A 56,222-nucleotide genomic window follows, 5' to 3' on the forward strand; every position below is an offset into this window, starting at 1 on the left:
CGGGATCAGGGTGAAGAAGTAGACCAGCGCGCTCTCGCCGGGGGGACGGCGCCCACCGAGCATGGGTTTGGCGCCGCCACGCTGCGGTTCCGTGGCGGTGGACGTTCCGTCGCGGGCTGGGCGCCCGGGGGCGGTCAGTGTGGACATGCTCGGGGTTCTCCTCGGTGGTGTCGGACGTGCGGCGGTCGTGCAGACCGGTTGCGCCGGCGGTCCTGGAACGGCTCTGGGGGCACGAGAGCCCGGTGGCGGCACGGTGGCTTCTCACCTGCCGGGCGGATGCCTTCTCCCGGGAGCGCACACATCGAGTACCCGGTACGAGGCTGTAGCACTACATATGACGTGTGCGAAGTATCACTAATGTGTAGCGCTATCGTGTAGACACTACGGTGTAGCGGGCGATTCCTCAACCGGAGGTGTGGCAGCACACGGGGCGGGAGGCCTGGTGGACGACGACGTCACGCCGGAGAAGCCAATTGCTGCAGATGAGGCGCTCGACGGCGGTGTCGACGGCAACCCGGATGCGGCCCCTCCAGGGGCACGGCGGCGCGGGAGGCTGTCCCGTGACGAGGTGCTCACCACCGCGCTGGCACTCATCGATGCCGACGGCGTCGAGGCACTGTCCATGCGTCGGCTCGGCAAGGCGCTCGGCCGCGACCCGATGCGGCTGTACCGGCACGCGTCGAGCAAGGACGCCTTGCTGGACGGAGTGGTCGAGCTCGTGCTGTCCGAGCTCGCCGTCCCGCTCCCGCAGGAAGTCGGCGGTTGGGAGGAGGCGTTGCGGCGCACCGCGCACACATTCCGCGCGATCGCCCTCGCTCACCCGCACGTCGTGCCCCTGCTGGTGACCCGGCCGCTGGCCACGCCTCTGGCCATGCGTCCCCTCGGGACGCTCCGCCCGCTCGAGGACCTGCTGGAGCTGTTGATCGAGGCAGGTTTCGACGGGCGCGGTGCTCTGCACGCCTACCGGCTCTATATCGGCTTCCTGCACGGACACGTGCTGAACGAGCTGCAGGAACGAGTGCAGGATCCGGACGAGATCGACGATGTGCTGCGGCTGGGCCTCTACCGGTTACCGGTCCGCGAGTTCCCGCGACTTCGTGCACTGGCTGCCGAGCTCGCCGAGTACGACGGCGAACGGGAACTCGACGAGGGCCTCGACATCGTCCTCACGGGGCTGCGCGAACAGGTGAGGTCGACCGCGGCGGGCTCGTGAACGAGCGCCGGTGGGGAACTGAAGCCGGCCCGGTGTCGATCTGCCCGGAATGCACTGCTTTCACCTATCCTCCGCGGCGGGAGGTCGGTGCCGTGGTGGTGAGCGGAGTCCTCAGCCGCCTCGAGGTGCGCGACGACCACGCACTCGTCGAGCTGACAGGTGTCTTGCGTCTCGGCACGATGGCCGACGTCCGGCGATTGTTGATCAAGCTACTCGCCAACCACGAGCGTCTCCTCATCGACCTGTCGCGGATCCGGCTGGAATGGGAGCCTGCTGTGCAGGTCTTCCGGTCCGTGCTGACCGACGCAGGCGGCTGGCCCACGGCCGGGCTGGTGCTCTTCGGGGCTGACGACTGGATGAGCTCGAACCTGGAGGCTCTGCACGTTCAGCGGACGGTCCCGGTCGTGGCCACCCGCGCCGACGCCGAACGGCGCATGCACGAGAGGCCGGACCGCGTCACGCGAGCCCGCGAGCTGCCGGCGCATTCAGGAGCACCTCGTGCGGCGCGGGTCCTCCTGTCCGACGCCTGCCTGGACTGGGGAGTGGCGGAGCTGTACGAGGATGCCGCCCTCGTCGCCGGCGAGCTCGTGACCAACGCGGTACAGCACGCGCAGAGCACGAGCCGCCTGCGCATCGCCCTGGATCATCGAGGGTTGTGGATAGAGGTTCGGGACTACCGGCCCGGGAACGGTCCCAGGCCGCGCCCCCGCATCATCGGCGGAGACGGCGGCCGTGGCTTGCATGTCGTCGACGCCGTGGCGCACGAATGGGGGGTCACCGACCATTCCGACGGGAAGACGGTCTGGGCGCTGATCGGCCTGCCTCCCGGATGATCGGCCGAGCCGCCCACGCGCATCAACCGCCCGGAACGCCGAGTGCCAGCAGCGCGATGTCGTCGCGGGGTGGCGGATCGAACCCGGCGATGTGCGCCACGAGGTCCCGGACGACATCGGCGGCCGTGCAGCCACGCCCCTTGCCGAGCAGCCGGGCCACGCCGTCCTGGCCGAGCTGCTCGCCGCCCACAGCGGTGTCGGTGAGCCCGTCGGTGTAGAGCAGGAGCGTCTCGCCCGGCCGCAACGTCAGCCGCCACGTCATGAAGTACGCATCGGGCACGGCGCCGACGAGCATCCCCACGCGCCGGGGCCCGGCCTCGACGGCAGAGGTGCAGCCGACGTCGAGCCCCTGCTCCCCGACGCGGAGCCGGAGCGGAGGTTCGTGACCGCCGGTGCCGAGAGTGACGAGGACGCCGTCCGGCACCCCCGCGTCCTGCTCCACGATCCCGTAGATCACCGTGGCGAACCGGTTCTCGGTGGCGGGGTCCTGGAGCAGTACGCCGTTCACCTCCGACAGCACCCGGATCGGGTCCGGATCGTGGAGTGCGGCGGCACGCAGGCTGTAGCGCGTCATCGAGGTCAGCGCCGCGGCCGATGCCCCGTGCCCGCAGACGTCGCCGAGGAAGAACGCCCACCGACCGTCGGGCAGAGCGAACACGTCGTAGAAGTCGCCGCCGACGTCCCGAGCCGAGGCGGTGTGGTAGTGGCAGGCCAGCTCCAGGCCCGGCACCTCGGGCAGCGCGGGCGGCAGCAGAGTGCGCTGGAGCGTGCCCGCGAACTGCTCGATCTCGGCCCGGTGCTCGTCGGCCAGCCTGCGCAGCTGTCGCTCCGCCCGTACCGTGCGCAGCGCGGACAGGCGCAGCTCGAGCTGGTCCATGACGATCTCGGCGAGATCCTGCAGCGCAGCCAGGCCCGCGTCCGTGACCTCACGGGGTTCGACGTCGAGCACGTTGATCGTGCCGAGCCGGTGGCCGTCTCGGGTCACGATCGGGGCCGCGGCGTAGAAGCGCACCCCCATCGCCGCCCGCACCAGCGGGTTGTCGGCCGCCCGTGGGTCGAGCAGCACGTCGCTCACGACGTAGGGCGCCTCCGGCAGCACCGCCGACGCGCAGAGCCCCGGCTCCGGCCCGACCTGGCGGACTCCCTCCAGCCCATGCGCTGCCGTCAACCAGACGCGGTCCTTGTCGACGATCGTGACCGTCGCGATTGGTGCGTGGAACCAGCGCGCGGCCAGCGCCGCTATGCGGTCGAAGGCGCCGTCGGGTGGCGCGTCGAGGATCTCGTAGCGCGCCACCGCGGCCAGCCGGTCCAGGTCTCGGGCGTCCTGGACCGGCGCGATCCGTGCCTGCTCGCCATCAGCGCCCACCGCAGCCTCGTTCTCGTATCCGCACGTCAGGGGCGTCCTGTCCGGTGAGCGTACGACACCATCGGAGGCCCGATAAGTGGATGCTTACTGGTGGGGACATCCGTGTCAGCGCGTTGCACGCTCCTTTCCGGCATTCGGCCGACGGATCCCACGAGTGGGAGAATCGGTTGTGCCGACCGGCGGCCGGGTACGCCGACTTCGTGGTGGCGAACGGCGGGCTGGACGGGCGGGTTCGGCATCGGTCGCTGCCCGCGGAGCTCGGCTCGACCAGAGCCGCACGGGAGACGGTCCGGGTGGCGTGCCACGACTGGCGGCTGGACGACGACACGTGCGACGACGCCCTCCTCGTCGCCACGGAGCTCGTCGCGAACGCGGTGGACCACGCGCAGACGCCCTGCGTCCTCATCCTCAGCCGTGATCATGACGGGCTGCGCATCACCGTGCGGGACTTCGCCCCGTGGCAGCTGCCGGAGCTGCAGCCCGTGGATGTGACGGCGGCGCGGGGGCGGGGGCTGCAGGTGGTAGCGGCGGTGTCCAGCGAATGGGGCGTGACCACCGTCGACGGCGAGAAGTCGGTCTGGGCGGTCCTGCCAGAGGGGACGCAGGCGTAGTAGGGCCGCCTTGCAAAAAATCTCCGAAGGTCTGTCGAAGTCGAGCCGCCTCGTTCGACGCAGGGGTGGAGCCGGAAGCCCGGCTCCGCACAAGCGGACATCGAGGAGGCACGAGATGCGGTTCATGCTCCTGTTGAAGGGTGACCCGGGCGCCGACGCACGCCCGAGCGACGAGCTCATCGGCGCGATGCAGAAGTACGGGGAGGAGCTGCACAAGGCCGGGGTGTTGCTTGCGGCCGAGGGGCTGGAGTCGAGCGAGACGTCGGGAGCACGGGTCATCTACTCCGGTGGGAGCCGGAAGGTGGTGGACGGGCCGTTCGCCGAGTCCAAGGAACTGGTGGCGGGCTTCTACCTGCTGCAGGTCTCCTCGCGGGAGGAGGCGATCGAGTGGGCGTCCCGGTGCCCGGTCGAGTTCGCCGTGCAAGGTGACGAGGAGGCCGTGGTCGAGATCCGGCGCATCGCCGAGTTCGACGACCAGGACGCGATCGGCGAGGCGCGTCGCGCCGTGCGGGGGGAAGCGCGATGAGCTCCGCCGAGCAGGTCGGCTGACGGGTTCGGTCGACGGGTTCCTTGCCGGGCGGCCCGTCACGATGCTCTGATACGGCGCCGTGACGGGAACCCCGACAAACCGTGCGATCGAGGCGATCTGGCGCATCGAGTCGCCGAAGCTCATCGCCCGCCTGACCCGGATCGTGCGCGATGTCGGGCTCGCCGAGGAGATCGCACAGGACGCACTCGTCGCCGCGCTCGAGCAGTGGCCGCAGGACGGAGTGCCGCGCAATCCCGGCGCGTGGCTGACGGCCACCGCCAAGCACCGGGCGGTGGACCTGGTCCGACGGGAGGTGCGACTCGGGCAGAAGATCGTCGAGCTGGGCCGCGACCTGGAGGTGCGGCAGGCGATGGACGTGCGGGATCGCGGCGCCGAGTCCGACGGAACCGACAGCGATATCGACGACGACCTTCTGCGCCTCGCGTTCGTCGCCTGCCACCCGGTGCTCTCCACCGAGGCGCGGGTCGCGCTGACCCTCCGGGTGCTCGCCGGCTTGACGACCAAGGAGATCGCGCGGGCGTTCCTGGTGCCGGAACCGACCGTGGCGCAGCGGATCTCCCGGGCCAAGCGGACGTTGGCGGAGGCCGCCGTCCCGTTCGAGGTGCCCGCCCATCACGAGCTCGCGGAGCGGCTGCCGTCCGTGCTCGAGGTCGTCTACCTGGTGTTCAACGAGGGGTACTCGGCTACCGCGGGGGAGGACTGGATCCGGCCTTCCCTGTGCGAGGAGGCGATGCGGCTCGGCCGGGTGCTGGCCGGACTGGCGCCGGACGAACCGGAGGTGCACGGCCTCGTCGCATTGATGGAGATCCAGGCGTCGCGCGTCCGGGCGCGAGTGGGGCCGTCGGGGGAGCCGATCCTGCTGCTCGACCAGGACCGTTCCCGGTGGGACCACGTCCTTATCGGTCACGGTCTCGCCGCGCTGTCGCGCGCAGAACAGCTCGGCGACCAGCGCGGGGAGCACGGGGCGCACGCGGTGCAGGCCGCGATCGCCGCCTGCCACGCCCGGGCGCTCACCGCTGCCGACACGGACTGGGTCCGCATCGCGGCGCTCTACGACGTCCTCGCGAAGATCGCGCGGTCGGCGGTGGTGGAGCTGAACCGGGCCGTCGCCGTCGGGATGGCGTACGGCCCCGCCGCGGGGCTCGAACTGCTCGACCAGCTGGGTGGGGAGCCTGCCCTCGCGCACTATCACCTCCTGCCCAGCGTCCGCGGTGACCTGCTGGTGAAGCTGGACCGCCACGGTGAGGCCCATGCGGAGTTCACGCGCGCGGCGTCGCTCACCGCCAACGGGCGTGAGCGCACGCTGCTCCTCGACCGGGCGGCCACGGCGCTGGCGCGTACCGACGGAAAGAGTTCAGAGCGGAGGGATTAGTCGCCGAGTCCGGTCCGTGCACGAGTACGACATCACGCGGCACCCTGGCGAGAGTGAAGGTTCTGCCGGCGGACGGACCGGGGCACCGTGCTGCCAGGTCCAGGGGGCGGGCACAAGGACTCATGCGTGCCGCGGCGATGGCGGCCGCCGCACTGCTCCTGTCCGCCTGCGCAGGCCTCGGGCCACCCGAGGTCGAGCAGGTGGCCTCGGCGTTCGCGGGGGCCGACCCGTCCGCCCGGTGCCAGATGCTCGCGCCCGCCACGGCCTCGGCGCTGGAGGGCCGGCAGGCCGAGTCGTGCGTACAGGCGATGTCGCAGCTCTCGCTGCCCCGGGGTGCGGTGGTCTCGTCGACGGTGTCGGGAGACCAGGCCCAGGTACGGCTCGTCGGTGACACCGTGTTCCTGACCCGGACGAGTGACGGGTGGAAGGTCACGGCCGCCGGTTGTCGCTCACAGGCAGACGCACGGTACGACTGCCGGCTGGCGGGCCCCTGAGATCGGCGCGCTGTTCGTGGCCTACCCGGTCGTGACCTCCGTGGGGATCACGACGGCGCGACCCGTGGCACCCGAGCCCAGCGCGCGGTAGGCCTCGCCGACCTCGTCGAGGGAGTGCCGCCTGCCGAGCAGCACGTCCAGCGGGAGGCGTCCCGAGCTGTAGAGGGAGAGGATCCGGGGCAGGTCGACGGGCGGGTTGGCCGAGCCGTACAAGCTTCCCACCAGGCGCTTCTGCTGCTGGACCAGCTCGTTGATCGGCACGGCAGCGGTGGCGTCCACCGACGCGAGGCCGACGGCGATCGCCGTGCCGCCGGGGCGCAGCGCGGAGAAGGCCTGACGCAGCGTCTGCGGCGCGCCGACCGCATCGACGGCAACCTCGGCGCCCCCGCCCGTCAGATCCTGGACGGCGGCCACCACCTCCGCCGCATCGAGCGCCGATGCGTCGACGGTGTGGGTGGCGCCGAGCCGCCGTGCGAGCGCCAGCTTGTCGGCCGCCACGTCGACCACCACCACAGGATCGGCCCCCACCAGCGTCGCGCCCATCACGGCCGAGAGCCCGACGCCGCCCGCGCCGATGACGAGCAACGGGCGTCCCGCGACCTGGCCTGCCACGTTCACCACCGCTCCGAGGCCCGTGATCACCGCGCAGCCGGCGACGGCGGCAACGGCGGGCGGCACGTCGTCGGGCACACGCACCACGGCGCGCTGGGAGACCACCGCCTGCTCGGCGAAGCAGGAGACACCGAGGAAGTGGTGCACCTGCTCGGTGCCGCGGCTCAGGCGGGAGGTGCTGTCCATCAGGCCTCCGCTGCGAGCCTGCACCCGGCCGTAGATGCACATCACGGGACGGCCGGTGATGCAGAACTCGCAGAATCCGCAGCGCGGGCGCCAGGTGAAGGCCACCCGATCGCCCACGGAGAAGGCGTCGACATCTGCGCCGACCTCCTCGACGACCCCACTGCCCTCGTGGCCGAGCACGATCGGGAGTGGGCAGGGGATGTCCCCCGACATGTAGTGCAGCTCGGTGTGGCAGACCCCGGCCGCCTCCACCCGCACCCGTACCTCGCCCGCGTGCGGGTCGTCCAGCTCCACGTTCTCGACCTGAAGCGGGCTGCCGGGCTCCCGCAGTACGGCGGCCCTCATGCGCCCGTCCCGGGCAGCGCGGCCGGACGGAACTCCAGCGTCATCATCGAATGCAGGCTCCTGGTCACGGGCCCATCTTGCGCGGTGCACCGGGAGACCGTGTGCGGATCGGGTGACACTCGCGCCCGCGTTCCCGGGTGCTGGGCGTTGATCATGCGCTGCGGCGGCCCGGCCCCTAGTCTCCTGCTCGTGAGCGGTGAGGAGTTGCTGAGGCGGCACGCGGCAGATGGCGGCCGGATCGCCGCGTCGGCGGCGCAGGGAATGGGCTCCACTCCTGCTCTCCACACAGTCGTCGTGACGTGCATGGACACGCGCATCGACGTGCTCGGGCTCTTCGGGCTGACCGTCGGCGAGGTGCACACCCTGCGGAACGCGGGCGGAGTGGTCACCGACGACGTCGTGCGCTCGGTGACGATCAGCCAGCGCAAGCTCGGCACCCGTGAGGTGCTGGTGGTCCAGCACACCCGGTGCGGGCTCGCCTCGTTCACCGACGCGGAGTTCTCCGAAGAGCTCGCGCAGGACGTCGGAATGCTCCCGCCGTGGCGTATCGGCACCTTCGCCGACCCCGCGGTCGACGTCGGCCGCGGGATGGCTCGGCTGCGGCGCGATCCGTTCCTGCTGCCCGGCACCGTCATCAGGGGATTCGTGCTCGACATCGAGGACTTCTCGCTCCGCGAGATCCACCCGGACTGAGCAACGCCCACTCACTTTCTGTAATCATAGTTAGACGGAAAGTGAAAAAAAATCTTGGTCGTAACCCGGTTGGCGTCTGTCTCGTTTGTACTTTGCGCGCGCTGTAACCGGGGGGTCCCTCGATCGAGTGTCACCCGGGCACGGCCATCCATGTCTGATTCGCACGGTTTGGGTCCTATGCCACAGCACACCTCGCCACATCAGGTGGCGCCACCCGAAGATCGATCACGCACGTCCCGCAAGCCGCTCCTGATCGGGGCGATCGTGGGCGTTGTCGTGATCCTGGCTGCGGTCATCGGCTTCGCCGCGCTGAGCGGCCCGCCTGACGGATCACCGTCCGGCATCGCGGCGGGGGAACTCGCACCCGCCGCAGGCGAGCTTCCCCTGAGCAGCACGTACACCACAGTGGACGGTGCTCCCCAGGACAGCGCTGTCGACGCCAAGACCAACGGGCTCGTCGTGCACCCCATCCGGGAGACCCCCGTGCACGACGCCCCGAACGGGCGCGCCATCGCCAGGATGGAGACGACGCAGATCGGCGACACCTGGCTCCCCGTGATCGGTGAGGACCAGGGCTGGGTGCAGGTCCTGCTGCCGTCGAAGCCCAACGGTTCCACGGGCTGGCTGCGCTCGCAGGACGTAGAGCGTGCGAACACGCCCTACGTCATCAATGTGCATCTCGAGTCGAAGAAGCTCGAACTGCTGCGCGACGACAAGGTCGTCGGCGAGTGGACGGTCGGCATCGGCAAGGAGTCCGCTCCCACGCCGGCGGGCCGCACCTTCCTGCTCGGCGCGTTCAAGGACGCCAAGCAGAGCTACTCGCCGGTGATCCTCCCGCTCGGGGCTCACAGCCCGACGCACGACACCTTCGGCGGCGGTCCCGGAACCGTCGCCATCCACACCTGGCCGACCGACGACGTCTACGGCACCGAGACCAGCGATGGCTGTATCCGGGTGCCACCGGACGCTCTGGACCAACTGACCGGGGTGCCGCTCGGCACCCTCGTGATGATCAACGAAGATTGAGGGGTTTGCACCACTGTGAACACGAAGAAGCTCGCCGGCGCGGGAGCGGCGGCGTTCACCGCCGCCACCGCGGTGACGGCTCTGCTCCTCGGCTCGACCGCTGCGGTTGCGCAGGAGGCCGCATCTGACTCCGCCTACGCGCTGTCGGCCTCCGGTCTTCTGAACATCGACCCGATCTCCTACGTGGAGTCGCCCGACGGCAACGCCGCCGAGAACCAGCTCGCGGGCATCGGGGACGTGCTGGGTGAGAACCAGAGCGCCATCGGCGTCGGCGTGCTGACCGCCGAGGCCCGGGGTGGCGCTTCGGAGACCTCGGTGACGAAGCTCAACCTGCTGCAGCTGCTGCGCGCCGACCTGGTTCGCACCTACTGCGAGGACGGCGACGGTGGCATGGAGATCGTGCGCGGCACGCTCCTCGGCCGCGACCTGCCCGAGACGCCCGTTCCCAGCCAGGTCCTGGATGTCTCGCCGCTGGTGAAGCTGACCCTCAACGACCAGGTTCGTCACGAGGACGGCTCCCTCACCGTCACGGGCATCGAGCTCACGGTTCTGCCGGGCGCCGGCGAGAACCTGGACCGGGTGCTCACCGACGACGAGCGTGCGGCGCTGCCGGAGCTGACCGGCCTGCTCGGCACCGAGCTGCCCACCGTCAACACCGTGGGTGACCTCGTCAACGGCGTGACCGAGGGCCTCGGCGTCCAGGTCGACCCGGCCAACCCGGTGCAGACGATCACCGTCGGCTCGGCCACCTGCAGCGCCGGCGACGACGGCAACGGTGACGGCAACGGCAACGGTGACGACGACGGCAACGGCAACGGTGACGACGACGGCAACGGTGACGACGACGCCGGCGCGGCCACCGAGGTTGCCGCTGTGGGCACCGCCCCCGCGCCGCAGGTCATGGACGCCTCCCTCCCGGTCACCGGCTGACCTACGGGAACCAATGACGGGCGGGGGCCGATCGGCCCCCGCCCGTTCGTATTTCCGCTGCCGTCCACCCCGTTCACCCGGTGCCGTGCTCCTGCTGCTTCACGGAATCCGCGGTTTTGTGCAGCTGCCAGCGCATCTGCACCGTGGTGCCCGACTCGCCGTGTCGGATCTCGACGTCATCGCTGAGCCCGCGAATGATGAGCAGGCCACGGCCGCGCCATCCCGGATCGGCGGTCGGCGTCCGCCACCGCCCCTCGTCACGCACCATCACCACGATCTCCCCGTCCGTCGTCAGCTCCGCGTCCAGGAAGGCCGATCCGGTCTGGCCGTCGAGATCGGCTCTGTCGGAGTAGGCGTGGTCGGCGACGTTGGCCAGCGCCTCGTGCGTGGCCAGCACCAGGTCGTCCACCATTTCGGGTGGCGCGCCGAGGCCCTCCGCCCACGTGGCCACCCGGCTGCGCACCGATGACAGCTGAAACGGCAGCGCCGATCCGGTGAGGCTCAGCCTCAGCGGTTCCGGTCCAGCGGCCGCAGACATCGATCACTCCCGGGTCGGCATCCGTGCCACGGTGCGAAGATCCAGCGCAGGATCTCCGGCAATCAGCCCTGGCTTACCCGATGCCGGGAGCGCCCAATCGGACGCCGCTTCTCTCGTGCGCGCTGCGGTACGGTTCGAAATTCGCTAGACCCTTCAGCAGTCGCCGGACCGCACCGCGGCCGGGCGCTGTCGGGGAAGGGGGTCGCGCCCGTGCAGGTCTCGTCCCGGCCACCGGCCGTCGACCACTCGTGGTTCGCGCTCGAGATCACCGGCGCACCTCCACGAGCGAGTGTGCGCGCCATCGGCGAGCTGGACATGCTCACGGCGCCTCACCTCGAGCGTGAGCTGGATCGGCTCCGTGGCCACGGGTACCGCGACATCGACCTCGACATCGCCGGCCTGACGTTCGTCGCCGCTGCGGGCCTGAGCGCCTTCGTCCGCTGCGATCGTTGCCTACACGCGGCAGCGGGGCGATTCCGCCTTGTCGGGCCGACACCTCGGTGCCGGCAGCTGCTGGAGATCACCGGCCTCGACGACGATCTGACGATCGTCTGATCCACAATGGGGTCCTGTCCGGCGACGGATGACCGGTCTGTCGGTATGGATCGCGATCCGCATGCGTTGGGGCCGACGTGGATCAACGTGCAGCCGTTCCCGACCGCACCTGGCTGATCGCCGTCGCGGCGGCGCTGTGGGGTACCGACGGCCTCCTCCGCCAGCCGCTCGCCGGGCAGCTCCCGGCAGCGACGATCGTGTTCTGGGAACATCTGCTGGTCGTCGTGGTGCTGGTGCCGTTCCTGCCCTCCGCCGCGCGGGCCTTCCGGGCTGCAACGCCGAAGGAGCGCACCGCTCTGGTGCTGATCGGAGCCGGCGCCTCCGCGCTCGCAACGGCGCTGTTCACGCAGGCCTTCCAGCTCGGCGATCCCGTCACGCCGCTCGTGCTGCAGAAGCTGCAGCCCGTGATCGCCGTCGTGGCGGCGGCTCTGCTACTCGGGGAACGCATGCGCCGCCGGTACTGGTTGTTCGCCGTACCCGCGCTCGCCGGGGCGTGGTTGATGGCGTTCGCGGATCCGCTCTCGGCCGCACCCCGGGCGGCCGCCGCCGCGCTGCTGTCCGTGGCCGCGGCCGCGCTCTGGGCCGTCGGCACGGTCCTCGGACGGATGGTCAGCGTGCGCATCGCCAGCCGCGACGTCACCGTTCTCCGGTTCGCGATCGGGCTGCCCGCCAGTGCGGTCGTGCTCGCGGCCCAGGGCGCGCCGGTCGCTGTGGCACCGGCGCAGCTCGGCCCGTTGGTGCTCCTGGCCCTCATCCCCGGCCTGCTCGGGCTGACGCTGTACTACATCGGGCTGCGCTCCACGGCCGCCGCCCGCGCGACGCTGGCCGAGCTCGCGTTCCCCGTCACCGCGGCGCTGCTGGGAGTCGGCCTGCTCGGCACCGAGCTGAGCCCGACGCAGTGGCTCGGACTGGCCGTCGTGGTCGTGTCGGTCACCGCGCTCGGCCTGCGCGAGCGGGCGCCGAAGCCGGTGGTGCAGGTCGAGCCGGTGTCCTGACCATTCGTGCGGCTACAGCGCCCCTGAGCGGAACTGGTCGAGGACACGGCGTTCGCGCTTCGTGGGGCGCCCGGCCCCGCGCTCGCGCCTGGCCACCGGGATCGCCGCCTCCGGCGGGGGAGCCGGGGTGCGGTCGATGAAACAGGTGGCGGCGTCGGCGGCTCCCACCCGCTTCTGGATCACGCGCACGACCTCCACGATCCGCGTCGTGTCGTGCACCCGGGCCCGTACCTCGTCGCCGGCTTGCACGGGCGTGGCCGGCTTGGCCGGCTTGTCGTTCACCCGGACGTGTCCGCCGCGGCAGGCCGCGGCGGCGTCCGGGCGGGTCTTGGTCAGCCGCACCGCCCACAGCCAGCGGTCCATTCGGGTCGACTCCACGCCCCGATGATGGCCTGCCGTGGCGCTTTCTGCGAGCGTGTTCGCGGCTCTCAGGCGTCGACCGTGGCGATGTACGCGACGAGCTTGCCGACCTCGTGGGCCCAGCCCTCCACGTTCCCGTCGCGGTAGCGGGCCCGCCCCTCCGGCGTGTCGTCGAGCGTGGAGAAACCGCTCTCGGTGACGACCAGACGCGTGCCGTCCCCGTCGGGGAAAAGCCGGAATTCCACCAGCGTGGAGTTGCCGGGCTCGGGTTCGGCGTCGACCTCGCGGCCCCAGCGGAAGCTGAACAGATCGATCGGCGAGACCTTCTCGATCCGGCAGACAGCCACGCCGTGCTCGGCCCACCGCACCCGCATCAGCCCACCGGGCCGGAGGTCGATCTCGGCTCCGGCGTCACCGAACCAGCGCGCGACGTGCTCGGCCCGCGTGACGACGTCCCAGACCCGTTGCGGGGGTGCAGCGATGCGCGTCTCCCGGCTGATCTCGTCGGCCGACATCCGTCCTCCGTGGGGTCGTGGGAGTGCTCCGGAAGCCGTATTCACTCACGGACGGCGCAGCCGCAGCTGATCGACCACCACCCGCACTCGGGGGTCCTCGCGGAGCTCCTCGAGCGAGACCGGCAGCGGCAGCCGCCAGTTCGGGTACTCGTCGACCGTGCCCGGCAGATTGGGCTGGCGCACTTCTCCGATGACGTCGTAGGGCGAGACGAGCACGAGCCGCGACCGACTCCGGGCGAGCAGCGCGTGGATCGCGACCACCAGCTGGTCCTCGCCGGGTTCCTCACCGGTGACGAGCCCCTCCGCGCGCAGCAGCTCCACCAGCTCCAGCCGGTCGACCTTCGCCTTGGCCTCCTCCGCCGCCACGTCGTCGAGCAGGCCCAGCTCGGCGCGCGCCCGCACGTGCTCGCCACGCAGGAAGCCCACCGCGGTCGGCAGGTCGTGCGTGGACACCGTGGCCACCGACTCCTCGGGCCACCGGTCCGGCGGCAGGAGCGGTTCGCCGGGCGCGTCGAGATCGCGGGTGAACCACAGGACCGAGGAGCCGAGCATCCCCCGCTCCGCCAGCCCTTCCGTGACCTCGGGCTCCACGGTGCCGAGGTCCTCACCGATCACCAGCGCCCCCGCCCGGTGCGCTTCGAGGGTGAGGACGGCGAGCATCACCTCGGCGTCGTAGTGCACGTAGGTGCCGCGGTCCGGGGACTCGCCGGGCGGCACCCACCACAGCCGCCACAGCCCGGCCACGTGGTCGATCCGCAGCCCGTCGGCCTGCCGGAGCAGCGCGCGCAGCAGATCGCGGTAGGCGGCGTAACCGGTGGCGGCGAGCCGGTCCGGCCGCCACGGTGGCAGCCCCCAGTCCTGCCCCTGCTGGCTGAACGCGTCCGGTGGAGCGCCGACCCGGACACCGAGCGCGAGCACGTCCTGCAGCGCCCACCCGTCGGCACCCTCCGGATCGCATCCGACGGCCAGGTCGTGCACCACCCGCACCCCCTGGGCCCGTGCGGCTTCCCGCACGCCGGCGAGCTGGGCCTGCACCTGCTCCTGCACCCAGGCGTGGAACGCCACCCGAGGCGCGAGCTCCTTGCGCATGGCGGCGACGCCGGGCGCGTCCGGGTGCCGCAGCTCCTCCGGCCACCGGCTCCACCGGCCGCCGAACCGTTCAGCGAGCGCACAGAACGTGGCGAACTCCCACAGGTCCGCTCCCGCGTCATGCGGATCGGGACGGCCTTCGGAACGCCAGAGCAGCTCGAGCGCGGCGCGCTTGGCCGCCCAGACCCGGTCGTGCTCGATCCGCCCGCCCGCCGTCTCCGGGCGCAGCGCGTCGACCTCCGCGCGCGTGGGCCCGTCGGCGCGTCGGTAGGCCTCCAGGTCGGTGATCCGCAGCGCCAAGGGTGTGCCGAACCGCCGGCTGGACGGCGTGTACGGCGACGGCTGAACCGGTGGCACGGGGGTGATCGCGTGCAGCGGGTTGAGCAGCACCGCCCCCGCGCCGTGCTCCGTTCCCGTCCAGGTGGTGAACTCGCGCAGGTCGCCGAGGTCACCGATTCCCCATGAGCCCGCCGAGTGCAGCGCATAGAGCTGCAGCATCCAGCCCCAGGCGCGTGGGGCGGGTTCGAGTGCGGGCGGGGCGACGACGACGGTCACCTCTCGGCCGTCCGTCTCGAGCCGGTACCAGCCCGGCTCCAGGCCGGCGGGGATCTCGGTGACCTCCCGCCGCCCGCCGAACTCGTCGATCAACAGGCCGGGACCGGGCAGCGCACGCGGGGTGTCGATGCGTGCGGCGATCGTGTCGGGGAGCCTCCCGGCCGCTGCGGCCGTCCGCGCCGCCGCCAGTGCGGCCTCCCGTCCCTCGGGAGTGACGGCGTCCACGTCGAGCAGACCGAGCACCCGGACGACGACCTCCGGGTCGACCTGCACCGGCCGCCGTTCACCGTCCCGATACTCCGTAGCCACACCGTGTGCGGCGGCCAACTCCCTCAGCTCAGTGTCCACACCGCTCCGTTCCCCCAGCGCCCTGGATCTACCCCGATACGGGGGAGATCCAGCATGCACGCCCGTGCTGAACACATCGCGATGAGATTACGGGTGGTGACGAACCCACCACCGTTACCCGATCAGGGCTTCCCGAGGGTGCTAGGTTCCTGAGCTGCGAGCTGTTCGCCCGGTTCCGCACCGCACGTACGTCCACAGTGGTCCGGGCCGCATGATCGGCCCGTCGCGGGGGGCGGGTGGTGACGGAGCGGAGACTGCCGAATGAGCACGCTGGGTCTGATCGCAGTGGCCATCGCCGCCGTGATCGTGGGTCTCGTCCTGCTCCGCCGCGGCCGGCCCGCCGCCAAGGATCGCCCGAAGACTGTCGCCGACCTCGTCAAGCTACGTGCGGAGAGCCCCGAGACCGCGGTTCCCGCCGCCGTCGGGGCAGGAACCGGTGGCCGGGAGGCGCCAAGCGCCGGGTCGGCCACGGTTCTCCCCGTCATGAACATGAGTGCGCCGGTCGCGCCGCCACACATGCCCCCGCCCGTCGCTCCGCCGACGGGCGACACGGGGAGTGCTGCGGCAGCCGGAGCGGCGGCGCCCGAGCCCCCGGCGCCCACGGTGGATGTTCCGCAACAGGCTCGGTCCACGGAGGAGCCTTCCACCGGACTCGTCCCGACCGTCGACGACACGCCGTGGGGCCGTGCGGCCCGGATGGTCTCCGGCGGCGGCGAGCCCGGGGCGTGGCGCGCACCGGAGTCCGTGGAGATCGTCCCGTTGCGCTTGCTGTCGCCGCAGACGCCGACCGACCGCTCCTCGGGCACACGCTCACAGGACTGGGCCGGGTGGAAGGACTGGGCCGACGTCGACGCGGAGGAGGACGCCCGGGCCGAGCCGGCCCAGCCGATGCCCGATCCGCGGTTCGGCACGGCCGCAGCCGGGACGGACAGCCGTAAGGAGACGCCCGGCGGCTCCGACCAGAACGGTGCCGATACCGGAGCGTCGGCCGCCGGGTCTCCTACTGCCGAGTCTTCTGGCGCCGGCCCCGCTACGGCTGAGTCTTCCGAGCCCTCTGCCAGCGAGCGTTCCGCTGAGTCGTTCGGCGCCGGATCTCCTGACGACGGGTCCGCTTCCGCTGGCTCCGCTGCGCCTGAGTCTTCTGAGTCCCCTGTCGGCGGATCTTCCGCTGAGCCCTCCGGCCCCGGCCCTGCTGCCGCCCGTCCCGGGACTGCGCAGTCTTCTCGGGTCGCTCCAGTTGCCGAATCTTCCGCGTCCGCTGCCGGTTCTGCTGTCGCGGGGCTCGCCACTGCCGACCCGGCCGGTCGGCCCGCTGCGGAGCCCCAGGCCCCGCGCAACCCCGTGCCGCCCACTGCCGTGATCTCTGCCGAGCGGCCGGCTGCCTCCGGCGTCGCGGCGGAGCACACTGACCGCACCGCGACCTCGCGCAGCCGCCAGTCGGCCGACGAGCGGGCTGCCGAGCAGGCCGCGGCCGACCTGGCTCTACTACGGACGTTCGGCTACGCCGACCCGAGCCTGCGGCCGGACAGCGCGCCGGTGGTGTCGCTGATGAGCCAGCAGGACCCCACTCCGGAGCCCGTTCCCGGAGCCGAGCAGCCCGTCCGGTTCCGTGCCATGCGCCGCGGAGGCATCCCCGCCGAGGGGGTCGCCGTGATGCTGCTCGACGACAAGGGGCGCACCGTCGCGGAGGACAAGGCTGGTCCCGACGGACGCGGCGAGGTGCTGGCACCCGCACCCGGCGGCTACGTCCTGGTGTGCACCGCCCGCGGCCACCAGCCCGGCGCTGCGGCGATCACCGTGGCCGACGCGCCCATCGAGGCCGAAGTGCTGCTGGTCCGGTCGGCGTCGCTCTACGGGACGGTGCACGGCGAGGACGGCCCGATCGCGGGTGCGCGCGTCACTCTGGTGCAGGACGGCGAGATCGTCGACGTGGCCGACACCGACGAGAATGGCTCGTACCGGATCGGCGACATCGCCGCAGGTGAGTACGGCCTGTCCGTCGTGGCTGCCGGATGCGAGCCGATCGCCGTCCTGCTCGAGGTGCCCGATGAGGCCGACCTGCGCCACGACGTCGAGCTGGAGCCGGCCGGCGCGCAGGCTCCGTACAGCCCCGACGACGACGAGTTCGCGATCGGGCAACTGTGAGCGAGGGGCTCGACGCCCCGGAGCGGACGGGGCGGGTAGAGGGACGGCTGGCCGGGCTGCGCGGTGTCGAGCTCTACTGGCAAGGGCGCCTGCCGTCGGGAGACCCCACGGGCGTGCTGTTGATCTGCCACGGTCTCGGCGAGCACTCGGGCCGCTACGGCTACGTCGAGGATGCGCTCGTCCCCGACGGGTGGGCGGTCTACGGCATCGACCACCGCGGCCACGGGCGCTCCGGTGGCCGCCGTGCCCACCTCGTCCGCTACGACGACTGGCTCGCCGACCTCGACACCTTCCGCCGCCTGGTGGTCACCCGCCATCCCGGGCTGCCGATGTTCCTGCTCGGGCACAGCATGGGCGGCCAGATCGCGCTGGCGTATGCGCTCGATCATCAGCAGGCGCTGAGGGGCCTGGTGCTCTCGGCGCCCGCGCTGGCCTCCAACGCTCTGCCCCGAGCTGCCGTGCCCGTCCTGCTGGCATTCGCGAAGGTGGCTCCCACTCTGCGCCCGGCCGGGATCGACTTCACGAAGATCAGCAAGGACCCCGCGGTCGTCGCGACTTATCTGGCTGACCCGTTGGTGCACCACGGCCGCCCGACACTCGGCCTGTCCTCGGCGCTGTACCGCCAGTTCGCCGTGCTGCCGGAGCGCGCCCGCGAGTTGCGGCTCCCCGTCCTGATCCAGCACGGCACGCTGGACGGGCTCGTCGATCCGTCCGGCTCCCGGCTGCTGGAGGCGAACGTCGGTTCCCCCGACCGGACGGTCCGCTGGTACGAGGGTCTCTGGCACGAGATCTACAACGAGCCCGAGCGCGAGCGTCCGTTGTCGGACCTGCGGGAGTGGCTGGACGCCCACCGTTGATCGCCACGAGATCCGGTTGTTCGCCCTGCTGAGGGCCGAAACGCGGATCTCGCGGCGATCTTGACGTCAGGGGAACCGGCGCGATCCCGTCATCGTCGGTGTGGCCGTGCCGATCGACCTGCGCTCGCCGTTCCGGGGGTCCGATGCCGTCGCCGCCGGGCTCGTCACGGCCAAGGCGCTGCGCGGGCCCCGTTTCCGTCGCCTGTTCACCGGGATCTTCGTCGCCGCGGACGTCGAGGTGGACCTCACGCTCCGCTCGCGTGCCGCGCTCGTTCTGACCGACGGCCGTGGGGCGCTGGGGGGATGGTCCGCGGCGGAGCTGCTCGGCGCGTCGTGCGGTCCCGAGGACGCGCCCGCCGAGATCGTCGTGGCGAGTGGTGGCTGTGGCAGCCGACCTGGCCTCAGGGTCCGCCGCGACCGGCTCGCGCTCGACGAGATCACCGTCCTGGCCGACGGGGTCGTGGTCACCACGCCGCTGCGCACCGCGTACGACCTGGCGCGGCGATCACCCCTGGTCGACGCGGTGGTGGCGGTCGACGCCCTGGCGAACGTCCACGGCTTCGCCCCTGCCGAACTGGTGCCGTTCGGAAACCGCCACCTCGGGGCTCGTGGCAGCGCGCAGCTGCCCACGGTGGTTGCATTGGCGGACCCACACGCGGAGTCGCCCATGGAGACGCGCATCCGCTTCGCGATCCGTGCCGCAGGCCTGCCGGCACCGGTGCTGCAGTACCCGGTCGGCCCGTACCGCCTCGACATGGCGTACCCGACGATCCGCCTGGCCGTCGAGTACGACGGACGCGACCACCTCACCCCGGAACGCGCCCTGCGCGACCTCGACCGGCAGGCCTACCTCACCCGCTGCGGCTGGGACGTCCTCCGGTTCCGCGCGGTCGAGGTGATGCTGCGGCCCTGGTCGGTCTCGGCCACGGTCCGCCGAGCCCTCGACCGCTGATCTCGGACGGCCGCCGTCAAGATCGGCACGAAATCAGCCGATCCGCCCTCGCGGGGGCGAGAACCCGAATCTGGGATCGATCATGGCGCTCGCTGATCGCCGCGAGTGCGGCCGATCCGCCCTCTTGAGGGCGGGAACCCCGGTCTCGGAACGATCATGCCGCCAAGATCGCTGCGAGATCCGTCGATCGGCCCTTGGCGGGGCGAATGTGCGGATCTCGGAGCGATCAGCGGGGGAGGGGGGTTGCTGCTGCCATGTCGAACTCGAGGTGGTCGGCGGTCAGCGTTGTGATCGGGTGGCGGGGGAGGCCGATGGCTCGCAGTTCGTCGGCCATGGGGTTGCCTGTGCCCAGCGTGACCTCGGCGCCGCGGAAGCCGAGGCGGATCCCGTTGACCCGGCCGCGGAGCCTGCTGGCCAGCACTGTGTCCCCACGCGGGGCGAGTGCGGTGAGCGTGCCGGGCACGGTCAGTGGGACCCGCCACGGCAGGGTGTGGAGCGCGGCAGTGAGCACGAGTGCTCCGGAGGTCTCTGTGAGGCGGCAGGTGGCGGTATGGCCGGTGAGGTTCAGCTCCGCGCGCGCCAGCCACTTCGGTAATCCCCACAGCGCCCGGCCCGCTTCCAGCGTGAACGACTCGGTGACCGCCATCTGCCGGATGTAGGGGCCGACGCGGCCGCGGTGGCGGGCCAGCAGGGAGACGGCGACCTCGTGGTAGCTGTCGAGGTCACCGGCCCGGTAGGTGATGAACCCCAGAACCAACGGCGTGCGGCCGGCTATCGACACCAGCGAGAGCCCGGTGTCCTCGACGAGCCTGCTCGCCGCGGAGGTGCGGACGAGGTACGTCGCCAGTGCCGCCGAGGCGTCGGTGATCCGCACCGGGAGGGTGAGCCTGCGGCCCTGGACCTCCCAGCTGCCGTCGTCGAGGTGAGTCGCCACGGCGGCAGTGTGACGCACCGCGCAAGGTCGGCGGGCACGTGGATGTCGGACATTTCAGCGCCGTAGCGACTCCGGCTCTCGCGGCGTGGGACGAAGTGGCATGCGAGGAGCGAGGTGTGCTCAGATGGCGCTATGTCGCCGGCCGCCGTCCTCGGAGAGATCTGGGGTACTCGGCGTGCCGACCACTTCGACCAGTGCTGTTGCTCGAGCTGAGGTTTTCTCCCGCTCGTCCGCTTCCGCCACTGGAGTACGTCCGTGCTGCTGCACGCCCCCACGCCGCTTGTCATTGCCGATCTCACCGCGCTGACCAGTGAGGTCGCCGCCGAGGTGCACGCCGGCCTGCATCCCGTCACGATCGATCCCGAACGCCGCTGGTACCGGCTCCTGCGCAGCGACAGCTATGTCGACGTGTGGCTGATCAGCTGGGCCACTGAGCAGACGGCCGAGTTGCACGACCATGCCGGCTCACTCGGTGCGCTCACCGTGGTGTCCGGCAGCCTCGTGGAACAGCGCTGGGCGAGGGACGGGCTGCGACCACGCCGGCTGCGGGCAGGGCGCAGCGTCGGTTTCCCGCTCGGGCACGTGCACGACGTGGGGAACCCGGCAGTGGAGCCCGCCGTGAGCGTGCATGCCTATTCGCCCCCGCTGACCGCCATGTCGTACTACGCCGTGGAGCCGGACCACCGGTTGCGGCGCACCCGCAGCGTCCTCGTGGAGTCGGGGTCATCGGAGGGAGTCGGATGAGCGAGCAGGCGAGCGAAACGTCGAGGCAGCAGCGCACCGTGCACGACCTGCTGGCCGACGCACGCGCACGGCTGGACCGTCCCGACCCGCATCGCGCCGCGGCGATGGTGGGGCGGGGGGCGATCCTCGTCGACACCCGGCCGGGGTGGCAGCGCGACCAGGAGGGCGAGCTGCCCGGCGCCCTGGTGATCGAGCGCAACCACCTGGAGTGGCGCCTCGACCCGGCCTCGGACGCGCGGATCCCGGAGGCCGCCGACCACGACGTGACCTGGATCGTCGTCTGCTCGGAGGGCTACAGCTCCAGTCTTGCCGCGGCGTCGTTGCAGGACATCGGGCTGCGCAACGCCACCGATCTCGACGGCGGCTACCAGGCTTGGAAGAAGGCGTTCGGCACCGCCGTCACCTGAAGGCGGCGATCCCGGTGACGTCGACGATGAGGGTCTGCATCATCTCGGTGCCCTTGCAGGTGATCGCCTCGGCGCTGTAGCCATCGGCCGGCGCCTAGCCCGCAGATCTCGGCTTTCTCCCGTACGCCCCGATCTCGGGTAGCGGGCGCTCCACCGTGGTTGCCGCCGCGCTGCGCGGCCGGGATCCGTGGTCCCCCGGTGGAGTTGAACCGTGGTTTCGATCGAATGATTGCGCCGGGCCAGGAAGATCATGTGCGTAAAGTCCGCTACGCCCTGAAAGTCCCAATCTGATTGATCGTCGGGTGTGCGCTGCCTGGCCGCCCCTGAACCATGAAAGACGGTCCTCGATGCGTGCTCGTCGATTCCTGGCTGTGGCAGTAGTGGTGGGGGGCGTACTGGTGAGCCTGCCCGCGACCGCGTTCGCACAAACTCTCGTGCCGTGCAACGGGCCCGCGCTGCAGAGTGCGGTCGCTGCCACCAATGCGGCCGGCGGTGGCACGCTGAACCTGACCCCTGCATGCACCTACACGCTCACCGCTCCGGACAACGCCGACAATGGCCTGGCCGTCATCACCACCCCGATTCGGATCAACGGCAACCGGGCGACGATCACCCGCTCCTCGGCCACTGACTTTCGATTTTTTCTGGTCAACGGACCAGGCAACCTCACCCTGGACGCGCTGACACTGGCCAACGGCCGCACCGACAATGGCGGCGCGATACGCATCGGCGTCGACGGCAGGCTGACCCTCTCCACCAGCACAGTCACCGGCAACACTGCCACCGTGGGGGCTGGGGGTGGGATCTACAGTTTCGACGGCACGGTGGAGGTCAATAACAGCACCCTCGGCAACAACACTGCCACTCAAGGCGGCGGCTTCTTCAACATCTTCGCCGATGCCACATTCAACGGCAGCGCCGTGATCGACAATCATGTGATCGGCGAGGCCGTGGGTGGCGGCATCAACAACGTCGTGGGCTCGGTCATCCTGAACAACACGCGCATTGCCGACAACGATGCGACGTTTTCGGGAGGGTCCGGCGATCAAAGCCTTGGTGCTGGTCTGGCGAATGGTGGCACCCTCACGCTCATCGGCAGCCCGGTCATCAACAACATCGCCAACGGTCCGGACGCGCAAGGCGGCGGCGTGTGGAACATCGACACGCTGAACGTCACCAACAGTCCGATCATCGGCAATGCTGTGATCGGAACGAATGCCCGCGGCGGCGGGATCCACAACGGTTTCGGCACCGCCACCCTGCAGGGTGTCTCGGTGGTCACCAACCGAGCGGTGGGAAGCGGCGCCGATGGCGGCGGCATCTTCCGGGCTGACGGCACGGTGACGCTCAGCGCCACCTCCGTGGCCGGCAACCAGCCCAACAATTGCGGCAGCTCCAGCACGGTGTCCGGCTGTTCCTAGGGAAGGCACCTGCGGAACGGGCGGAACCGGCCATGGTGGGTGAGATCGTGCGTCGGGTGCGCGCGTTGGCGTTGGTGGTGGCGCGTGATCAGAGGCGCGGGAGTCCGTGCAGGGCGTCGACAAGCGGCGCGAGCTCGGGGACGGAGCGAGCGGCGTCGAGGCTCTCCTTCAGCGTCCTGTCGTGTACCGGTCGTGCCTGCTCCAGCAGCTTCTTGCCTTCCTTGGTGAGCGTGCTGTAGATCCCGCGCCGGTCGTCCTCGCAGAGGAAGCGGCTGAGCAACTGGCGGTTCTCCAGCCGCGTGACGAGCCGGGTGGTGGCGCTGTGCGAGAGCGCAGCCGCACGGGCGAGCTGCTGCATGCGCATGTGCCAGCCGTCCTGGCGGTCGAGCGTGTCGAGCACCGTGTACTCGACGACCGACAGATCGAACCCGGCTTGCAGCGCCTTCTCCAACGCCTCTTCCAGCCGTCCGTGCAGCGCAGCAAGCGTGCGCCACCCCTGGGCCCGCACTTCGACCGCATCGTCTGCGATGGCCACCCGGCACCTCCTCTGTGGGCCACAGCATACGTGGTTGGCGCCGTTAGGCAGCGTGTGCAACTGTTGCAGAAGCGTGCAACCCGCGTCTGCATAAGGAGCGTCATGCCACTCGCCCTTCTGGCCCTGGCGATCAGCGCGTTCGCCATCGGAACCACCGAGTTCGTGATCACCGGTCTGCTGCCGGAAATCGCCACCGGCTTCGCGGTCGACATCCCCACAGCGGGCCTGCTGGTCTCGGGCTACGCACTCGGCGTCGTGGTCGGCGCGCCGCTGCTCACGGCGGCCGCGACGAAGCTGCGCCGAAAACCTGTCCTGCTCGGGTTGATGGGGCTCTTCATCGCGGGCAACGTCGGTTCGGCGCTCGCCGGTAGCTATGCGGAGATGATGGCCGGACGGGTCGTCGCGGCGCTGTGCCACGGCGCGTTCTTCGGGGTGGGCTCGGTGGTGGCGGCGGGGCTCGTGGCGCCGCAGCGCCGGGCCGCCGCGATCGCGATGATGTTCACCGGCCTCACCGTGGCCAACGTGCTCGGCGTCCCGCTGGGAACGGTGGTCGGCCAGGCGTTCGGCTGGCGCGCCACGTTCTGGGTGGTCGCCGCTCTCGGTGTGGTGGGTGCCGCCGGCATTCTCGCCCTGGTGCCCGATCAGCCGGCCGACCCGGCGTCCAACCTGCGCGTCGAACTGGCCGCGTTCCGCCGTCCCCAGGTGTGGTTGGCCCTGGGGATGACCGCGCTCGGCTTCGGCGGGGTGTTCGCCTCGTTCACCTACGTCGCGCCGATCATGACCGAGGTCGCAGGCTTCCCGGCAGGCGCACTCACCTGGCTCCTGCTCGTCTTCGGTGCGGGACTCGTGGTCGGGAACCTTGCCGGCGCGCGGGCGGCCGACCGTGCGCTCATGCCGACGCTGGTCGTGCTCCTCGCCGCGCTCGCAGCGGTGCTCGCGATCTTCGCCGTGACAGCGGCGTCACCGATCCCGGCTGTCGCGACGCTCGCGGCGGTGGGCTTCGTCGGGTTCGCGACCGTGCCCGGCCTGCAGACCCGGGTGATGGAGGCTGCGGGAAGCGCGGGCACGCTCGCGTCCGCCGCCAACATCGCCGCGTTCAATCTCGGCAACGCCGCTGGTGCGTGGCTCGGTGGCGTTGCCATCGCCGCAGGCTTCGGCCTCACCTCGCCGGACATAGTCGGCGCGATCATGGCTGCGGGCGGGCTCGCCGTCGCTCTCGTCGCCGCAGGGCTCGACCGCCGCCGCAACGCTGCCCCGGGGACGCTGGCATGACCAACACCGCACTGGTCGTCGGCGCCCGCGGCGTCATCGGTGGCACCCTCGCCGACCATCTCGCCTGCCTCCCCGACTGGAACGTGGTCGGGCTCTCGCGGCGCGGCGGCCCGGCTGACGGGAGAGTCCGGCACGTCGCCGCCGACCTGTTCGAGCCCTCCGGCCTGCGGGAGGCGTTGCGCGCCCACCCGGAGGTGACGCATCTCTTCTATGCGGCCTACCAGGACCGGCCGACGTGGTCCGCACTCGTCGAGCCCAACGTCACGATGCTGCGCAACGTGCTCGACGCGGTGGCCGCGACGGCTCCCGATCTGCAACACGTGAGCCTGATGCAGGGATACAAGGTCTACGGCGCCCACCTCGGACCGTTCGCGACCCCGGCACGGGAGAGCGACCCGCCGCACATGCCGCCGGAGTTCAACGTCGACCAGCAACAGCTCGTCGAAGCGCGGGCGGTGGAGGCGGGCTGGACGTGGTCGGCGATCCGGCCGTCGGTCGTCGCGGGGTTCGGACTCGGCAACCCGATGAACCTCGCGGTCGTGCTGGCCGTCTACGCCTCGATCAGCAAGGAGTTGGGCATCCCGTTGCGGTTCCCCGGCCGTCCCGGGGCGTACGACGCGCTGCTGGAGCTCACCGACGCCGGGCTGCTCGCCGAGGCGACGGTGTGGGCGGCCACCGACCCGCGGTGCGCGAACGAGGCGTTCAACATCGCCAACGGTGACCTGTTCCGCTGGAACCGGATGTGGCCGGTGATCGCCGACGCGTTCGGGCTGGAGGTCGCGCCGCCGCTGCCGATGTCGCTCACGGACGTGATGGCCGACAAGCAGCCGGTGTGGGACGCGATGGTGGCGCGGCATGCGCTCGCGCCCACGCCGTACAGCGACGTGTCGTCGTGGGCGTTCGGCGACTTCGTCCTCTCCTGGGACTACGACATGTTCGCCGACACCTCGAAGTCGCGGCGGTTCGGCTTCCACTCCTACGTGGACACGGAGGCAATGCTGCTGCGGCTCTTCGACGATCTGCGCAGGCGCCGGATCATCCCGGGCTGAAGGCCACAGAAAGGCATGGACCACCGCGTGGCTCCCTACGACATGCTGTGGGCCGACGGCGAACGGGAGGAACGACGTGGACGAGGCCGAGGAAGTCCGATCCGACAGCAGCCGCGCGGTGGTGGGGAGCGTCGCGACGGACGGCAGCGTGGCGGTGGCGGGGAGCGTGGGAACGGCCGGCAGCGTGGCGGTCGCCGGCAGCGTCACCACATCCAGCAGCCGCGCGGTGGTGGGGAGCGTCGCGACCGGCGGCAGCGTGGCGGTGGCGGGGAGCGTGGCGACGGCGGGCAGCGTGGCGGTCGCCGGCAGCGTCGCCACATCGGGTAGCGCCGGTGTGGCCGGCAGCGTGGCGACGGCCGGGAGCGCCGGGATCGTCGGCAGCGTGCTGACGATCCTGAGCATCGGACTGCTTTCCTGCATCGCGTGCCTGGGCTGTGTCGGCTGCCGCCGCTGCGTGGGCTGCATCGGCTGTATCGACTGCGAAGGCTGCGTGGGCTGCATCGGCTGTGTGGGGCTGCGAGGCGCGGTGGGCAAGGTGGGTGTCGGAGCCTGACCTCGAGGCGGGTCGGATGAGGGCGGGCTCCTGCGCCGTTGCCGGTGTTCTTGTGGGAACCCTCCCGTCACCGTCAATGTGGTGACGTGCATGTGTTCGTGAGCGGGCGGGTGTCGCTGGATCTGGCAGGCACCCTCAAATGGCGTCGCCACCAGCAGGAGGAGCTGCTGCCTCACGGTCGGGACGTCGCCGAGTGGGTGGTGGAGGCCGGCCTCCTGACCCACCCACCGGAGGTAGACGAGGCCGGTCTCCGGGAGATCCGCCGGCTGCGGGAGCTCGTCTACGCGGCCACGAGGACCGAGCCGGAGCGTCACGTGGAGGCCGCGGAGCTGCAGGCCCTCGCCGACCCGCCGCCCGTGCGGTCGGTACTCGCTGCCGCGGGCGTGCTCGAGCGCCAGGGCGACCTGACCGCCGTGCTGTCGACCGTCGCTCGTGATGCCATCGAGCTGATCGGCTCGGCCGAACTGGCCAAGGTGCGAGAGTGCGGCCGGCCGGAGTGCACCCGGTTGTTCGTCGACGACTCCCGCGGCAAGCCCCGCCGCTGGTGCGGCATGGCGGAGTGCGGCAACCGGATGAAGGCCGCCGAGTACCGGCGCCGGCAGCGCGGGAGGCAGGTCGAGGGCTCAGCGGTGGGCGAGTGACGCCAGCCGGGTGAGGATCTCCTCCAGCAGCGGGGCGCTCGTCGCGAAGTTCAGCCGCAGGTAGCGCTGCCCGTCGGGACCGAAGCCGGCTCCGCCATCCAGCAGCACCCGGGCACGAGCGAGGACCTCGTCGACCGGCTCGTCGCCGACCCCGAGGACGTCCGCCTCGAACCAGTAGAGGTAGGTCGCCTCGGGCATGGGGCAGCGGTCGTCGCCGGTGAAGGAGGCGAGCGCCTCCGCGACTCGACGCCGGTTGCGGTCCAGCACGCGCAGCAGCCGGTTGTGCCACTCGGCGCCGTGCCGCCAGGCGGCGAGCGTGCCGGTCACGCCGAGCGTGGACACCGTGCCGTAGAGGTCCGGCGGCTGTGAGTCGCGCAGTGCCAGAAGCCGCTCGGGCCCGTAGTGCGCAACCGCACACCGCAGTCCGGCGAGGCTGAACGCCTTGGTCGCCGACGTCAGCGTGACGGTGCGGGCGGCGGCGTCCTCGTGGAGCGAGGCGAACGGGATGTGGTTGTGCGGTTCGTAGGTCAGCTCGGCATGGATCTCGTCGCTGAACACGAGCAGGTCGTGGCGCCGCGCGATCGCCGCGATCTCGATGAGTTCGTCGCGGGTGAGGACGCGCCCGGTCGGGTTGTGCGGGTTGACCAGCAGGAGTACCCGGCAGTCGTGCGCGACCACGGCGTCGGCGAGGCCCGCGAGGTCGGGCGTCCAGCCCGCGGTCGTCCTGGTCCACGGCGAGCAGACTCCGCGACGTCCCATGGTCTCGAGGGTGGCGAGGAAGGGTGGGTAGTTCGGGGTCTGCACGGCCACCGCGTCGCCGGGACTCGTCGCCAGATGGAGCACGAACTGGAGGGCCTGGAGGAGATCGGTGTGCTCACGGACGGCATCCGCCGACACCGTCCAGCCGTACCGCTCCTGCATCCGGTCGGCGAAAGCCGTCCGGAGCGGGCTGCCGTCCTGCCAGCTCGGATAGCCGAGATCGCCGCGACGAACGGTGTGCTCGATCGCGTCGGCCACCACCGCAGGCACGGCGAAGTCCATGTCCGCGACCCACGCCGGAAGGACGTCCGGATCGACCCGCTGCCACTTCACACCGGGCCGTCGACGCAGCTCGTCCAGGCGCAGGTCGTCGAACAGCGTGTCGGTGGGCTGGAACGCGCCGGGCCGGCTCAACGCGCTGCCCCGTGCAGGAGCAGGTCGCGGCTCAGCTGCACGTGGCCGTGATGCTGAGCCAGCTCCTCCAGTACGTGCAGGAGCACCCCGGCGCAGGTCAACGGCTGCTCCGGACCCTGGTAGTCGTCGGCCGGAGGGTTTTTCGGGTCTCCCTGCAGATCGGCGCCCGCGAGGTCGTCGAGCAACCGGCGTTGGACGTCCGCGACCCGTCGACGCAGCTCGTCCAGGCTGCCCGTGGCGCTGAACTCGGCGGTGCGGTCCCGGTTCGTCGGGCGGCCGGCGACCACGTGTCCGATCCAGTAGTCGGACATCTCGACGCAGTGGTGCACGATCGCGTAGGGGCTGTTGGCCCCCTGTAGGGGTGGTCTCGTGTTGATCGCGCCCTCGTCGAGCTCGCCCAGCGCGTCGAGCATCCCGTCGAAGGCTCGGGCGAGGAAGTAGAGGTACTCGTCGGTCCTGAGCGTGGCGGCGATCGATGCCGTTTCCATGCAGGACCCTCCTCGCACTGCGGAAGCGCCGTAACCATTCGACCGGTGACGATCGTGCGGCCTCGATCTGTCACTGTCAAGACGGTGACGAAGGTCCGTGCGGGTCAGCTCACGGCGGCGCCGCTCAGCCCGGCGCGTTGACGTTGATGCCGGTGCCGCCGCCGGGTGCGTAGACCGTCACGCCGGAGCCGCTCAGCGCCTCGTTGGCCTTGCGCTGGGCCTCGCCCTGCTCGCGGACGAGGTCGATCTGCGCGCAGACATTGCACGCGAGGTAGCCACGCTGGCGCTCGGCGTTCGCATCGGCGTCGAGCCGGGCCTGGTTGAGTCGGGCCTGCGCGGCCGACGCCCCGGCGAACTCGGCCTGCGCGGCCTCGATGCGCTCTCGCAACTGCTGCGGGAGGTCCACGCCGGTGAGCGAGAAGCTGATGTTCGTCAGGAAGTCGCCGCCGAGCGCACGGTTGATGTTGGTGGCGAGCGCGGTCTGCACGTTGGTCTGGATTCGCTGGAGCACCTCGGCGTTGTTCGCGCCCTGTCCCGCGGCGACCGCGGTGGCCAGTTGCTCCGGCGTGGAGTTCTGCACCAGCGCGCAGGATGCCTGCAGCTCCGCACAGTCCACTGTGCCGATCTGCTGGCGCAGCGTCTCCTCCAGCACGGGCTTGATGATCACGTCGAGGAATGCGCCGAAGCCCGCATCGCCGTCCCAAACGGCCAGCCGCTCGTCGGTGCCGGGCACCTGGAACGTCCGGGTGCCGTAGGCGTCGTCGAACGCGCGCAGTACCGGCTCCGTGGTGTTGAGGCGGAAGTTCAACCGGGCGGTCAGCCCGACGTCCACACCGTCGCTGGTGGGCGTGCGGTAGGCGTTGACGCCCGGGGTGTCGTCACCGCCCGGGACGATGTCGTAGAACCGCTGCTGAGCGGGGTAAGGGTGCTCCTCGGAGAACATCCCCGAGTACGTCCGGGGGCTCGCGGGCGGGAGCACCTGACGGACGTCCTGGGAGTCGAACGGCCCGCCGTTCCGGATCACCATGGTCGTTCCACCGTCGGTGCGGGAGAACGAGGTGAGCGCGATGACCCCGACGACGGCGCCGACGACCACCCCGGTGCCGACCAGTCCGACGACGAGCTTGCGGACAGGCGAACTCGACCTCGAGCGATCCTTGGTGGGCATGCGGCTCTCCAGTCTGGTGATCGGCTCGGGGACGCAAGCGTCATGCTGGTGGTAGCGACCTGATTGCTCAACACCGGGTCTTTCGCCCGATTCCGTGAACGACGACCCGCGCGACTGGCGGATCATCTCCGGCCGGCGCGGAGCGCCTCCCTGATCGCGTCCGCGTTGCGGGTGAACCAGGCGCGTGTGCGGGCGGCACGGGCTGCGGCGTCCGGTGTCCAGTACGCGGCGAATCCGGGCGTGCCGTCCGCCGCGCCGTTCCGGACGATCTCGTACATCCAGTCGTGGCTGTCACGCAGCGCGGCGAGGAAGTCGACCCGCCCGGTGTCGTCCAGCCCGTAGGCGTCGACGAGGATCCGCAGCCGTTGCAGCTCCCGCCCCCGCCGGACGTCGCTCGTGTCCACGGGGTCGCGCAGCGGTGCCCAGAGGCGAGCGGCCGCCGCGACGTCCCACACAGCGCAGCCGGGGCCGGAGAGGTCGAAGTCGATCAGCGCGACGGCCTGGCCGTCGCGGAAGACCACGTTGTCGAGGTTGGGGTCGTTGTGGGCGATCCCACCGCCGTCGAATGGCGCGGGCGCCGGGTGTGACCAGCGGTGCGGATCGGGATCGAATCCGGCTGCCGCGTCGTGGAAGCGCCGCAGCAGCCGTCCCACGCTCCACAGCGCCGCGTCGGTGAGCCCCCACGCCGGCGCCGGGGCTGTGACGGCCTGTCCGGGCACGTAGCTGAGCACCTCGCGGCCGGCGTCGTCGACCCCGAGCACGCGTGGCGCCCCGTCGAACCCGACCTCCTCGAGATAGCGCAGCAGGGCGTGCGTGGCGGCGCTGGTGGCGCGCAGCGGCCGGCGGACGGTGTTGCCGACGCGATGCACGCGTCCACGGTTGGCGGTGCCGCCGAACAGTGGCACCTCCACGTCACACTCCCGCCCAGTGACCGGACCCGCTCCCCGCGGTGCCCGCTCGGTGCACCCGCCCGAGGTTGGCCGAGCCGCCCGGCCGCGGCACCCCGACCGTCACGACTGGGCTGCCCGGATCAGTTCCTCCGCCAGTGTCGAGTGCGTGACCAGGCTGTCCACCATCCCGCCGTGGACGGCGGCAAGCACCGCACGGACCTTCGCGGTGCCATAGACGATCGCGATCACCTCGGGCACCGCACGCATCTGCTCGGCCGTGATGCCGATCATCCGCTCCGTGAGGTCGGACGCGACCGGCGCGCCCGCGGCGTCGACGAGCACACCGGAGATCTCTGCGACGACCCCGCGACGCCCGAGCTCGCGGCGTTCGGCATCGCCGGTGGCGTCGTAGAGCGTGGACTGCTCCGGCGCCCAGGCCCCCACGCCGGCGACAGCGCGGGTGACGGATCCGATCCGGCGCAGTGCTCGCGCGACCTCGGGCTGGTGCCGAAGGACCTGGGCGGTGGCTGCGTCCGGCACGGCCATCGGCGCGTAGAAGAAGTAGGCGGGACCGCCCGCGACGCGCGCGACGTCGCGGACCACCTCGATCGAGCTGTCGTCCACGCCTGGACGGGCGAGCGCGCCGGTGAGCTGGACGACAGGCACGTTGGCCAGGCGCTGTAGTGCGGTGGCCATCGCGCTCACCGAGCGGGCCCAGGAGAGCCCGAGCACGTCGTCGGGCGTGACGACCTCCGTCAACAGCTCGGCGGCCGCGGCTCCGAGGTGCTCGCGCAGCGACGCGGGATGGTCGTCGGGGGTGTCGGTGACCACGCAGTGCTGCAACCCGAGGGTCTCCATCAGGCGGGCGGAGAGCTCGACGTCGATCACGCCGGGGTGGCCGATCTCGATGCGCACGAGCCCCGTACTCCGGGCGTCCTCCAAGAGCCGGGCGACCTTGAAACGGCTGAGCGCGAACTCTTCGGCGATCTCGACCTTCGAGCGGCCGTCGAGGTAGTACCGGCGGGCGACGGACGCGGAGAGTACGAGATGGGCCGGTCCGCGCGTTCCGCTGCCTCTGGCCGCGACCACCGTTACACCCTCCTTGACCGCTCATCTGAGCGGACGAATGCCCATTCTTACACAAGCCATTGACTCAAGGTGACGGGTGCCACAGGCTCATCGTGTGATCAGGGCTGCGCTCATCTGAGCATGCCCATGGGTGCTGGGAGGGCGCGATGAAGCGAACGGGCATGCGCGCTGCGCTGCTCGCTCTCGTGGTGCTGCTGTCGAGTACGGCCTGTGCGGGGTGGGGCGGTGGCGTCGGCAGCGGCGGGGCGAACAGCATCAACGTGCTCATGGTCAACAACCCGCAGATGATCGATCTACAGCGGCTCACCGCTGAGCACTTCACGAAGGACACCGGGATCACCGTCAACTTCACGGTGCTGCCCGAGAACGACGTGCGGGACAAGATCAGCCAGGAGTTCTCGAGCCAGGCAGGCCAGTACGACGTGGCCTCGCTCTCCAACTTCGAGATCCCGATCTATGCGCGCAGCGGCTGGATCGCCCCGCTGGACGGCTACATCGCCGCCGACCCGGCGTTCGACCAGAACGACATCCTCGCGCCGATGACCACCTCGCTGAGCGGCGCCGACGGGAAGATCTACGGCGAGCCCTTCTACGGCGAGTCGTCGTTCCTCATGTACCGCAAGGACGTCCTGCAGGCTGCCGGCATCACGATGCCGGAGCACCCGACATGGCATCAGGTCGCCGACATCGCCGCTCGCGTCGACGGCGCCCAGCCCGGAATGGCCGGCATCTGCCTGCGCGGCCAGCCCGGCTGGGGGCAGGTCTTCGCCCCGCTGACCACGGTGGTCAACACCTTCGGCGGCACCTGGTTCACGGCCGACTGGCAGGCCGCGGTGAACGCGCCCGAGTTCCGTCAGGCCACGCAGTTCTACGTCGACCTCGTGCGGGCGCACGGCGAGGCGGGTGCCCCGCAGGCCGGGTTCACCGAGTGCCTCAACAACCTGGTCCAGGGCAACGCCGCGATGTGGTACGACGCCACGTCTGCGGCAGGTTCGCTCGAGGCCGCCGACTCCCCGGTACGCGGCAAGATCGGGTACGCACCGGCGCCCGTGGAGAAGACCGCGAGCTCCGGCTGGCTGTACGCATGGGCGTGGGCCATCCAGTCGGCGAGCCAGAAGAAGGACGCCGCGTGGAAGTTCATCTCGTGGGCGTCGAGCAAGGAGTACGAACAGCTCGTCGGCAAGGAGGTCGGCTGGTCGGACGTGCCCGCCGGCAAGCGGGCGTCGACGTACGAGAACCCGGACTACCTGGCCCAGGCCTCCGCTTTCGCGGGGCCGACGAAGGCGGCGATCGAGAGTGCCGACCCGCGCAACCCCGGCGTGCAGCCGCGGCCCGCGATCGGCATCCAGTTCGTCGACATCCCGGAGTTCCCCGACCTGGGAACGCAGGTGTCTCAGGAGGTGAGCTCGGCGATCGCCGGCCTGGTGACGGTCGATCAGGCGTTGGAGCGCGGTCAGCAACTGGCTGACGACGTGGCGGAGAGCTACCGGTCACGGGCGGAGGGAAACTCATGAGCACCGCGGTGGAACCGCCGCGCACTGGGCCGGCGTGGCGCCGGTCGGCGGAGGAGAGGGAGACGCTGCGCCGCGCGGGCGACTGGGCCCGGCGTGCCCCGCTCATGCCAGCGCTGATCTTCCTGATCATCGTGACGCAGCTGCCGTTCGTCGTCACGCTGGTCATCTCGTTCATGAACTGGAACGCGTACTACCCCGACGAGCGGGGGTTCGCCGGAATCGACAACTACCGCCGCGTGCTGACCGACGTGAACACGCGCGACTCGATCATCACCACGATCCAGCTGACTGTCGCTGTGGTGTTGATCAGCCTCATTCTCGGCCTGCTCATCGCGCTGCTGCTGGACCGGGCGTTCCGCGGTCGTGGGTTCGTCCGGACGATGATGATCACGCCGTTCCTCATCGTGCCGGTCGCGGCAGCGCTGGTGTGGAAGCACGCCCTCTACAACCCCGAGTACGGCCTCTTCAACGGCGTGCTCACGTGGATCTTCGGGGAGAACGCCCCCCAGCCGGACTGGATCTCCACGATGCCGCTGACGGCGATCGTGGCGTCGCTGGTCTGGCAGTGGACGCCGTTCATGATGCTGATCATCCTGGCCGGCCTGCAGAGCAAGCCGCTCGACGTGATCGAGGCCGCCAAGATCGACGGCTGCTCCAGCTGGCAGATCTTCCGGCACATGACGCTGCCGCACCTGCGCCAGTACCTGGAGCTGGGCGCCCTGCTCGGGTCGATCTACATCGTGCAGAACTTCGACGCCGTCTTCACGATCACCTCGGGCGGCCTCGGCACGGCGAACCTGCCCTACACGATCTACCAGATCTTCTACAACGCGCACGACTACGGCCGAGCGTCCGCCGCGGGTGTGGTCGTCGTGATCGGGACGATCATCATCGCGACGTTCGCACTGCGCACCGTCTCGTCGCTGTTCCGTGAGGAGGGGGTCCGATGACGACAACCGTGGAGGCGCCACGTAAGGCACCGCCGGTAGCGCCGGTGCATCGCCGCAACCCGACCGGCACCCTGCTCAGCGTCGTCGCGTGGGTCGTCGGAATCCTCTTCATCATCCCGGTGCTGTGGATGCTGCTCACCTCGTTCCACAGCGAGACCGACGCCGCAACGAACCCACCGTCGCTGTTCGCGCCACTCACTCTCGACGGCTACGCGAACTTCTTCGGTGCTCAGACCGGCACGAGCCCGTTGCCTGCGCTGCTCAACTCACTGACGGCGAGCATCCTGTCCACGGCGCTCGTGCTGGTGCTCTCGATCCCGGCGGCGTACGCGCTGTCGATCCGGCCGGTGCGCAAGTGGACGGACGTGCTGTTCTTCTTCCTGTCCACGAAGATGCTGCCGGTCGTCGCCGGCCTGCTGCCCATCTACCTCATCGCGCAGCAGATCGGGATGCTCGACAACATCTGGCTGCTGATCATCCTCTACACCTCGATGAACCTGCCGATCGCGGTGTGGATGATGCGCTCGTTCCTCGCCGAGGTTCCGATCGAGGTACTCGAGGCTGCGGCGATCGACGGCTGCGGGCTGGTACGGACGCTCCGCACGGTCGTGGTGCCGATGGTGTTGCCCGGCATTGCCGCCACGTCGCTGATCTGCTTCATCTTCAGTTGGAACGAGCTGCTGTTCGCCCGGGTGCTCACCGCCACCGTGGCGCAGACGGCGCCCGTGTTCCTCACCGGCTTCGTCACCAGCCAGGGCCTGTTCCTGGCCACGGTGTGCGCGGCCTCGGTGATCGTGTCGCTCCCGGTGCTGATCGCCGGATTCGCGGCACAGGACAAGCTCGTGCAGGGCCTTTCGTTGGGAGCGATCAAGTGAAGGCTGCCGTCATCAGTACCGACGCCGTCACGGTCGAGGCGGTGCCCGACCCCACGCCCGGTCCGCGCGAGGTGGTGGTGGCCGTCGCGGGTTGCGGGATCTGCGGCACGGACCTGCATATCGCCGACGGGGAGTTCGCTCCGACGCTGCCGGTGGTGCCGGGTCACGAGTTCGCAGGCGAGGTCGTCGCGATCGGTGCGGACGTCACGGAGCTGCGTGTCGGTGACCAGGTCGCCGTCGACCCGTCGCTGCACTGCGGGGAGTGCTACTACTGCCGCAGGGGCCGCGGCAACCTCTGTGAACGGTGGGCCGCGATCGGCGTCACCACCACCGGCGGGGCGGCCGAGTTCGCCGTGGCGCCGGTCGCCAACTGCGTGCGACTCCCCGAAGGGGTCACCACGGCGGATGCCGCGCTGATCGAACCGCTCTCGTGCGCCGTGCGGGGCTTCGACGTGCTGAACCCGCAGCTCGGCGACCACTACCTCATCTACGGGGCCGGCACGATGGGCCTGATGATGATGGAGCTCGCGAAGCGGGCCGGGGCGGCGAGCGTCAGCATGGTGGATCTCAACCCGACCCGGCTGGAGACGGCCGAGCAGCTCGGCTGCTCCGCCACGGTGGGCAGCGCCGACGAGCTGGATCGCCCGCGTGGCTGGGACGTGGTGATCGACTGCACCGGGGTCGTCGCCGCTATCGAGGACGGGTTCACCCGCGTCGGCCGGGGCGGGACGTTCCAGCAGTTCGGTGTGGCCAATGAGGACGCCGTGGCGCGCTTCTCGCCGTTCCGCATCTACAACGAGGAGATCCGCATCGTCGGCTCGATGGCGGTGCTGCACAGCTTCGAGCGGGCCGCAGAGCTGTTCGCCGAGGGCGCGCTGCGCCCTGAGGTGATGATCAGCCACCGGATGAGCCTCGACGAGTACCCGCAGGCGCTCGAGCAGTTCCGGGCAGGCGTGGGGCGCAAGATCCAGGTGCAGCCCGGGAAACACTGACCTGGAGCGGCGGTCGCCGGGAGGCGTCACGCATGATCGCGGCGAGGGGCAGGCGTCGCTGGTCACAGCCCCGCGCGCTGCATAACCGACCGCGGCTGCGGACTGTCGTGGCGACTGTCTAGATTGCGGCGGGTGACGGTTCTCGAGCTGCGTCAGTACACCCTCCACCCTGGACGCCGCGACGAGCTGATCACGCTGTTCGAGCGGGAGTTCGTCGAGGCCCAGGAGGAAGTGGGCGCGCGGGTCGTCGGCACGTTCCGCGACGTCACCGATCCGGATCGGTTCGTGTGGATCCGCGCGTTCGACGACATGGCCAGCCGGCACGCCGCGCTCACCGGCTTCTACGGTGGCCCGGTCTGGATGCGCCACCGCGACGCGGCCAACGCCACGATGATCCATTTCGACGACGTGCTGCTGCTGGAGCCGGTCGGCGACGGGTTCTCGTCGACGTCGCGCGCTGCGATCGGCAAGGGGCGGCGAGGGCCGTCGCGGGTGCTCGCCGTGGTGTGGACGGGCGGTGCCGCCGAGCCCGACACGGCCACTGTGGAGCGTCTGCTCGGGGTCACGCCGGTGCTCGCCCGCACCGCGCCGTACGTCAACGACTACCCGGCGCTCCCCGTGCGCGACGAGCAGGCCGTGGTCTGGTTCGCCTCCTACACCTGGCCTGCCGGGGCAGCCGCGGCGCGCGAGCGGCTGGCTGCCCATCCCCTCGGCCACGAGCCGGGCCTGGAGGTACTGGAGCTCGAACCCACGGCACGGTCGGCGCTGCGCTGAGCGACCCGGCCCGGCCTGCCTCCCGGTCGGTTCGATCAGTCGAAGTAGGCGGGGACGTCGAGTGGGCCGCCCGCCGCCGCGAACTCCGCGTGCACCGCATCGCGCAGCTCGGCGTCGGCCAGGTAGTCGACCGCCGTGAGGGCGAGCCCCACCGCGCCGTCGCGCACGGCACGGTCGCCGGCGGGCCCGCCCGACGCCGTCTCGAACTCGGAGGTGTGCAGCGCGACGGTCGGCTCCGACACCGCGATCATGGGGTGGATGGCGGGCATGCGGTAGCTGAGGTTGCCCAGGTCGGTGGAGCCGGTGAGGAACTCGGGCACCACGCCGGTCGGGAGCGCGCGGCGCCCTGCCGGTTCCTGGTTGACGGCCCAGCGTGCGCTCAACGTCTGGTTGAAGCGGATCGGCAGGTACGGGGGCAACGGGTCCCAGTGCAGCTCGACGCCGCAGCCGGTCATCGCCGCCGCGCCGTTGGCGACCTGGGCGACGCGCGCGGCGAGGTCGCGCAGGGTCTCGGGTGCCGCGGAGCGCAGGTAGAACAACAGCGCGGCTCGCTCCGGCACGATGTTGGGCCGGGCTCCGCCGTCGGTGAAGATGCCGTGCACCCGGTCGGTGCTGGGCAGATGCTGCCGCAGTGCGGCGATGCCCTGGTACGCGGCGACGGCCGCGTCGAGTGCGTTGCGGCCCATGAACGGCTGCGCCGACGCGTGCGCGGCGACGCCGTGGAACACCATCTCGACCTGCCGACGACCCAGGAACGGGTGCATGGCGATGTCGTGGGAGAACGGGTGGAGCATGACGACCGCGTCGACGTCGTCGAAGACGCCCGCTCGTGCCATCGTCTCCTTGCCGCCGCCGCCCTCCTCGGCGGGCGTGCCGATCAGCGAGATCCGTCCGCCCACGCGGTCGTGCACCCGCGCGGCGGCGAGGTACGCACCGACGGCCGTGGCGCAGATGATGTTGTGGCCACAGGCATGGCCGACGCCGGGCAGCGCGTCGTACTCGGCGAGCACCGCGACATGCGGCCGGCCGGTGCCGATGCTCGCGACGAGCGAGGTCTCCAGCCCGCCGACGCCGACCTGCGCCTCATGCCCGTGCTGCTCCAGCAGCTGTGCCACAGCACGCACCGAGCGGTGCTCGGTGAAGCTCTCCTCCGGGTGGGCGTGCAGGTCGTGGCTGAGTGCGACGAGCTCGTCGTCGTTGCGGCGGGCGGCGTCCTGGACGGCGGTCCGCACCTCGTCGGGCGCGCCCTTGTGGGCGGAGCCGATGGGCTCTGCGTCCCGCACAGCCCGCTCCGTGCCGGCGTTGAGCGAACGGAGGTAGCTGAGGTCGGGCGGTAGCGGCTTGGTGTGGTCGTCCTCGGGCATGATCGGACCCTAGGCGAAACGAAGCGCCTGCGAGACCTGCATCCCCGCATGGACGGGCTGGGACAGGTCGACGATCCTCATGCGGGTGAGCCTGGTTCCTGTCGGTGGACCTGGACCTGGTCGCCGACGCGCAGGTAGCTGTACCAGGCCGCCGCATCGGTGGCCGAGAGGTGCACGCAACCGGCCGACTGTTTGTGCACGTTGCCCTGATGCATGGCGATCCCGCCGGGGGCGAAGAAGACCGAGTACTCCATCGGCGCGTCGTTGAACTCCTTGCTGCGGTGGTGCCGGTCCTTCCACTGCACATCGAAGGTGCCAGTGGGGGTGTCCTCGCCCGCCGCACCCTGGTTGATCTGTACCGGACCGCGTATGGCGTTTCCGTCTTTCACGAGCCAGGCCTCATTGTGGGCAAGATCGATGCACGCCTTCGCGGTCGCGGTGCACGGGGTGCCCGGCACCAGCCGCGAGGTGTCACCGGCCGGAGTCGTGCCACTAGGAGCTGTCGGGGAGGGAACCGGGGGAGCCGCATTGGCGGCAACCGGTCCGGTCAGCGGCCCGAGGAACGTCCCGAGCATCCCGGCGCCGAGTGCTCCGACGAGTGTCGCCGCCCGCGCTGAGCCTTCCCGTCGGCGCGTTCTGATCTTGCTGTGTCGACCCACCGAGCCACCCATTCTTTTGCTGCGTGATCATTCGATTCGAACTATCCACAGCGAACGTACGCGACTTGCTCCCGGGACTAAAATTCGCCTTATGAAAGTGCCGGCCTGGAAATATTTCCGTGCCGATATCCGGTGATATCGACATATCGAGGAATCGTCGCTTTTGGGTCGTCACGCGCAATCGCCGACCGGGAGGGTCAGCGGGGCAGGTCGTCGATCGCCTTCTGGATGCGCTTGATCGACACGGGGTAGCGGGTGCGCATGGGGTGGGCGTAGAGGCCCACCCGTAGCTCCTCGATCAGCCAGCGGATCTCCCGCAGCTGTGGCGACGGTTCCACGCCCGGCGGGAGCGCCGCCAGCTCGGCCTCGTACTCGTCGGCCACCACCCGCACCTCCGCGGTCCAGGCGGCGTCGCGGGCGGGGTCGGCGCGCAGTTTCTCGATCCGTCGCTCCACCGCCTCCAGGTAACGGGCGACGTCGGCGAGCCGGGACGCACCGGCCGCGGTGGCGAAGCCCGGCCCCATGAGGGCGTTGACCTGCGCGGTGATGTCGGCGACACCGGCAGCGAGCACCGGCGCCCGCAGATCGGTGAGCTGTGCCTGCACCCGGTGCCAGACGGTGAGCACACCCCGCACGGCCTGCAGTACCTGCAGCGTGGTGGAGGCCAGCCGGTCGGCGAAGAGCTTCCGCAGCCGCGCGTAGGAGCGCTCGTCCCACGCGGGTCCGCCTGCCGCGGTGATCAGCGCGTCGGCCGCGGAGGTGACACAGTCGTCGAGCATCGCCGCGACGGAGCCGTGTGGGTTGCGGGAGAGCGCCAGCTTGGCGGCGTTGTCCAGGCCGCGTTGCACCTGCTTCACGGGTGAGGGCGTGTCGAGCAGGAGTAGTCGGCGCACGCCGCGCCACGTCTGCGGGTCGCGCTCGGCCGCCGTCGGAAAGACCCGGACGTCCACAGTGGACCCACGGTCGACCAGGCCGGGGTAGCCGGTGACGACATGGCTGCCCCGCCGCACCGGGAGCTCGCGGGGGAGTGTGCCGATGGACCAGGTCGTGAGCCCGGTGCGTTCCAGTTCGGCGCCCGCCGCGGCCAGCTCCTCGCGCACCTTCGGTGCGAGCCGGCGGCGCAGCGCGTCGAGATCGGTGCCGGTGGCCACCTCGTGGCCGGCCTCGTCCACCACCCGGAAGGTGACGGTGAGGTGCTCGGGTAGCCGGTCCAGCTCCCAGGCGTCGCGAGGGATGTCGACGCCGCGCATCCGGCCGAGCTCGCGCTCCAGGCCGTCGAGCAGTGGTTCGCCCGCCCCGCCGGAGCTTCCGTTGCCGGGAGCCGCGGCCTGCAGACGCGCCAGCACGGCCTTCGCGTGGTCGGGTGCGGGTGAGTAGAGCCGCCGTAGCTGCTTGGGCAGGGTGCGGATCAGCGCCGTGACCAGCTCCTCGCGCAGACCGGGTACCTGCCACGTGAACGGCGTGGGGTCGACCTGGTGCAGCGCGGCCACCGGGACGTCGACGGTGACGCCGTCGGTGTGCGCCCCCGGCTCGAACGCGTACGACAGCGGGAGCGTGAGCCCGCCCGCCTCCAGGTGGTCGGGGTACGCGGCACGGTCCACGCCGGCGGCCTGCGCCGTGCGGAGCATCTCCTCGGTGAAGTCGAGCAGCTCCGGCTGCCGGCGCGACTCCTTCTTCCACCAGGAGTCGAAGTGCCGCCCGGACACCACGTCGGCCGGGATCCGCTCGGTGTAGAAGCCGACCAGCGTCTCCTCGTCGACGACGAGATCGCGCCGCCGCGCCCGGTGCTCCAGCTCCTCGGCGTGTTCGAGCAGCTCGCGGTTGGCGTGGAAGAACCGGTGGCGGGTGTCCCAGTCGCCCTCGACGAGCGCGTGCCGGATGAACAGCTCGCGCGACAGCTCGGGGTCGATGCGGCCGAAGTCGACCCTGCGGTCGACGACGATCGGGACCCCGTAGAGCGTGACCCGCTCGGTGGCCACGGCCGCCGCCCGCTTGCGTGACCAGTGCGGCTCGGAGTACGAGCGCTTCACCACGTGCCCGGCCAGCGGTTCGATCCACTCCGGCTTGATCCGGGCGACGGTGCGCGCGAACAGCCGCGAGGTCTCCACCAGCTCGGCGGCCATCACCCACCGCGGCTGCGCCTTCGAGAGCGGCGATCCCGGGAAGATCATGAACTTGGCGCCGCGGGCGCCCAGGTACTCCCGGCCGCCGCGCTCCTTTCCGCCGCGCTCCTTGCCGGTGGGCTCCTCGCGTAGTCCGACCTGGGAGAGCAGCCCGGAGAGCACCGCGATGTGGATGCGGTCCTGGTCGGGCTCGGTGTCGCTCAGCGTCATGCCGGCGTTGCGCGCGGCCGAGCGGAGCTGGGAATGCAGGTCCTGCCACTCGCGGATGCGGAGGTAATGCAGGAACTCCTCGCGCAGCAGCCGCCGGAAGCGGTTGCCGGAGAGGGCCTCGCGCTGCTCCGCGAGGTAGCGCCACAGGTTGACGAAGGCGAGGAAGTCCGAACCACCGGCATCGAGCGTCGAGCCGTCGGCGGTCCACTCGCCTGCGAAGCGCGCGTGCTTCTGGTCGGCGGCCTGGCGTTGCTCGGTGGGGCGCTCGCGGGGGTCCTGCACGGAGAGCGCCGCGGCGATGACGAGCACCTCGCGCAGGCAGCCGGTGCGGTCGGCCTCCACGAGCATGCGGCCCAGCCGTGGGTCGACGGGCAACGCCGCCAGCGCGCGGCCGACGGGGGTGAGACGCCGGTCGGCCTCGAGAGCGCCGAGCTCCTGCAGCAGGGCGAGACCGTCGCCGACGGCTCGGGCGTCCGGACGCTCGACGAACGGGAACTCGGTGAGCTCGCCCAGCTCGAGGGAGATCATCTGCAGGATGACCGAGGCGAGGTTGGTGCGCAGGATCTCCGGATCGGTGAACTCGGGACGGGCGTCGAAATCGTCCTCGCTGTAGAGCCGGATGCAGATGCCGTCGGCGACACGGCCACAGCGACCGGCGCGCTGGTTGGCGCTCGCCTGCGAGACCTTCTCGATCGGCAGCCGCTGCACCTTCAGCCGCCGCGAGTAGCGCGAGATGCGTGCCGTGCCGGGATCGACGACGTAACGGATGCCCGGCACCGTCAGCGACGTCTCGGCGACGTTGGTGGCGAGCACGACGCGGCGGCCGGGGTGCGGAGCGAACACGCGATGCTGCTCGTCCGTCGAGAGCCGCGCATAGAGCGGGAGGATCTCGGTGTTGCGGAAGTCTCGCTTGCCCAGCGCCTCGGCCGTCTCGCGGATCTCGCGCTCGCCGGGCAGGAAAACGAGCACGTCGCCGTCGCCCTCGCGCTGCAGCTCGGCCACGGCGTCACCGATGGCGTCGAGCTGGTCGCGATCGGGATCGGCGTCAGGATCGTCGGGGTCGACGATCGGCCGGTACCGGAGCTCGACCGGGTAGCTGCGCCCGGAGACCTCGACGATCGGCACCGTGGTGCCCAGTGCCTGGGAGAAGTGCTCGGCGAACCGTTCCGGGTCGATCGTCGCCGAGGTGATGACGACCTTGAGGTCGGGACGGCGCGGCAGCAGCTGGGTCAGGTAGCCCAGGATGAAGTCGATGTTGAGGCTGCGCTCGTGGGCCTCGTCGATGATCAGCGTGTCGTACTGGCGCAGCATCCGGTCACCGGTGAGCTCCGCGAGCAGGATGCCGTCGGTCATCAGCTTGACGAGCGTGTTCTCCCCGACGTGGTCGGTGAAGCGCACCTTCCATCCGACGAGGTCGCCCAGACGGCTGCCGAGCTCCTCCGCGATGCGTGCGCCGACGGTGCGGGCAGCGAGCCTGCGGGGCTGGGTGTGTCCGATCAGCCCCCGGATGCCTCTGCCCAGCTCGAGGCAGATCTTCGGGATCTGCGTGGTCTTCCCGGAGCCGGTCTCGCCGGCGACGATGACGACCTGGTGGTCGCGGATCGCGGCGGCGATGTCGTCGCGCCGCGCGCTGACGGGCAGAGCCTCGGGATAACGGATCGTGGGCACGGCGGCCCGGCGCGCGGCCGTGCGCCGCTCACCGGCGTCGACCGCTGAGGTGATGTCGGCCACCGCCTTCGCGCGCGCCCTCGCATCCCGGGTGCGCCGCGCAGTGGCGATGCGGCGGCCGAGACGGTGCTCGTCCAGAAGGGAGAGCGCGGAGAGACGTTCGACGAGCGCGTCGATATCGGCGTCGGAGACGGGTACGGCGGGCTCGGCCGGAACGGAGGTGGGCGAGCCGGAAGTGTCGATGACGTCGGCCTCGCGCGACCGGGGCCTGCGCCGACGCGGTCGCCGGGCTCGGCGGTCGGCGACGCGAGCGTTCCCGTCCCGCGCCTCGGCGGGATTGCGGGACGGGAGCTCGGAGGCGCCCCGCCCGGTGTTCCCGGCATCGGCGGCACCGTCGCGGGAGGTGACGGCGCCGGCGGACGGGTCGACCGGCTCGGGACGCGAGTCAGTGGCTCGGGCCGCTGGAGAGGACATCGTGAAAGGAGTCTGCCTGGCGTCGGCGCTCAGACCGAGCGCAGGGTGGGGCTGATCTCGTCGGCGACCGGTTGGTCGGCGGCGGGATGCTCGACGAGGGCGAGTACGCGGCTGGCCAGGAAGCGTGCGGTGCGCACAGTGCTGCCGCCGCGGGTGGTCTCGCTGACCTCGACGACTCCGCGGCCGTGCGTGACATTGACGCGCCGCCCCGCGCGGGTGGCCGTGACCTCGTACGTGCGGGTGGTGCCGCTGCCTGCGTCGATCACGATCTCGACCCGGTCACCCTTCATTGCTCTCGCCGTCCTCTGTTGATGGGTCCTCTGCTGGGAGTGCGACAGGGATGTCCGAGCCGGGCGCCGGTCGCCTCTCGGCGCGTGGCGCACCCGTAGGTGGCAGAAGGTGAGACCCGGGGACACGGATCGCCCGGCACGGACATTCTTTTCAACCGCCTCGACCTGCGGATTGTTCCCGGCCGAGGAGATGCGGGGGCGGCGTCGTGGGGGTCGGCGCCGCCCCCGGGCAGCCGCACCCGGCGGCGGGGGGACCGCCGGGCGCAGCAAGTGGGGAGTGGACGGGACAAGAGTCCGAGTCGAGCGCTGGTCGCCTCGCGGCGAGTGGCACGCCGCGGTTCCTGCCGAACGGTATTCCGCGGCGGCTCTTGTCAGGTGAGACCCGGGGACACAGGTCGCTCGACTCGGACAAATCAACCAACGGCCTCGACCGGACGTTTGTTCCCGATCGAGGTCGGCCGTATCAGGGGCGGCACCGTCGAGGGTCGGCGCCGCCCACGCAGCTGCGCCCGGCGGCGGGAATCGCCGGGCGCAGCAGGTCAGGGGGAGAGGAGTCAGGGGTCAAGGGGTGTCCGAACCGAGCGCTGGTCGCCTCGCGGCGAGTGGCACACCGCGGCTCCTGCCGGACGGTATTCCGCGGCGGCTCTTGTTAGGTGAGACCCGGGGACACAGGTCGCTCGGTTCGGACAGTCCGTACAACGGACCACCCCTGCGGATCATTCCCGCGCGCGGGGCCGGTCGGTGAACGACATCGCGGAGATCAGAGCGCAGCCAGAACCTTCTCGGTGAACGGCGGCCATGCCTCGATGGCCCACGGCCCGAAGTCGCGGTCGGTGAGTGCTACGCAGGCGGCGCCGGCCTCCGGATCGACCCAGAGGAAGGTGCCGGTCACCCCGAAGTGCCCGAACGTCCGCGGCGAGCTACTGGCGCCGGTCCAGTGCGGCGACTTCCCGTCGCGGATCTCCCATCCCAGGCCCCAGTCGTTGGGCCGCTGCCTGCCGAAACCGGGCAGGATGCCGTCGATGCCGGGGAACGCGACCTCGGTGGCCTCGGCCAGGGTGTCGGGATGCACGAGCGTCGGATCCTGTAGCTCGGCGACGTACCGCGTGAGGTCGGCACAGGAGCTGACGGCGTCGGCTGCCGGGGAGCCGTCGAGCCTGCTCGCGGTCATTCCGAGCGGCTCGAACACGGCTTCGTGCAGGTACTCGGCGAACGGCATGCCCGTCGCCGCGGCGATCGTCTCGCCCAGCACGTCGAACCCGGCGTTGGAGTAGATGCGGCGGGTGCCCGGGGCCGCCTGCACGACGCGCTCGGCGGGTGCGAGGCCGGAGGCGTGCGCTGCGAGATGACGCAGAGTGGAGCCGTCGGGGCCTGCCGGCATGTCCCATTCGACCGCGCCCTCCTCCACCGCGATGAGCACGGCGTAGGCAGCGAGTGGTTTGGTCACCGAGGCGAGCCGGAACACCCGGTCCTGCTCGCCGGCCGTGGCGAGCACCGTGCCGTCGGCCGCGACAACGGCGGCCGCGGCGTGGTCGACCGGCCAGTCCAATACGTCACCGACCGCGCTACGCAGCTCAGGCATCGCCGTACACCGGAATCGCCGCGCCGCTGATGGGGGCTGCGTCGGGCCCGCACAGGAAAACGATGATCTTCGCGATCGCAGCTGGTGGAACGGCCCGTGCCGCGAGCTCGGCCGACATCCAGGCGCGGTTGGCCGGTGTGTCGATCACCGAGGGAAGCACGGCGTTGACGCGGATCCGGTCGTGGCGCAGCTCGTCTGCCAGTAGTTGGGTGAGCCGCACGACGGCGGCCTTGCTCGTGGCGTGTGCCACCGGCGCGGGACCGTGCACAGCGGTCTTGGAGCCGACGGTCACGATCGCGCCGCCACCGCGCGCGGCGAGCCGCGGCGCGATCGCCTGCGCCGACCACAGCGCCGAGCCGAAGTTGGAGCGCCAGAGCGTGTCGAGCCCCTCCTCGTCCACGTCGGTCAGCTTGCCGGGGACGAACGCGCCGGCGAGCGTCACGAGCGCAGACGGCACCACGGGTAGCGCGTCGGCTGTGGCGAAGGCGGCGTGCACCGCGTCGCGGCTCGCGAGATCGGCGGGCACGGCGTACACCCCGTCGCGCCCGGCGAGCTCGTCCAGACGGGCCCCGGCGCGATCGAGGGCGATCACGGGTCTGCCGCCGGCCAGGAACTCGGCCACGACCGCATGCCCGAGGGCTCCTGCCGCGCCGGTCACCACCACTGCTGCCTCGTCGTCCACACGGGCCATCCTGCCTCCCGGGTGGGAGGCTCACACACGTGGCTGCTACCCGGGTGGGAACGTCGGGCTGGCGCTACCCACCGTGGCGCGGCACGTTCTACCCGCGTGGCCTCGCGCAGCGCCGGGAGCTGGAACATCTGTCGCGGCAGGTGAACAGCATCGAGATCAACGGGTCCTTCTACTCGTTGCAGCGTCCGGAGAGCTACCGCTCCTGGGCCGCCGAGACCCCTGACGACTTCCTGTTCGCGGTCAAGGGCGGTCGTTTCATCACGCACCTCAAGCAGCTGCGGGACGTCGAGACACCGCTGGCGAACTTCCTCGCCTCGGGCGTGCTCGCGCTCGGACCGAAGCTCGGGCCGTTGCTGTGGCAACTCCCACCGCGCCTGCGCTTCGACCCGGACCGGGTCGAGGCGTTCCTCACGATGCTGCCGCGCACCACCGGCGCCGCCGCCGACCTGGCCGCGCACCACGACGAGCGGCTCGACGGGCGGGCGCACACGGAGACCGACGCCGACCGCCCCCTGCGCCACGCCCTCGAGGTGCGCCATCCCAGCTTCTGCACGCCGGCGTTGGTCGAGCTGCTCCGCGCGCAGGACGTCGCGCTGGTGGTGGCGGACACGGCGGGAACGTGGCCGTTCCTCGAGGACGTGACGTCGGACTTCGTGTACGTGCGGCTGCACGGCGACTCCGAGCTCTACACCAGCGGCTACACGCCGGACGCCCTTGACGCGTGGGCAGCGAAGGTCCGGGCGTGGCAGGCCGGTGAGGCGCCCACGGGTGAGCACACAGTGGCCCCGGCGGCTCCCAGGCGTCCGGAAGGGCGGGACGTGTTCGTCTACTTCGACAACGACGTCAAGGTCCACGCGCCCTATGACGCGATCACCCTCGCCGAGCGGCTGTCGTCCGATTGATCAGGTCAATTGCGGCTCTCCGAGCCGGCGTGCAAACCCTGCGTTCGCGGCGCTGACCAGCTCTACCCGGCTCGTGCGGCGGCCGCCTCGCGGGCGGACCGGTGCGCCACCAGCATCCGCCTGCCGAGCACCATCAACGCCGCGGCCACCACCATCGTGACGGCGCCGGTGATCCACGCCGTGGGGAACGAGGCGTGGGTGGCGATGAACCCGAACCCGACCGGCCCGATGAACCCGCCTGCGTACACCCCCGCCTGCACGATGGAGGTCGCCGCCGCGGGCGCCGACGGGTTGAGTCGCACCACCGCGAACTGCAGGAGGCCCGGCCAGGCCCAGCCGAGGCCGAAGCCCAGCACGGTGCCGATCACCAGCGCAGGCGTGCCGGGCACCGCGAGCAGGGCGAGACCGCCCGCGCCCAGCAGCAGGCTCCCGGCCACCACGGCGATGTGGCCACCCGCCCTCCGGTCGGCCAGCCAGCCGTGCGTCAGCCGCAGCGTGAGCCCGACGACGCTGCCCATCGTCAAGGTCAGGCCCGCGATGCCGGGGCTGATGCCGCGCTCCACGGCCGACGCCACGAGGAAGATGCCGAGCGCGTTGGCCGAGGCTGCGGCCAGCGCACCGGCGAACCCGATCACGCTGAGCGCGGCCGTGGCTCGCTCCCCGGGCGCGGGGACGGTGCGCTCCCGTCCCGCCGTGTCCTGCGGCGCGACCAGGAGTGCGGCCAGTGCGAGCGCAGCGCCGATCACATAGGCCCACCGCCAGCCGACCGTCAGGGCCACGGCCGGCACCGCGACTCCGGACAGGAGGGTCGCCAGCGGGATCGCGGACTGCTTGATCCCGAAGGAGAGGCCGAGACGGGTGGCGGGGACGTACCGGGCGAGCGTCAGGTTGGACGAGAGCTGGCCGAGCACGTTGCACCATGCGCTGCAGAGCAGCACGGCGATCAGGCTCGCGTAGGAGTAGGAGAACGCGGCGACCGCGGTCATCGTGACGGCGACGCCCAGTACTGCCGCCCGGCTGGTCGGCCCGGAGCCGAAGCGCTCGACGAGCCAGCCGCAGGGGAGGGAGGCCAGCGCGCTGATCCCGAAATAGAGCGCCACGACGAGCCCGAGACCGGCGGGATCGAACCCGAGCTCCGCGGAGATCTGCACGGCCAGTGCTCCGGTGAGGAACACCGGTAGCACGGCGACGGTGGTGGTCGTGACTGCTCCGATGGCCGCACGCGTCGCCTTCGTCACGGTGAGCAATGCTAACGGTCAGATGTCCTCGTTCGGGGTGATTCGCGTTGCAGCCGAATCTGACATGTCAGTATTGACATGTCAGATCGGGCTGGTGCAGGCTTCTCCACGTGCCGAACATCGCGTCGAATGCATCCGCCCCGACCGAGCCCCTGCCCGAGGCCGGGCGCACCGGTCACTCCCGCCGTGGCGCCTTCCTCTCGATGGCCCGCGGCCTGGCCTGGGACGTCGGGCTGCCTGTTGCCGCCTACTACGCGCTGCATCTCGCCGGCGCGACCGACTGGGTCGCCCTGCTCGCCGCCACCGGGGTGGCGGCGGCGCGAACGCTCTGGGGGGTGGTCCGGCACAGAACGCTGAACCAGTTCGCCACGGTGATGCTGCTGGTCTACGGCATCGGGCTGCTGCTGGCATTCGTCAGTGGGGACCCCAGGATGCTGTTGCTCAAGAGCTCCCTGGTCACCGCGGCCGTGGGCGCGGTCTTCCTCGGCACCGCCGTTCGTGGCAGGCGCCCGCTGACGCTCTCGGCGGCGCAGAGTTTCATGCCGGCCAGGTCCGAGGCACTGACCGAGATGTACGACGGTGATCTGGACGTGCGCCGCGCCTTCCGCCTCACGTCGGCCGTGTGGGGCGTCGGCCTGGTGGCCGAAGCGGTGCTGCGGCTACCGCTCGTCTTCCTGCTGCCGGTCGAGATCGGCGTCGGGGCGTCGGAGGGGCTGTTCATCGCCGCCTTCGTCGGCCTGATGGTCTGGAACGGCTGGTACATCGGCCGGGTCCTCCCCGGCCGCGCCTGAAACAGGGCCGAGGTCAGCCGCGGATGCGGCTGGCCTCCGCGGCCCACTCCTTCTCGCGCAGCTCGAACTTCTGCACCTTGCCGGTGGAGGTCTTGGGCAGCTCGGCCACCAGCTCCACGGCCTTGGGCGCCTTGTACCGGGCGATGAGTCCCTTCACGTGCTCGATCAGCTCGTCCTCCGTGGCCTCCTGTCCCTCGGCGAGCACCACGAACGCCTTGGGCCGCTCGCCCCACTCCTCGTCGGGCACCCCGATCACCGCGGCCTCGACCACCGCGGGGTGGGAGACGATGGCCTGCTCCACCTCGATCGTCGAGATGTTCTCCCCGCCGGAGACCACCACGTCCTTCGCGCGGTCCCGCAACTCCACATAGCCGTCGGGGTGCAGCACACCGAGGTCGCCCGAGTGGAACCATCCGCCTGCGAACGCCTTGTCGGTGGCCGCAGGATCGTCGAAGTACCCGAGCATCACGTTGTTGCCGCGCATGATGACCTCGCCCATCGTCGTGCCGTCGGCGGGGACGTCGTTCATCCCGGGGTCGACCACGCGCAGGGCATCGGCGCACACCATGCCGACGCCCTGCCGGGCCTGCTGCCGGGCCCGTTCCTCGGGTTCGAGGTCGTCCCACGCACGCTGGTACTGGTTCACCGAGTACGGGCCGTAGGTCTCGGTCAGCCCGTAGACGTGCACGACCCGGAAGCCGAGCTTCTCCATCTGCATGATCGTGGTGGGGCTCGGCGGGGCGCCCGCCGTGGTGACCGTGAGGACGTAGTCGAGCCGGCGGGCCTCGGGGGCCCGCATGATCGTGGTGACCACCGTGGGTGCCCCGTTGAGGTGCGTGACGCGGTGCTCGTCGATGAGCCGCCAGATCACGTCGCCGCGCACCTCGCGCAGGCACACGTGCGTGCCTCCGATGTTCGTGACGGCCCAGGGCGTGCACCAGCCGTTGCAGTGGAACATCGGCAGCGTCCAGAGGTACACGCTGTCGAACGTGTGGCCGGAGTGCACGACCTCGCCGAACGAGTTCAGGTATGCGCCGCGGTGGGAGTACTGCACGCCCTTGGGCTTGCCTGTCGTGCCCGACGTGTAGTTGATCGAGATGCAGCCGGTCTCGTCCTCGACGGTCCACGGCAGTGGCTCGTCCCCACCGCGGGCCAGCAGGTCGTCGTATCTGACGCCACTGCCGGTGCCATCGCCAGGGTTCGCGGGGTCGACCACCGTGATGATCTCGTCGACGGTCTTCAGCCCGGCCGCGACCGGAGCCACCACCGGGTGCAGGGCCGCGTCGACCACCAGCATCTTCGCGCCGGAGTGATCGAGGATGTAGCGCACTTCCTGCGTGGACAGCCGGGTGTTGATCGCGACGAGGATGGCGCCGGCGAGAGGCACCGCGAAGTGCGCCACGAGCATCTCGGGGATGTTCGGCAGCATGTAGGCGACACGGTCGCCGGGCTGGATTCCGGATCCACGCAGGGCGTGCGCCACCCGCGTGGCCTCGGCGGCGAACTCGCGATAGCTCACCCGGCGATCGCCGTAGACGATCGCGGTCTTGTCCGGGAACACCTCTGCGGATCGGCGCAGGAAGGCCAGAGGGGTCAGCGGGGTGTCCCAGACAGCAGTCATCGAAGGCTCCTCGGGGCGGCGACAGCCGACATCATGCGTGAAATCCGCCGTCGACACGCCGATCGGACATCACTGACGACCGTGATCGCAAGTGCGCACACCACACGTGCCGCGGTGGCCACGCCAGGCCCGGAGGCCCGGCGGGCGTCACCGCGTCGTTTCGCCGTGAGCCGGTTCGCCTAGTCGACGAGCTTGATCGCTGCCCGCGGGCAGGCGGCGACAGCCTCTTCGAGCTTCGGGCGCATCGACTCGGGCGGGTTCTCGTCGAGGATGTAGAGGAAGTCGTCCTCCCGTACCTCGAACACCTCCGGGGCGATGCCCATGCAGACGGCGTTGGACTCACACAGATCGAAGTCGACCACGACCTTCATGGACACATCGTGCACCGAACACGCGCGTACCGATACTCAGGTGACCCTCACTTAGCCGGCTATTCCGGCATGCGGCGGTGCGGCTCGGACCCGGTGGACAGCAGGTCCGATGCCGGATCACCGCCGAGAGGGGGCGATCTGCGGAGTCGTCTCAGGGGCCGTGGCCTCCGGGTCCGACACGGGCGATTCGGACTGCCGGTTCGGTAGCGACTCGCACGCCACGCCGTCGGCGCCGTCGTCGAGGCGGTGCGGTTCGGCAGGGCCGGAGACGAGGGCGGCCTGTGCGTCCTCCTGGTAGCTGAAGTCGGCGCAGTCGAGGTCGTCGTAGGCCAGCGCGGAGCCGGCCATACCGGCGACGAGGCTGCCGCTGATCGCGGCGGCGGAAACTGCGGCGCAGGTACGTCGGGAGAGAGTCATGAGAGTGGGGGTCCTCTCGGTGGATCCGGAGGCCGTCGTGGGGGGCGTCGGCCTTTCCGGGTCATCTCCTCTCGCGCACTGCCCGTTACGGGCCCGCCGGCTGGTTGCTCCATTCGGCGGCCACGCGGCGCCACGTATGGAGCAGCGGGGCCCAAACCTGCAGGTTCGGGCCGCGCTCGACGGGTACGGGACTGCGGCTACCCGCGGCGGAGCACCGGACGCAGCGCGTCGAGCACCGCGGCATCGTCGATGGTGGAGGGCACCGGCTCGTCGTTGCCGTCGGCGATACCCCGCATCGTTTTGCGGAGGATCTTGCCCGAGCGGGTCTTGGGCAGGGCCGCGACCACGGCGACGTCCTTGAGGCTCGCGACGGCGCCGACCTGGTCACGCACGAGCTGCACGAGCTCGGCCCGCAGCTCGTCCTCGTCACGGTCGACGCCGGCCTTGAGCACCACGAACCCGCGCGGGACCTGGCCCTTCATCGAGTCGGCCACACCGATCACGGCGCACTCCGCCACATCCGGGTGAGATGCGAGAACCTCCTCCATCCCGCCGGTGGACAGCCGGTGCCCGGCCACGTTGATCACGTCGTCGGTGCGGCCCATGACGAAGACGTAGCCGTCCTCGTCGATGCGCCCGCCGTCACCCGTGAGGTAGTAGCCGTCGAACGCGGACATGTAGGAGGAGACGAAGCGCTCGTCGTCGTTCCAGAGGGTCGGCAGCGAACCGGGGGGCATCGGCAGCTTGACCACGATCGGGCCGTCGGTGCCCAGCTCGACCGGCTTCCCGGCCTCGTCGAGCACCTGGACGTCCCACCCTGGCAGCGGCTTCGTCGGCGATCCGGGCTTGATCTCCAGCAGTTCGATGCCGGCCGGGTTGGCGACGATGGGCCAGCCGGTCTCGGTCTGCCACCAGTGGTCGATCACCGGCACCTTGAGCAGGTCGGACGCCCAGCGCTGGGTCTCGGGGTCGAGCCGCTCACCTGCGAGGAAGAGGTAGCGCAGCGTCGATAGGTCGTACTGGGCGAGGTGTTCGCCCTTCGGGTCTTCCTTCTTGATCGCGCGGAAGGCAGTCGGCGCCGTGAACAGGCTCTTGACGCCGTGGTCCGCGACGACCCGCCAGAACTGCCCGGCGTCCGGTGTCCCCACCGGTTTGCCCTCGTAGAGCACCGTGGTGGCCCCGGCCAGGAGCGGCGCGTAGACGATGTAGGAGTGCCCCACGACCCAGCCGACGTCGGAGGCCGTGAAGATCGTCTCCCCGGTGTCGACGTCGTAGACGTTCGGCATCGTCCAGCGCAGTGCCACCGCGTGGCCTCCGCTGTCGCGCACCACGCCCTTGGGCTTTCCGGTCGTTCCTGAGGTGTAGAGGATGTAGAGCGGGTCGGTCGCCGCCACCGGCACGCAGTCGGCGGGGGAGGCCGATTCCATCGCCTCGGCCCAGTCCACGTCGTTCTCGCCCATCGCTGCCTCGGCCTGCGGGCGTTGCAGGATCACGCAGCGGGACGGCTTGTGGTCGGCCAACTCGATCGCCCTGTCCAGCAGGGGCTTGTACTCGATCACGCGCTTGCCCTCGATGCCGCAGGACGCCGAGACGATCACCGACGGGGTGGCGTCGTCGATGCGCACCGCGAGCTCCCGCGGCGCGAACCCGCCGAACACCACGGAGTGCACCGCGCCGATCCGGGCGCACGCCAGCATGGCCACGGCGGCCTCGGGCACCATCGGCATGTAGATCACCACGCGGTCCCCGCGCCCGACACCGAGGCCCGCGAGCACCCCGGCGAAGCGTGCGACCTCGTCGCGAAGCTGCTCGTAGGTGTAGGTGCGCGTCGTGCCTGTGACGGGGGAGTCGTAGATCAGCGCAGGCTGCGCGCCGCGCCCGGCCTCCACGTGCCGGTCGAGCGCGTTGTGGCACACATTGAGCTCCCCGTCGGGGAACCATCGGTAGAACGGCGGCCGCGAGTCGTCGAGCGCTCGCGTCGGCGGTTTGTGCCAGTCGATCGCCTGCGCCGCCCGGAGCCAGAACGCCTCCGGGTCGTCGGTGCTGGCGCGGAAGATGTCTTCGTACTCGCCCACGACTGGCCTCCTTGCGCTGCGGCCCCGAGTCGGTCACGGGCCCGAATCCCGGCGGCCCGGGCCCGGGGGCCGGTCGTGACAGTAAGCGCTGACGGGTGACGTCCGCAGGCCCACTCCGCCACGTGCTCGATCTCCACCTGTTCGGGTGGAGAGGCACGCGTCTTTCCCCGGTCGTGTCTGCCGGCTGCGGACGGATCCGGGCAGCAATCGACGCTACGTGCAGTCACCACCCGATCGGCCGACTCCCGGAAGGGGCACGCGCTCGTTCCACTCCGTGTGACGGGTCGCTTACTACCCGTTCGTGCGGCGCGTCCTGTAGCGAAACGGCGGGGGCGGGAGATGAAGATTCTGCGAGGGGTTCGGCGGACGTCGGGGCGTCATGCCGCACCGTCGGTTCCGTTTCGTGCTGCAGGTGGACGGGGGAGCAGGCCGATGAGGTTCGGACGCCGCTTGCTCGCCCTTCGCGGGCCGGGTCCGCGCTGGAATCGTCACGCTCCGTCCGGCCTCGCGATCGCCGTGGCCGTTGTCCTGGCCGTCGGGCTCACCGTGGGCACCACAGGGGCGGGAGGAGCCGCCGCGGACGTCCGGCCACTCCGGCCGCAGGACGCCTGCTCGTCGCCGGCCTGGGTCACCGCCTGGCAGACGGCAGCGCAGCCCGCGCCCGGCAACCCCGGCCTCGCCGGCACCACCCTGCGCATGATCGTGCGCCCGCAGATCACCGGGTCCGAGGCCCGCATCCGGCTCTCCAACGCCTACGGCGCCGTGCCGCTGACCGTCGGCGCGGTGTCGGCGGCCCGCTCCGACGGACGGGCGGGGCTGCTGCCGGGCAGCGTCGAGCCCGTGGAGTTCGGCGGGAAGACGTCGGTCGTGATCCCGCCCGGTGCCGAGGTGGAGAGCGACCAGGTGCCGCTCGAGGTCGAGGCCGGCGAACCCCTGGCCGTCAGCATGTTCCTGCCCGCCGCCCCGCCCGTCATGACACAGCACTCGGTGGCGCTGCAGACGTCCTACATCTCCCGCAAGGGCGACTGGACGTTCGGCGACGCATCCGCGTTTCCCACGCGCATCCTCTCGTGGCTGGTGCTCACCGGCGTGGACGTGCTGGCACCCCGCCCGGTCAACGCGGTGGTCACGATGGGCGACTCGATCACCGACGGCGTGGGCAGCGCCCCCGACCTCGACGAGCGCTGGCCCGACGCCCTGTCGGCCGGCCTCGCCACCGCGGGCGGCACCAACGTCATGTCCGTGCTCAACGCCGGAATCGCACGCAACCGGCTCCTCAACGACGACACCGTCGGCGGCGGGGACTCTCCGCTCACCCGGTTCGAACGGGACGTCGAGGGCGCTACCGGCGCCACCGACGTCGTCCTGCACATCGGCACCAACGACGTGGCGGCCCGCCGCCCCGCCGCCGAGATCATCGAGGGCCTGCAGAAGTTCGCCGAGCGCGCGAGGGACGCAGGCAAGCGGGTGTACCTCACGACGATCACCCCGTCCGGCGCCGGTGCCCACGGCACCGCTTCCGCCGTCGCGAACCGCGCTGCCGTCAACGCATGGGTGCGGGTGCACGGGCGGGAGTACGCCGACGGCGTGTTCGACTTCGCTGCCACGGTGGCCGATCCGGCGCGCCCCACCCGCCTCGCCCCCGAGTTCGACGCCGGGGACGGTCTGCATCTCTCGCCTGCGGGCTACCGCGCGCTGGCGGGATCGGTGGACCGGGACCTGCTCACCGGCAGCCCCTGCCTCACCCCGAAGCGCTCTTAGCGCAGCCCGAACCAGCCCCGCCCGCGCCGCGGGCGCTCCTCGCCGCCGTCCTCGTCCGCGTCGGTCACGACAGGGAGCGGCCCTGTGGCCGTGTCCTCCCGGTTGAGCCGCTCGATCACCCAGTCCACGGCCAAGGCGCCGGGCGAGACGCCACGGTCCGCGGCGATGCGTCTCAACTGCTCGATCCGCAACGCGGGCAGCCGGAGCTGGAAGACCTGAGCGGACCCGAAGCGGCCGGTCAGCTCGGTGGGACCCTGGCCGTCGCCCGAGAGCGCGGCGAGGTACGAGCTGAGCTCGCCGTCCTCGACGACGGGATCATCCGGCTGTTTCGCGGCCGGGTTTCTCCCGGTGGGAGCCGGGGCGCGATGGCGCGAGCGGGAGCGATCGCGGGGCGGAGGCATGCGCGGAGCCTACGACCGGGCGCCGCTCGGATATCGCCGAGCACGCGCTACGGCGAGCGGAACAGCTCCGTTCATGGCCGGCCCGGCTCAGTCGACGAGGTCGTAGCCGGCCTCGGTGACGGCCACCGCGATCTCGTGGCGGGCGACCTCGCGGTCCGCCAGCACCGTGACGGCCCCGCTCTCCAGGCTGACCTCCACGGCGTCGACACCGTGGATCTCGCTGATCTCCTCCGTGACGGACATCACGCAGTGCTGGCAAGTCATCCCGGCGACGGTGACCTGGGTGCGGAACGGTGCCTCGACGGACATGCAGGGCCTCCTCGGATGTGGGTCGAATGGTTGCAGAACCGGCATCCGGTCCCCGTCCGGCCCACGCCGCTCACGATTCCGGTGGTGACAATACGGCCAGGGGTAAGGAAGCGTCGCGACTCTCGCCACTCTCCCGTGTTCGCTCCGTCACTGCCGAGTCCGATCTTCCTCCGCTAAGAGGGGGTGCGTGGCGGAAGGGCGGTAGGTAACGTGCCGGTCACGGCCACGGGGGTGGCTACGGGGCGTTCCGGCTCGGGGTGGGGTACCCGCGCCGGGAAAGGCGACCGAGGTCTGCGGACGGCGCTGTCCGCGGTTGCGCGCCCCCGATCGGTCGAGGCCTGGTGGCGACCGCACGGGGAGGCGTCGATGAGTGGTATCGGAAGTGCACGGCGGGAGATCGGTGAGGAACGGATGGCGCCAGGGGGCGCCATCCCGAGTCAGCGCACGGCTGCGGACGCCTATCGCGTCTCCGACGACCAGCTCCACCGCGCGAGGCTGGTCGTCGCGCGCAACTCCGCCGACTCCGACGACCTCCGGCAGTTGCTCGACATGCTCGGGTTGATCTCGGCCAACCCCGACCAGCCACCGCCCGTCACCCGCTGATGGCCCGCCGGCTCGGCCGTGACCTGCGGTCGAGCCGGTCCGGCTCGGTAGGTACCCCCGGGT

Annotated in this window: 57 protein-coding genes (1 of these 57 cut by a window edge); 30 read left to right on the plus strand and 27 right to left on the minus strand. The window is 71.0% G+C overall.

The features are described from left to right. Positions 1–63: the start of an acyl-CoA desaturase gene (locus ABD743_RS20575; protein WP_344723948.1), read on the minus strand. Its footprint begins 840 nt before the window's first position; the window shows 63 of its 903 coding nt (coding positions 1–63); it begins with the start codon at positions 61–63; its stop codon lies off the left edge, out of view. A gap of 379 nt (positions 64–442) precedes the next feature. Here ABD743_RS20575 and ABD743_RS20580 point away from each other — a divergent pair, with 379 nt between their 5' ends. Together ABD743_RS20580 and ABD743_RS20585 are read left to right on the plus strand one after the other, a co-directional pair. Next, positions 443–1,213, plus strand: a complete 771-nt coding sequence (locus ABD743_RS20580; RefSeq protein ID WP_344723753.1) for a TetR/AcrR family transcriptional regulator C-terminal domain-containing protein — start codon at positions 443–445, stop codon at positions 1,211–1,213. 98 nt (positions 1,214–1,311) lie between these two features. Then, positions 1,312–2,046 (plus strand): ATP-binding protein, encoded by a 735-nt coding sequence (locus ABD743_RS20585; protein ID WP_344723754.1) that lies wholly within the window; start codon positions 1,312–1,314, stop codon positions 2,044–2,046. Between the two features lie 22 nt (positions 2,047–2,068). Here ABD743_RS20585 and ABD743_RS20590 read toward each other — a convergent pair whose 3' ends face one another. Next, the gene (locus tag ABD743_RS20590) at positions 2,069–3,412 is read right to left on the minus strand and encodes a PP2C family protein-serine/threonine phosphatase (RefSeq protein ID WP_344723755.1); all 1,344 of its coding nucleotides are present in this window, start codon (positions 3,410–3,412) and stop codon (positions 2,069–2,071) included. 167 nt (positions 3,413–3,579) lie between these two features. On the opposite strand from ABD743_RS20590, the gene ABD743_RS20595 reads away from it, so the two are divergent. From ABD743_RS20595 to ABD743_RS20610, 4 genes are all read left to right on the plus strand, one after another. After that, positions 3,580–4,023, plus strand: coding sequence for an ATP-binding protein (locus tag ABD743_RS20595; RefSeq protein ID WP_344723756.1), 444 nt, complete (start codon positions 3,580–3,582; stop codon positions 4,021–4,023). Between the two features lie 115 nt (positions 4,024–4,138). After that, positions 4,139–4,549: a YciI family protein gene (locus ABD743_RS20600; RefSeq protein ID WP_344723757.1), complete on the plus strand. Its 411-nt coding sequence runs from the start codon at positions 4,139–4,141 to the stop codon at positions 4,547–4,549. A gap of 82 nt (positions 4,550–4,631) precedes the next feature. Next, positions 4,632–5,945, plus strand: coding sequence for an RNA polymerase sigma factor (locus ABD743_RS20605; RefSeq protein ID WP_344723758.1), 1,314 nt, complete (start codon positions 4,632–4,634; stop codon positions 5,943–5,945). A 122-nt stretch (positions 5,946–6,067) separates the two neighbouring features. Further along, positions 6,068–6,439, plus strand: a complete 372-nt coding sequence (locus tag ABD743_RS20610; RefSeq protein ID WP_344723759.1) for a hypothetical protein — start codon at positions 6,068–6,070, stop codon at positions 6,437–6,439. Positions 6,440–6,460: 21 nt separating this feature from the next. Here ABD743_RS20610 and ABD743_RS20615 read toward each other — a convergent pair whose 3' ends face one another. Further along, on the minus strand, positions 6,461–7,582 hold the full coding sequence (locus ABD743_RS20615) for a zinc-binding dehydrogenase (protein WP_344723760.1): 1,122 nt from the start codon (positions 7,580–7,582) through the stop codon (positions 6,461–6,463). 189 nt (positions 7,583–7,771) lie between these two features. Here ABD743_RS20615 and ABD743_RS20620 point away from each other — a divergent pair, with 189 nt between their 5' ends. The 3 genes from ABD743_RS20620 to ABD743_RS20630 all read left to right on the plus strand — a co-directional run bounded on the left by ABD743_RS20620 (position 7,772) and on the right by ABD743_RS20630 (position 10,231). After that, on the plus strand, positions 7,772–8,275 hold the full coding sequence (locus ABD743_RS20620; RefSeq protein ID WP_344723762.1) for a beta-class carbonic anhydrase: 504 nt from the start codon (positions 7,772–7,774) through the stop codon (positions 8,273–8,275). 264 nt (positions 8,276–8,539) lie between these two features. After that, positions 8,540–9,301, plus strand: a complete 762-nt coding sequence (locus ABD743_RS20625; protein ID WP_344723763.1) for a L,D-transpeptidase family protein — start codon at positions 8,540–8,542, stop codon at positions 9,299–9,301. Between the two features lie 15 nt (positions 9,302–9,316). Beyond that, on the plus strand, positions 9,317–10,231 hold the full coding sequence (locus tag ABD743_RS20630) for a hypothetical protein (RefSeq protein ID WP_344723764.1): 915 nt from the start codon (positions 9,317–9,319) through the stop codon (positions 10,229–10,231). Positions 10,232–10,304: 73 nt separating this feature from the next. Here the strand turns inward: ABD743_RS20630 and ABD743_RS20635 are convergent, their stop codons facing one another. Continuing rightward, on the minus strand, positions 10,305–10,769 hold the full coding sequence (locus ABD743_RS20635; RefSeq protein WP_344723765.1) for an ATP-binding protein: 465 nt from the start codon (positions 10,767–10,769) through the stop codon (positions 10,305–10,307). Between the two features lie 210 nt (positions 10,770–10,979). Here ABD743_RS20635 and ABD743_RS20640 point away from each other — a divergent pair, with 210 nt between their 5' ends. Further along, a complete protein-coding gene (locus tag ABD743_RS20640; protein WP_344723766.1) occupies positions 10,980–11,324 on the plus strand; it encodes an STAS domain-containing protein in 345 nt (114 codons plus the stop codon). A 77-nt stretch (positions 11,325–11,401) separates the two neighbouring features. Next, positions 11,402–12,319, plus strand: coding sequence for a DMT family transporter (locus ABD743_RS20645; protein WP_344723767.1), 918 nt, complete (start codon positions 11,402–11,404; stop codon positions 12,317–12,319). Positions 12,320–12,331: 12 nt separating this feature from the next. Here ABD743_RS20645 and ABD743_RS20650 read toward each other — a convergent pair whose 3' ends face one another. From ABD743_RS20650 to malQ, 3 genes are all read right to left on the minus strand, one after another. Beyond that, the gene (locus ABD743_RS20650) at positions 12,332–12,682 is read right to left on the minus strand and encodes an RNA-binding S4 domain-containing protein (protein WP_425564001.1); all 351 of its coding nucleotides are present in this window, start codon (positions 12,680–12,682) and stop codon (positions 12,332–12,334) included. A gap of 65 nt (positions 12,683–12,747) precedes the next feature. After that, the gene (locus tag ABD743_RS20655; RefSeq protein ID WP_344723768.1) at positions 12,748–13,194 is read right to left on the minus strand and encodes an SRPBCC domain-containing protein; all 447 of its coding nucleotides are present in this window, start codon (positions 13,192–13,194) and stop codon (positions 12,748–12,750) included. 45 nt (positions 13,195–13,239) lie between these two features. Next, positions 13,240–15,186, minus strand: a complete 1,947-nt coding sequence (gene malQ / locus ABD743_RS20660; RefSeq protein ID WP_344723769.1) for a 4-alpha-glucanotransferase — start codon at positions 15,184–15,186, stop codon at positions 13,240–13,242. Positions 15,187–15,447: 261 nt separating this feature from the next. Between malQ and ABD743_RS20665 the strand changes: the two genes are divergently transcribed. The 3 genes from ABD743_RS20665 (at position 15,448) to ABD743_RS20675 (ending at position 19,140) form a co-directional block, all read left to right on the plus strand. Next, the gene (locus ABD743_RS20665; RefSeq protein WP_344723770.1) at positions 15,448–17,331 is read left to right on the plus strand and encodes a carboxypeptidase regulatory-like domain-containing protein; all 1,884 of its coding nucleotides are present in this window, start codon (positions 15,448–15,450) and stop codon (positions 17,329–17,331) included. After that, positions 17,328–18,188: an alpha/beta hydrolase gene (locus tag ABD743_RS20670; RefSeq protein WP_344723771.1), complete on the plus strand. Its 861-nt coding sequence runs from the start codon at positions 17,328–17,330 to the stop codon at positions 18,186–18,188. The genes ABD743_RS20665 and ABD743_RS20670 overlap by 4 nt, the downstream gene beginning before the upstream one ends. A 100-nt stretch (positions 18,189–18,288) precedes the next feature. Further along, positions 18,289–19,140, plus strand: a complete 852-nt coding sequence (locus ABD743_RS20675; RefSeq protein ID WP_344723772.1) for a DUF559 domain-containing protein — start codon at positions 18,289–18,291, stop codon at positions 19,138–19,140. Positions 19,141–19,366: 226 nt separating this feature from the next. Here ABD743_RS20675 and ABD743_RS20680 read toward each other — a convergent pair whose 3' ends face one another. After that, positions 19,367–20,074, minus strand: a complete 708-nt coding sequence (locus ABD743_RS20680) for an acetoacetate decarboxylase family protein (RefSeq protein ID WP_344723773.1) — start codon at positions 20,072–20,074, stop codon at positions 19,367–19,369. 255 nt (positions 20,075–20,329) lie between these two features. Here ABD743_RS20680 and ABD743_RS20685 point away from each other — a divergent pair, with 255 nt between their 5' ends. From ABD743_RS20685 to ABD743_RS20695, 3 genes are all read left to right on the plus strand, one after another. After that, positions 20,330–20,818 carry a cysteine dioxygenase gene (locus ABD743_RS20685; RefSeq protein WP_344723774.1) on the plus strand — a complete coding sequence of 163 codons (489 nt, stop codon included), beginning with the start codon at positions 20,330–20,332 and terminating at the stop codon, positions 20,816–20,818. Next, entirely contained in the window at positions 20,815–21,225 is a 411-nt protein-coding gene (locus ABD743_RS20690; RefSeq protein WP_344723775.1) for a rhodanese-like domain-containing protein, read from the plus strand. The genes ABD743_RS20685 and ABD743_RS20690 overlap by 4 nt, the downstream gene beginning before the upstream one ends. A 398-nt stretch (positions 21,226–21,623) precedes the next feature. Continuing rightward, positions 21,624–22,646, plus strand: a complete 1,023-nt coding sequence (locus tag ABD743_RS20695; protein ID WP_344723776.1) for a hypothetical protein — start codon at positions 21,624–21,626, stop codon at positions 22,644–22,646. Positions 22,647–22,734: 88 nt separating this feature from the next. Here ABD743_RS20695 and ABD743_RS20700 read toward each other — a convergent pair whose 3' ends face one another. Then, positions 22,735–23,181, minus strand: coding sequence for a MarR family transcriptional regulator (locus ABD743_RS20700; protein WP_344723777.1), 447 nt, complete (start codon positions 23,179–23,181; stop codon positions 22,735–22,737). A 102-nt stretch (positions 23,182–23,283) separates the two neighbouring features. Between ABD743_RS20700 and ABD743_RS20705 the strand changes: the two genes are divergently transcribed. From ABD743_RS20705 to ABD743_RS20720, 4 genes are all read left to right on the plus strand, one after another. Next, positions 23,284–24,453, plus strand: a complete 1,170-nt coding sequence (locus tag ABD743_RS20705) for an MFS transporter (RefSeq protein ID WP_344723778.1) — start codon at positions 23,284–23,286, stop codon at positions 24,451–24,453. Continuing rightward, on the plus strand, positions 24,450–25,502 hold the full coding sequence (locus ABD743_RS20710) for an SDR family oxidoreductase (protein ID WP_344723779.1): 1,053 nt from the start codon (positions 24,450–24,452) through the stop codon (positions 25,500–25,502). The genes ABD743_RS20705 and ABD743_RS20710 overlap by 4 nt, the downstream gene beginning before the upstream one ends. 76 nt (positions 25,503–25,578) lie before the next feature. Further along, entirely contained in the window at positions 25,579–26,055 is a 477-nt protein-coding gene (locus tag ABD743_RS20715; RefSeq protein ID WP_344723780.1) for a hypothetical protein, read from the plus strand. A gap of 86 nt (positions 26,056–26,141) precedes the next feature. Next, positions 26,142–26,696, plus strand: coding sequence for a CGNR zinc finger domain-containing protein (locus ABD743_RS20720; RefSeq protein ID WP_344723781.1), 555 nt, complete (start codon positions 26,142–26,144; stop codon positions 26,694–26,696). Here the strand turns inward: ABD743_RS20720 and ABD743_RS20725 are convergent. The 5 genes from ABD743_RS20725 to ABD743_RS20745 form a co-directional block, all read right to left on the minus strand. Continuing rightward, positions 26,679–27,869: a MalY/PatB family protein gene (locus tag ABD743_RS20725; RefSeq protein WP_344723782.1), complete on the minus strand. Its 1,191-nt coding sequence runs from the start codon at positions 27,867–27,869 to the stop codon at positions 26,679–26,681. The genes ABD743_RS20720 and ABD743_RS20725 overlap by 18 nt on opposite strands. Then, positions 27,866–28,357 (minus strand): DinB family protein, encoded by a 492-nt coding sequence (locus ABD743_RS20730; RefSeq protein ID WP_344723784.1) that lies wholly within the window; start codon positions 28,355–28,357, stop codon positions 27,866–27,868. The genes ABD743_RS20725 and ABD743_RS20730 overlap by 4 nt, the downstream gene beginning before the upstream one ends. Before the next feature lie 124 nt (positions 28,358–28,481). Then, entirely contained in the window at positions 28,482–29,525 is a 1,044-nt protein-coding gene (locus tag ABD743_RS20735) for an SPFH domain-containing protein (protein WP_344723785.1), read from the minus strand. Positions 29,526–29,647: 122 nt separating this feature from the next. Beyond that, positions 29,648–30,436: a phosphotransferase enzyme family protein gene (locus ABD743_RS20740; RefSeq protein WP_344723786.1), complete on the minus strand. Its 789-nt coding sequence runs from the start codon at positions 30,434–30,436 to the stop codon at positions 29,648–29,650. Between the two features lie 99 nt (positions 30,437–30,535). Then, positions 30,536–31,504, minus strand: coding sequence for a sugar-binding transcriptional regulator (locus tag ABD743_RS20745; protein WP_344723787.1), 969 nt, complete (start codon positions 31,502–31,504; stop codon positions 30,536–30,538). A gap of 146 nt (positions 31,505–31,650) precedes the next feature. Here ABD743_RS20745 and ABD743_RS20750 point away from each other — a divergent pair, with 146 nt between their 5' ends. The 5 genes from ABD743_RS20750 to ABD743_RS20770 all read left to right on the plus strand — a co-directional run bounded on the left by ABD743_RS20750 (position 31,651) and on the right by ABD743_RS20770 (position 36,609). Further along, positions 31,651–33,018, plus strand: a complete 1,368-nt coding sequence (locus tag ABD743_RS20750; protein ID WP_344723788.1) for an ABC transporter substrate-binding protein — start codon at positions 31,651–31,653, stop codon at positions 33,016–33,018. Next, positions 33,015–33,968, plus strand: a complete 954-nt coding sequence (locus ABD743_RS20755) for a carbohydrate ABC transporter permease (RefSeq protein WP_344723789.1) — start codon at positions 33,015–33,017, stop codon at positions 33,966–33,968. Before ABD743_RS20750 ends, ABD743_RS20755 begins: the two co-directional genes overlap by 4 nt. Then, complete coding sequence (locus ABD743_RS20760; RefSeq protein WP_344723790.1) at positions 33,965–34,843, plus strand: carbohydrate ABC transporter permease; 879 nt, start codon at positions 33,965–33,967, stop codon at positions 34,841–34,843. Before ABD743_RS20755 ends, ABD743_RS20760 begins: the two co-directional genes overlap by 4 nt. Further along, on the plus strand, positions 34,840–35,835 hold the full coding sequence (locus ABD743_RS20765) for a zinc-dependent alcohol dehydrogenase family protein (RefSeq protein ID WP_344723791.1): 996 nt from the start codon (positions 34,840–34,842) through the stop codon (positions 35,833–35,835). The genes ABD743_RS20760 and ABD743_RS20765 overlap by 4 nt, the downstream gene beginning before the upstream one ends. A gap of 132 nt (positions 35,836–35,967) precedes the next feature. Continuing rightward, positions 35,968–36,609 (plus strand): NIPSNAP family protein, encoded by a 642-nt coding sequence (locus ABD743_RS20770; RefSeq protein ID WP_344723792.1) that lies wholly within the window; start codon positions 35,968–35,970, stop codon positions 36,607–36,609. Between the two features lie 35 nt (positions 36,610–36,644). Here ABD743_RS20770 and ABD743_RS20775 read toward each other — a convergent pair whose 3' ends face one another. From ABD743_RS20775 to ABD743_RS20800, 6 genes are all read right to left on the minus strand, one after another. Beyond that, the gene (locus tag ABD743_RS20775; RefSeq protein ID WP_344723793.1) at positions 36,645–37,973 is read right to left on the minus strand and encodes a M20 family metallopeptidase; all 1,329 of its coding nucleotides are present in this window, start codon (positions 37,971–37,973) and stop codon (positions 36,645–36,647) included. A 77-nt stretch (positions 37,974–38,050) separates the two neighbouring features. Further along, positions 38,051–38,362 carry a L,D-transpeptidase gene (locus ABD743_RS44535; RefSeq protein ID WP_379659325.1) on the minus strand — a complete coding sequence of 104 codons (312 nt, stop codon included), beginning with the start codon at positions 38,360–38,362 and terminating at the stop codon, positions 38,051–38,053. 467 nt (positions 38,363–38,829) lie between these two features. Next, complete coding sequence (hrpA, locus tag ABD743_RS20785; protein ID WP_344723795.1) at positions 38,830–43,107, minus strand: ATP-dependent RNA helicase HrpA; 4,278 nt, start codon at positions 43,105–43,107, stop codon at positions 38,830–38,832. A gap of 29 nt (positions 43,108–43,136) precedes the next feature. Continuing rightward, positions 43,137–43,397: a hypothetical protein gene (locus ABD743_RS20790; protein WP_241038437.1), complete on the minus strand. Its 261-nt coding sequence runs from the start codon at positions 43,395–43,397 to the stop codon at positions 43,137–43,139. A 760-nt stretch (positions 43,398–44,157) separates the two neighbouring features. Further along, on the minus strand, positions 44,158–44,979 hold the full coding sequence (locus tag ABD743_RS20795; protein WP_344723796.1) for a serine hydrolase domain-containing protein: 822 nt from the start codon (positions 44,977–44,979) through the stop codon (positions 44,158–44,160). Next, positions 44,972–45,670 carry an SDR family NAD(P)-dependent oxidoreductase gene (locus ABD743_RS20800; protein WP_344723797.1) on the minus strand — a complete coding sequence of 233 codons (699 nt, stop codon included), beginning with the start codon at positions 45,668–45,670 and terminating at the stop codon, positions 44,972–44,974. The genes ABD743_RS20795 and ABD743_RS20800 overlap by 8 nt, the downstream gene beginning before the upstream one ends. A 29-nt stretch (positions 45,671–45,699) precedes the next feature. Here ABD743_RS20800 and ABD743_RS20805 point away from each other — a divergent pair, with 29 nt between their 5' ends. After that, positions 45,700–46,572, plus strand: a complete 873-nt coding sequence (locus tag ABD743_RS20805) for a DUF72 domain-containing protein (protein ID WP_344723798.1) — start codon at positions 45,700–45,702, stop codon at positions 46,570–46,572. 62 nt (positions 46,573–46,634) lie between these two features. On the opposite strand, the gene ABD743_RS20810 is transcribed toward ABD743_RS20805, so the two are convergent. Then, positions 46,635–47,810: an MFS transporter gene (locus tag ABD743_RS20810; RefSeq protein ID WP_344723799.1), complete on the minus strand. Its 1,176-nt coding sequence runs from the start codon at positions 47,808–47,810 to the stop codon at positions 46,635–46,637. A 110-nt stretch (positions 47,811–47,920) separates the two neighbouring features. On the opposite strand from ABD743_RS20810, the gene ABD743_RS20815 reads away from it, so the two are divergent. Beyond that, entirely contained in the window at positions 47,921–48,601 is a 681-nt protein-coding gene (locus ABD743_RS20815) for a VC0807 family protein (RefSeq protein WP_344723800.1), read from the plus strand. 13 nt (positions 48,602–48,614) lie between these two features. Here the strand turns inward: ABD743_RS20815 and ABD743_RS20820 are convergent, their stop codons facing one another. From ABD743_RS20820 to ABD743_RS20835, 4 genes are all read right to left on the minus strand, one after another. Beyond that, complete coding sequence (locus ABD743_RS20820; RefSeq protein ID WP_344723801.1) at positions 48,615–50,222, minus strand: acyl--CoA ligase family protein; 1,608 nt, start codon at positions 50,220–50,222, stop codon at positions 48,615–48,617. 179 nt (positions 50,223–50,401) lie between these two features. Continuing rightward, positions 50,402–50,593, minus strand: coding sequence for a ferredoxin (locus ABD743_RS20825; RefSeq protein ID WP_241038448.1), 192 nt, complete (start codon positions 50,591–50,593; stop codon positions 50,402–50,404). A 117-nt stretch (positions 50,594–50,710) separates the two neighbouring features. Next, the gene (locus ABD743_RS20830) at positions 50,711–51,010 is read right to left on the minus strand and encodes a hypothetical protein (RefSeq protein WP_344723802.1); all 300 of its coding nucleotides are present in this window, start codon (positions 51,008–51,010) and stop codon (positions 50,711–50,713) included. A gap of 197 nt (positions 51,011–51,207) precedes the next feature. Beyond that, the gene (locus ABD743_RS20835) at positions 51,208–53,085 is read right to left on the minus strand and encodes a propionyl-CoA synthetase (protein WP_344723803.1); all 1,878 of its coding nucleotides are present in this window, start codon (positions 53,083–53,085) and stop codon (positions 51,208–51,210) included. A 432-nt stretch (positions 53,086–53,517) separates the two neighbouring features. On the opposite strand from ABD743_RS20835, the gene ABD743_RS20840 reads away from it, so the two are divergent. Continuing rightward, the gene (locus ABD743_RS20840; RefSeq protein WP_344723804.1) at positions 53,518–54,846 is read left to right on the plus strand and encodes a GDSL-type esterase/lipase family protein; all 1,329 of its coding nucleotides are present in this window, start codon (positions 53,518–53,520) and stop codon (positions 54,844–54,846) included. Here ABD743_RS20840 and ABD743_RS20845 read toward each other — a convergent pair. Both ABD743_RS20845 and ABD743_RS20850 read right to left on the minus strand, forming a co-directional pair. Beyond that, positions 54,843–55,247, minus strand: a complete 405-nt coding sequence (locus ABD743_RS20845; protein ID WP_344723805.1) for a hypothetical protein — start codon at positions 55,245–55,247, stop codon at positions 54,843–54,845. The genes ABD743_RS20840 and ABD743_RS20845 overlap by 4 nt on opposite strands. 87 nt (positions 55,248–55,334) lie before the next feature. Next, positions 55,335–55,556, minus strand: a complete 222-nt coding sequence (locus ABD743_RS20850) for a heavy-metal-associated domain-containing protein (RefSeq protein ID WP_344723806.1) — start codon at positions 55,554–55,556, stop codon at positions 55,335–55,337. Between the two features lie 366 nt (positions 55,557–55,922). Between ABD743_RS20850 and ABD743_RS20855 the strand changes: the two genes are divergently transcribed. Next, positions 55,923–56,159: a hypothetical protein gene (locus ABD743_RS20855; protein ID WP_241038455.1), complete on the plus strand. Its 237-nt coding sequence runs from the start codon at positions 55,923–55,925 to the stop codon at positions 56,157–56,159. The last annotated feature ends 63 nt before the right edge of the window (positions 56,160–56,222 follow it).

This window comes from Pseudonocardia yunnanensis, from assembly GCF_039534065.1.
In the GTDB taxonomy this organism is placed as follows: domain Bacteria; phylum Actinomycetota; class Actinomycetes; order Mycobacteriales; family Pseudonocardiaceae; genus Pseudonocardia; species Pseudonocardia yunnanensis.

Coding starts and splice junctions, on each gene's coding strand:
- ABD743_RS20600 (WP_344723757.1), top strand. CDS start 4,139: ATGCGGTTCATGCTCCTGTTGAAGGGTGACCCGGGCGCCGACGCACGC.
- ABD743_RS20610 (WP_344723759.1), top strand. CDS start 6,068: ATGCGTGCCGCGGCGATGGCGGCCGCCGCACTGCTCCTGTCCGCCTGC.
- ABD743_RS20615 (WP_344723760.1), bottom strand. CDS start 7,582: ATGAGGGCCGCCGTACTGCGGGAGCCCGGCAGCCCGCTTCAGGTCGAG.
- ABD743_RS20635 (WP_344723765.1), bottom strand. CDS start 10,769: ATGTCTGCGGCCGCTGGACCGGAACCGCTGAGGCTGAGCCTCACCGGA.
- ABD743_RS20650 (WP_425564001.1), bottom strand. CDS start 12,682: ATGGACCGCTGGCTGTGGGCGGTGCGGCTGACCAAGACCCGCCCGGAC.
- ABD743_RS20655 (WP_344723768.1), bottom strand. CDS start 13,194: ATGTCGGCCGACGAGATCAGCCGGGAGACGCGCATCGCTGCACCCCCG.
- ABD743_RS20665 (WP_344723770.1), top strand. CDS start 15,448: ATGAGCACGCTGGGTCTGATCGCAGTGGCCATCGCCGCCGTGATCGTG.
- ABD743_RS20690 (WP_344723775.1), top strand. CDS start 20,815: ATGAGCGAGCAGGCGAGCGAAACGTCGAGGCAGCAGCGCACCGTGCAC.
- ABD743_RS20705 (WP_344723778.1), top strand. CDS start 23,284: ATGCCACTCGCCCTTCTGGCCCTGGCGATCAGCGCGTTCGCCATCGGA.
- ABD743_RS20710 (WP_344723779.1), top strand. CDS start 24,450: ATGACCAACACCGCACTGGTCGTCGGCGCCCGCGGCGTCATCGGTGGC.
- ABD743_RS20730 (WP_344723784.1), bottom strand. CDS start 28,357: ATGGAAACGGCATCGATCGCCGCCACGCTCAGGACCGACGAGTACCTC.
- ABD743_RS20735 (WP_344723785.1), bottom strand. CDS start 29,525: ATGCCCACCAAGGATCGCTCGAGGTCGAGTTCGCCTGTCCGCAAGCTC.
- ABD743_RS20750 (WP_344723788.1), top strand. CDS start 31,651: ATGAAGCGAACGGGCATGCGCGCTGCGCTGCTCGCTCTCGTGGTGCTG.
- ABD743_RS20755 (WP_344723789.1), top strand. CDS start 33,015: ATGAGCACCGCGGTGGAACCGCCGCGCACTGGGCCGGCGTGGCGCCGG.
- ABD743_RS20760 (WP_344723790.1), top strand. CDS start 33,965: ATGACGACAACCGTGGAGGCGCCACGTAAGGCACCGCCGGTAGCGCCG.
- ABD743_RS20775 (WP_344723793.1), bottom strand. CDS start 37,973: ATGCCCGAGGACGACCACACCAAGCCGCTACCGCCCGACCTCAGCTAC.
- hrpA (WP_344723795.1), bottom strand. CDS start 43,107: ATGTCCTCTCCAGCGGCCCGAGCCACTGACTCGCGTCCCGAGCCGGTC.
- ABD743_RS20790 (WP_241038437.1), bottom strand. CDS start 43,397: ATGAAGGGTGACCGGGTCGAGATCGTGATCGACGCAGGCAGCGGCACC.
- ABD743_RS20795 (WP_344723796.1), bottom strand. CDS start 44,979: ATGCCTGAGCTGCGTAGCGCGGTCGGTGACGTATTGGACTGGCCGGTC.
- ABD743_RS20800 (WP_344723797.1), bottom strand. CDS start 45,670: ATGGCCCGTGTGGACGACGAGGCAGCAGTGGTGGTGACCGGCGCGGCA.
- ABD743_RS20820 (WP_344723801.1), bottom strand. CDS start 50,222: ATGACTGCTGTCTGGGACACCCCGCTGACCCCTCTGGCCTTCCTGCGC.
- ABD743_RS20825 (WP_241038448.1), bottom strand. CDS start 50,593: ATGAAGGTCGTGGTCGACTTCGATCTGTGTGAGTCCAACGCCGTCTGC.
- ABD743_RS20830 (WP_344723802.1), bottom strand. CDS start 51,010: ATGACTCTCTCCCGACGTACCTGCGCCGCAGTTTCCGCCGCCGCGATC.
- ABD743_RS20840 (WP_344723804.1), top strand. CDS start 53,518: ATGAGGTTCGGACGCCGCTTGCTCGCCCTTCGCGGGCCGGGTCCGCGC.
- ABD743_RS20845 (WP_344723805.1), bottom strand. CDS start 55,247: ATGCCTCCGCCCCGCGATCGCTCCCGCTCGCGCCATCGCGCCCCGGCT.
- ABD743_RS20850 (WP_344723806.1), bottom strand. CDS start 55,556: ATGTCCGTCGAGGCACCGTTCCGCACCCAGGTCACCGTCGCCGGGATG.
- ABD743_RS20855 (WP_241038455.1), top strand. CDS start 55,923: ATGAGTGGTATCGGAAGTGCACGGCGGGAGATCGGTGAGGAACGGATG.